Genomic DNA, 57,671 nt, shown 5'->3' with positions numbered 1-57,671 from the left:
GGGTGGCACGCTCGTGTCGGCCAGTGGCATGCCCATCGTGCGCAGGGTCAGCCAGCCCTCGGCTGCCGCCTCCCGGTAGACCCGCATCTCCGCCTCGACCAGGCCGGGCTCGCTGGCGCTGGTGATGCCGATGCTGTGCAGGTAGGACTGCGCCTGCGCCAATGCCGCGCGAAGCGCCTGGTGCCCGGGGGCCGGGACGTGGGCCAATACCAGCTCGGCGGCGGGACGTTCGACCAGGATCCCGGTCGGCTCGCCGTGCGCGTCGCGCTCCAGGTGCCCGCCGGTGGGATCGGGTGTACGGGCGTCGATGCCGCAACGCCGCAGGGCCGCCGAGTTGGCGATCGCGTCGTGGGTACGCCGGTCCAGGACGACGGCGGTGCCGCCGGTGACCCGGTCGAGGTCGTACCGGTCGGGCAGCCTGCCCTCGGCCAGGTCCTCGGCGTGGAAGTGGGCCCCGACGACCGCCCAGTCGAGCCCCGGTCGGTCTGCCAGCCAGGCGCCGATACGCTCGCAGACCTCCTGGATCGAGTTCGCCTCGGCGATGACGAGTCGGCGCTGTTCGATCCCGGTGACCAGCGTGTGCAGGTGGGAGTCGAGGAAACCCGGCACCACCACGCCCCGCGCCGCGACCTCGATCGTCTCCGGCGGTGCCGCCGCACGGACCTCGGCCGCTTCCCCGATCGACACCACGCGGTCGTCGGCGACGAGCATCGCCGACGCCACCGGCCGGGCCGGATCCATGGTGTGGATCCGGCCCAGCAGCAGGACGGGTGGGGCCGCGGTCTGCGCGGCCCCACCGCCGGTCATCCTGCGAGCCACTTGGTGTACCAGGCGAGCAGTGCGTCCTGCTGCTTGGACCTGGCCTCGGAGTCCTGGAAGACCGCCGACGAATGCGCGGGCGCATTGACGATCTTCGCCTTGGTCTCCTCGTCCATGAAGTTGAACGCCTCGGGGTTGCCCGGACCGTAGCCGGTCAGCTTGGCGAACGCCGCCTGACGCTCCGGGTCGTTGAAGACCTTGGCCAGGGCCTGGATGTTCGTCATGTTGGGCGCGCTGGCCGGGATGGCGATCACGTTCGGTGCGACGATCGCCTGGTCGAAGGAGATGGTGACGTCCACGCCCTGGTTCTTGAGGGCGACCGCCTGACCGGAGGGGCCGGCCACGACCGCGGCCGTCTTGGAGGTCAGCAGCTGCTGGATCTGCGGGTAGGAGGTGTAGAAGACCATGTTCGGCCGAAGCTCGTCGAGCTTCTTGGTGCACAGGTCCAGGTCGAGCGGGTACAGCTTGTCCGGGGCGATGCCCGAGGCCAGCTCGGCCATCTCGCAGGCGCTGTCGTAGCTGCCCGGGCTGCCCATCCAGCCACGCTTGCCGGGGAACTTCTTGACGTCCCAGAAGTCGGCCCAGGTCTTCGGCCCACCGTTGGGGAAGGTCTCGGTCAGGTACGCCTGGACGTGCCCGACCAGGAAGGTGCCGAACGCGTAGTCGCGGATGTTCTCGGGCAGGTTGGTGTCGCGCCCGACCGCGTCGTCGAGCCGGGCGATGTTGGCCTTGTTCTGGTAGACGACGTCCAGGCCGACGTGGATCGCGTCGTAGTCGCCCTTGCCGCCGGTGAGCATCGTGTTCACGATGGCGTCGGCTTCGACCTCGGAGATCACCTTGACGCCGGTGTCCTTGGTGAAGTCGTCGAAGTAGGTGGTGTACCGGGCCTTGTTGGTGGGGCCGCCGAAGTCGGCCCAGACGATCTTTCCGCTCAGGCTCTGCGAGCCGTCGGAGCTCGCGGGCTTGTCGGAGTCCGTGGACGAGCAGCCGGCGAGAACGAGCGCCAGCGCTGTTCCGGCGACAAGCGCCGCGCGCAGTCGCCGGCTCGGGTGGGTCAGGAGTATGCGCAAGGGTTCCTCCATGTGCTTTCCGCATGCCTGGTTAGCTGTCGCAGCAACGCCCCCCCGCGTTGGATCCATTAGACCTTTGGTTGGATCCCGAACTCAATATGTGCATCCACAATTCCTCGTCTCGGTTCCGTTACGCGGGTGTATCCAGCACGGGCAGGCCAGCCACAAACCGGTCCAGAACGGTGCCAAGCAGGCGGGATATCTCCGCCTGCCCAGCCAGGTCGTAGAGCGCGCCGGCAAAGGCGATCGACCCGGTCGAGACGACCGCCCCGCCCCCCTCGCGCGGCACCAGCACGAGATCGGCGTGCACCCGGGGGTTACGCGCGCCACCGAGCACCCGGCTCGTCATGTTGAAGTTCTCCCGCGCCTCGATCATGTCGTCGCCGTGCCCGACCGAGCTGGCCAGCACCACGGCATCCGGTGAGGTCCCCAGCAACGGACTCACGGAGTCGATCTCCAGCCCCGCCGCGCCGCCGGAAACCCCGTACCCGCCAAAGTACTCCCTGGTCAGGCCCGCGAAGACCCAGGCGACCGCGGGGTCGGTGGCCACCCGCCGGTAGCCGGCGGACGCGCCCGGATTGCCGGCGGCCACGAATCCCACACCGAAGGTCTTCTGCGGCGCCCGACCGTTGAACCGCCAGATACCACCCAGACGACCGGTGAAACCGAGGTGGTACTCCCCCGGCTCGGCCAGCCACGCCTGCGTCCCACCCCACCGCCGGATCTCGATCACCTGGTCGTCGCAGGGGTCGTAGCCGGTGACCCAGTACATGCCGTTGCCGCCGGTGTAGATGAGCCGCCCACCCGTAGCGACGTACTCCTCGTAGGCCCGCAGCATCTCCAGGCTCGGATACTCCGGATGGGTACCGGTCAACACCGCACGGTAGCGCGCCAGCAGACCCACCCCCTCGGCGTGCAGGTCGTGATCGGTGACGATGTCGACCTCCCGGCCGGTGCGGTCCAGCCAGTCGACCACCTGCATGTCGCCGGTGAACTGCCACACCGGCGCGTTGTGGTCGTAGACCCGCTCGCGCAGCGTCAGCAGCGGCCGGCGCCAGCTCGAATAGCACACCCCCGAACCGTCGGCGTGTGCCTCGTACAGGGAGTACCCCAACTCCCGGCGCGCGTCGCGGAACAGCTCGAAGTCGTCGAGCGTCGGCACCATCTGGCTCCAGACCTGGGTACGTGGGCTGTCCACGCCCACGTGGTCGTTGCCGTAGGCGAGGTAGCTGTTGGTGGGCAGCACGAGCAGCACCGGTGCGGTCGCCGTCCCTTCGGGCGGCGCGACGAAGACGGGAACCGTGTCCCGGCCGCCGTCGGTATCGGTCAGCTCGAGGGCGTAGACGCCGCTGCGCAGCTCCGGCGGTAGGACCAGCTCGCCCTGGAACCGCCAGCCACAGTCGGTCATGTCGTCGCGGTGGAAGTGCAGCGCGGCGTACTCCCGCGCCGCGAACCGGAAGTCGGCGACGTCACCGGTCCAGCCGGAGGAACGCACCGCCCGCTGCGGATGGTTCACCGCGGTGCCGTGCAGTCCCCCCGGGCCGACATCGGCCACCAGGGCGGTACGCGCGATCCCGGTCGGTCCGATCGCCGCCGCCAGGTCCCAGTGGGCCAGCAGCGCCGGATGCCGAACCAGCTCCACGCGCGTGCCGGCGGCGGTGGCATCGGCGACCAGGACCGGGGACTCGATCCGGCCGTCGTAGCACCGCACCGGCGCACCGGCCGTCCCGGTTCCGGCGCAGGCCCAGAAGAACGGGCCGGCCCCGGGCACCGGGTCACCCGCAAGGATCGTCGACGACGTGTGCGGCGGCGCGGATGGACGTACCAGATGGTTGGCCTCGAAGGTGCCGGCCAGCGCGACCGTCAGCGCGAGCGGGCGTCCGGCCTGGCCCCCGATCACCGCCGTCAGCTCGTACCAGCAGCCGGCCTGGGGTACGAGGCCGGCTGCGACCTCGGTCAGGCCGGAATCGGTCGCCACCCGCAGCGTGAAGCGGCCCTCGGCGTCGAGGCCCACCGCCCAGCCGGAACCCTCCTGCGGGCAGCCGTGGGCGAGCAACTCCTGGGCACCGTCCCCCGGCCGGGTGGGCATCGCCGCGAGCGACACCACCAGCCCTTGCTCGCCCGGTGCAGGCAGGTCGTCGACCCGCACGTAGGAGCCGACCGCGGTCTGCTGGTCGATCCCGTCCCCGCCGATCGGCGCGACGGCGTCCACCCGCTCCTGCCGGCGCTCGACCCCGGCCGACGGGATCGCGAGTGCCCGCAGGCGGACCAGTTCCGCCCGCCACCTGGCGGCCGTCGTGCTGACCGCCAGGCGCACCGTGTCACCGGGGCGGTAGGAGACCCGGTCGCAGTAGCCCGTGACCCCGCTGGGCACGGGTACGGGCCGCGGCTGGCTCACCAGGTCACGCCGTAGTCGTGCAGCCGGCGGACCAGCACGTCGTACTCCGCCTCGTCCCGGGTGGCGTGGCGCACGCCGTCGACCAGCTGCGGTGGCCCGCCGCGTACGGGCGAACGGACGCCTATCGCGAACCCCTCCGGCGTCTTGAGGATGAGGTAGCGCGGCTTGTCGGGGTCGGGATTGCGACGTACGAAGTCGAACACGTCGATCAGGTCGCGCGGGTGGGGACCGGCGGGACAGGCCGCCGCCTGTGCCATCAGCTGCGCGGTCAGCACCGGCCTGAGCCGGTTTTCCAGGATCCACTCGTCGTGCGGCGACAGGGCCATCGCCACCGTCTCCTTCCACCTCGGCAGCTGCGCGTCAGGACAGGTTCGTCGGAACAGCTGGGTCGGAACAGGTGCGTCAGAACATGCCGAAGTACTCCCGCTGCTCCCAGTCCGAGACGTGCAGCAGGTAGCGCTCGTACTCGGCCCGCTTGAGGCGGGCGTACCAGTCGACGACGACGTCGCCCAGCGCCGCCCGGAACACCCCGTCGGCCTCCAGCGCGGCCACCGCCTCGCCGAGCGAGCGGGGCAGCGGCGGCGCGGCGGCGTCGTACGGGTTAGTGGTCGGCGGCCGCAGCTCCAGGTCGCGGGTGATGCCGTCGAGGCCGCTGACCGCCTGCGCGGCGATGTACAGGTAGGGGTTGGCCGCCGGCTCCCCGGAGCGGTTCTCCAGCCGGGTCGCCGGGTCACCCGGGCCGCCGACGGCCCGCACCATGGCACCCTTGTTGTCCACCCCCCAGGCGACCCGGTCCGGGGCCAGCGAGTGGCTCTGGTAGCGCTTGTAGCCGTTGACCGTCGGCGTGGTGAACGCCGCCGCCGCGGCGGCGTGGCGCAGCAGCCCCTCCAGGTAGGCGCGGCCGGTCGCCGACAGGGGCCCGGCGTCGCCGACGTCGGGCACGAACGCGGCCCGGCCGGTGCGCAGGTCGGTCAGCGACTGGTGCAGGTGCCAGCCGGTGGAGGCCGTCTCGGCCCCCTGCGGCCGGGACATGAACGTCGCGTGGAAGCCGTGCCGCCGGGCGATCTGCCGCACCGCGCTGCGGCACACCACCACCGCGTCGGCGGTCGTCGCGGCGTCGGCCGCCGCCATGGTCAGCTCCAGCTGGCTCGGCCCGAACTCCAGCTCGATCGAGCGCAGCGGCAGGTCGAGCGAGGTCAGCCCGGTGTAGAGCGCCTGCACCAGCGCGTCGAGGCCGTCGAGCGCCTCCTCGTGCAGCAGTTGCGCGCCGGGCGTCGTCGGGCCGACCGGGGCGGCCGCGCCGGGCGCGCCGGGCCGGCCGACCCGGTCACCGGTGAGCCCCGTGCCGGCCGCGCGGAAGACGTGGAACTCCAGCTCGGCGCCGACGGTCATCCCGTAGCCGCGCCCGGCCAGCGCGCCCAGCTGGTCCCGCAGCAGGCCGCGGGTGCAGAAGGGCACCGCCGAGCCGTCCGGGAAGCGGACGTCGCACAGGACCCACCCGGTGCGCTCGGCCCACGGCACGACCCGGAAGGAGGACGGATCCGGCACGAGGACGATGTCGCCGGCACCGGCGAAGCCGGCGACGCCGACCCCGGTGTCGGCGGCGAACACCGGGAAGACCGACCTGCCCGAGGTGTCCTTGAGCAGCAGCGAACTGGGCGCGGTCAGGCCCGAACGCATGACCGCGGCGACCGCGGACCGGGCGATGGTCTTGCCCCGGATGATCCCGTGCTGGTCGACGAAGCCGAAGCGGATCATCTCGATGCCGAGCTCGTCGATCACCCGGCGCATCTGCGCCGCGGCGGCGTACTGCGCCTCGGACCACAGGTCGTGCCGGTCGACGAAGCCGCCCCGGTCCTGGGCCAGCATCGGCCGGGCGCTGGCCCCGCCGCCGCCGGCGGAGACGTCGCGCTCGTCGGCGTTACGCACCGGCCACCTCCGACTGCGGCCGGTGCCACGGCGACCGGCTGCGGCGTTCGGCCTCCTTCTCCCGCCACCGCTCCTGCCAGCCCTCGCTGGGCGAGACCATGTCGACGGCCAGCGGGCCGACCAGCCCGGCCGCCTCCGCCTCGTCGAGCGGGTGCGCGGGCAGCGCGCCGCCGGCCTGGAAGGCGTCGATCGCGCGCAGCAGCAGCCGCCGGTTGGCGGTGACGGCGCGGTCGGACACGCCGAGCCGCTCCACGGTCCGGTCCTGGATGCGGCCCATGCTCTCCACCGCCCACTGGTCGTGGACGTTGATGTCGAGCCCCATCCCCGTGTACGTGAGGTCGCGCTGCTCGGCCGGGTCGAAGCCCCAGTTGTTGGACCGGTTGCGCAGCGGGCGGTAGTCGGGCAGGGAGACGTTCTCCAGCCGCTGGCGCAGCAGCGTCTCCTTGTCGGTCCGCTCGGCGAAGTCGTAGAAGATCATGAACCAGTGGTGGTTCTCGTCGTCGATCGGCACGTGCCACTGGGTGAAGACCTTGTCGTTGCCGAACGGCACCACGAAGGCGTTGGGGAACAGCAGGTTGGTCACCCGGACGTGCTTGTGCTGCTCGGTGAGCTGGCGGATCGCGAAGACCCGCAGCCCGTGCTCGGCGCTCTCCACCTCGATGTCGGGGCGGTAGTGGTCGCCGACCAGCTTCGACAGCTTCGTGCCGGTGCCCTCGACCTCCTCGCTGAACTGCTGGCCGTAGACGTCGCGGGGGTCCTCGCCGACGAACCGGTGCAGGAAGGAGACGTGGCTCGGGTCGATGCCGCCCTCCAGCCCCTGCAGCCAGTTGCACTCCCACAGCCCCTTGAAGGCGAACGTGTACTCGTCGGGCGCGGTGAAGCAGTCGTACGCCGGGAAGGGCGGCGGGTCGCCGGCCCCCAGGTAGGCGAAGACGATGCCGTTGCGCTCCACGCACGGGTAGTTGGCGATCCGGATCTTGTCGAGGAACTGGCTGTGCGGGGGCTCGGCGGGCTGCTCCACGCAGCGTCCCTGCGCGTCGTAGAGCCAGCCGTGGTAGAGGCAGCGCAGCCCGCCGTCCTCCAGCCGGCCGTAGGAGAGGTCGACCCCGCGATGGGCGCAGAAGCGACTGATCAGCCCCCAGCCGTCGGCGCGCCGGAACAGCACCAGGTCCTCGCCGAACATCCGGATCGCCTTGACCGGGCGGTCGGCGGGCATCTCCGACACCAGCGCGGCCGGCTGCCAGTAGGCCCGCATGAGGCCGCCCAGCGGGGTGCCGGGCCCGGTCCGGGTGAGCTTCTCGTTGTCTGCCTGTCGCAGCACTGCTTACCTCCGCGGTGGGGGAATGGGGGTGGAGCGGGGATCGGGTGCCGGACGCCCGCCGGCGGCGGTCGGCAGCGGCACCTCGGGGCGGCTCACAGGTCCAGGACCAGCCGGTCGCCCGCGGCGCGGGAGACGCAGACCATCAGGCAGTCCCCCGCCGCCCGTTCCTGGGCCGTGAGGACGTGGTCCCGGTGGTCGACGGCCCCCGCGAGGACCCGGGTTTCGCAGCTGCCGCAGATCCCCTCGTGGCAGTCGTTGACGATCTCGACGCCGGCCTCCAGCAGGACGTCCAGCGCGGACCGGTCGGCGGGCACCGTCAGGTCGACGCCGCTGCGGTCGAGCCGGACGGTGAAGGACCCGGCCGGCTGCGGCTGCTCCGACGCGGGCGCGGAGAACAGCTCGGTACGCAGCCGGTCGGGGCAGCCGGCCGCCTCCGTGGCGGCGCGCAGCCCGTCCAGCAGCCGGCTCGGGCCACAGGCGTAGACCAGCGCGTCAGGCGGCAGCCCGTCGAGCAGGTCGCGCAGCTCGGGCCGGGGCCCGTCGTCGGTGGCGTGCACCCGGATCCGGTCGCCGTGGGGGGCGAGCTCGTCGAGGAACGCCATGCCGCGCCGGCTCCGGCCGAAGTAGTGCAGCCGGAAGACGGCCCCCCGCCGCCGCGCCTCGGCCAGCAGCGGCAGGAGCGGGGTGATGCCGATGCCGCCGGCAACGAACAGGTAGCTGCCGGCGGGTTCCAGCGCGAAGTGGTTGCGCGGGCCGCGCAGCCGGACCCGGTCGCCGGGGCGCAGGTGGTCGTGGACCCAGGCCGAGCCGCCGCGGCCGGCGGGCTCGCGCAGGACCGCGATCCGCCACCACGGGGCGCCGGGCTCGCCGCACAGGGAGTACTGCCGGGTGGAACCGTCGCCGACCACCAGGTCGACGTGCGCCCCGGGGGTCCAGTCCGGCAGTGGCGCGTCGGCGTCGGCCGGGACCAGCTCGACCGACAGCACGCCGGCCGCCTCCAACCGGAGCGCGCGGACGACGAAGGGTAGTTCTGTAGACACGGGCCCCCTCTCATTGGATCCAATGTTACTTTCTTCGGATCCGTTACGGAAGCAAACACACCCATGTCGGGGCCACGTGGGTCCAAGCATCCTCCACCCTGCTATCGTGGTGTGACCCAACGGGCAGGTTTGGTCACCAACGCGGCGTTCCGATGCTCCGCCGCAGGTGAGCGGCCGGGGGGCCCGGATCGATCGACGCAGAGGGAGAGTGGCCGGTTGACCACCGAGGAACTGGCGGCAACCCGCAAGACCGGCGCCGCCCTCGTCGACGACCTCGCCGAGCAGATCCGCAACCGGATCATGACCGGCGAGATCCCGATCGGCGCCCAGCTGCGCCAGGCCGAGCTGGCCAGCAACTTCGGCGTCTCCCGCACCCCGGTCCGGGAGGCGCTGCGCCAGCTGCAGACCAGCGGCCTGATCGAGGTGCTGCCCAACAAGGGCGCCGTGGTCAGCGTCCCCGCGCCGTGGGACGTCCGCGAGGCCTACGAGGTGCGCGCGGAGCTGGAGGCGCTGGCCGCCGCGCGCGCGGTGCGCCGGATCACCCGCGGCCAGATCGACCAGCTCCGGGCGGCCAACCAGGAGATGTACGACCTCTCCGTCGCCGGGCGCGGCGACGGCGTGCCCGCCCAGCACGACCACCGGCGCAGCAACGACGTCTTCCACACGCTGATCGCGAGCATCTCCGGCAACGCCCGGCTGAGCAAGGCGATCAACGACATCAACGAGACCTTCCCGCGCAACGTGTCGGCGCAGTTGATCGTCAACGACAGCCGGCACCGCGACGAGAACTTCCAGGAGCACGAGCGGATCCTGGAGGCGCTGGCCGACGGCGACGCCCAGCGGGCCGCCGACCAGATGCGCGAGCACGTCATCAAGGCAGGCGAGCAGCTGGCCCGCTGGTACGAGCTGCGCTCCTCCACCGTCTTCCGCGGGTAGCATTGGATACAATCTAGCCGTCATGGCATCCACTGAGTTAGCCTGGGCCTGTTCCCCGCACTCAGGAGGTCACATGACGCTCACCACCGTCCCCCGCACGGCCACGGGGCTCGAGGAGAAGCCCCTCGGGCCCCCGAGCGCGCAGCCGCTGAGCGGCGAGATCCTCGTCCGCAGCCGGGTGGACTTCACCAACGAGGCGCGCACCGTGATCTCCGGCGTCTGGGAGAGCGACCCGGGCACGTCGCGCTGGGAGTTCCTCACCCGGGGCGAGATCATCCACGTCGTCTCCGGCCGGATGACCGTCCAGCGCGACGGCGAGGAGCCGGCCGAGGTGACCGCCGGCAGCACGGCCTACTTCCCGATCGGCTGGTGCGGGACGTGGACCGTCCACGAGACGCTGCGCAAGGTCTACGTGGTGTTCAAGTCATGACGAACCCGCCGCCGCCCGCGATCGTGGGCAACGCCGTACTCGTCGTGGTCGACATCCAGGGCGGCCCGGTGCCCGACGAGGAGTCCCGCTCCGAGATCGCCCAGATGGGCGGCCGCCGGGAACGCGCCGACCGGGTGGAACGCCTCATCGACGCCTGCCGCGAGCACGACGTCCCGGTCGTCTTCATCCAGGAGGTCCACAAGCCGAGCCTGGTCGACATCGGCCGCGAGCTGGACGGCGACGAGGGCCCGCACTGCGTCGAGGGGTGGCCCGAGACGGAACTCGCCCCGTGGGTGCGGCCGCGCCCCGAGGAGTTCCTCATCCGCAAGCGGCGCTACTCGGCGTTCTTCGGCACCGAGCTGGAGATCGTGCTCAAGGCGTACCGGGCCGGGACGGTGCTGCTGATCGGCGGGCTCACCGACGTGTGCATCCACTACACGGCCGTCGACGCCCACCAGCACGACTACCGGGTCCGGGTGCTGACCGACTGCGTCGGCGGCTCCTCCCGCGAGGCGCACGACGCCGCGCTGCGCGCCGTGCGGTACCTCCAGCGCGACGCCCTCGTCACCAGCGACCAGGTCTTCGCCTGGCTGGCCGCGGGCAAGCCGACCGCCGACGGTACGCGGCCGACCGCCGACGTCGCAGGCGGGCCGGCCGCCGGCTGAGCACACACGTGGCCGGGGCGCCCCCGCAGGAGCGCCCCGGCCACGGGCCTCACCGGCCGAACATCGCCCGCCGGGGATTGTCCACCGTCATCATCGTGAGCACCTCGGGCTCGATGCCCGCCGCCACCGCGTACTCGGTGAACTCCTCGAACAGGAAGCACATCCCCGGCCCGCCCAGCTCGGCCTGGTGGGACCGCTGGCTGACGTCCTGCGACAGCAGGATCTTCGCGGCGAAGCCCCGGTCGACGAGGTGCCGGAGGTAGTCCACCCGCCGCCGCAGCTCCGGCACGACCACCTGCCCGCCGCTCTTGCAGGCCATCATGCAGTCGTACTGGACGTAGACGCCCCGGTGGAGCAGATCCAGCGAGTAGCGCACGTCCTTGACCGTGTCGGTGTGCCCGATCACGATCCGTTCCGGGTCGACGCCCTCGGCCGTGAGGATGTCGATCTGCGCCTCGCCGGTGGGGTAGGTGGGCGCGTGGGTGCTCACCAGCGCCCCGGTCTCGACCGCCGCCCGGCCGGCGGCCCGGAACGAGCGCTCCTCGTTGGCGGTGATCCTCGGCTGGTCGGAGGCGATCTCCCCGATCAGGCCGGCGCGCACGCCGGTGCCGGGGATCTCGTCGAGCAGGTCCGCGACCAGGTGGTCGGCGATCTGGTTGGTGCTGGTGCGCTCCCACCAGCCCTGGTCGAGGTACGCCTCGAAGTAGTGCCCCGTGCCCAGCACCACGGTGACGCCGGTGCGCTCGGCCAGTTCCCTGGTCGCCAGCACGTTGGCCACCGAGCGCGACCCGGTGACCGGGTTCTGCACCTGGTGGGCCGGGTCCCGGTCGTAGTAGACGGGCGCGGCGTACGCGCTCAGCTCCCCGTTCGTGACGTCCCACAGGGTCTTCCCGCCGCGCTCGACGAACCGGCGGATGTCGCGCTCCCGCTCCTCCCACACCGTCATGAACCCGTCCCGCGACTCGGTGCGGGTCAGGTTGGCGAAGACGTGCTCGTGGGGCAGGGTCAGCCCGAGGTCGTCCGGGCCGATCGGCCCGGTGACCGACCACACCTGGTCCATGCCGCGTCCCCTAGTGGCAGCAGGCGTCGTCGGCGCCGGCGCCGTGGCGGCGCGGGGCCGGCAGGTCCAGCGACGGGTTGCGGTCGAAGAAGCCGTCCGGCTCCAGCCGCATGCCGATGCGGTGCACCGCCATGATCGGCCACTCCTCGGGGCGGGGGTCGTGGTGCACGCCGACGACCGGCCACAGCACGAGTTCGACGCCGTCGAGCGACCGGTTCGCCTGCTGCCAGGCGGTGATGCCCTCCGCGCCGAGCGGCGCCTGGTTCGGGTACTCGCCGGCGATGAACCGCTCCGTCGGCTCGTACGGCGTGGCCCAGAGCTGCCTGGCGACGAACGGCGCCTTCCGCTCGACGACGCTGCCCGGCCGGGCGTAGAGCCGGGCGGTGTTGGGCAGGGTGAGGCGGTAGCCGGTCTGGTCGCCGTAGCGGTTGGTCCGCGACGTGCTCTCGACCAGCCAGTGCACCGCCTTCGCCGGGTTGGTGCTGCGGGCCGCCTCGGCCTCGGTGGTGATCGGCGTGCGCACCATCCGGCAGGCGTTGCCGTACGGGTTGAGCGCCTCGTCCTCCTCGACCTCGGCGTGGATCTCGTAGAGCCGGTTGAGCGGGCCGTCGACCCCCATGTCCAGCCGCAGGCCGAAGTAGTGCTGGTGGTTGGGGGCCTGCACGTTGGGGGCGACCAGGCGGCCGTAGCGGGGCGTCTGCCCGTCGTCGATGCCGGAGACCGACATGACACCGGTCAGCTTGATCTCCAGGTCGATCATGCCGTCCTGGTAGAACGACCAGTAGAAGCCGTAGTCGTAGTTGGCCACGGTGGCGAAGAAGGAGATCACCAGGCGGCGGCTGCGCCGTACGTCCGCCTCACCGGTGCGGGTGTTGACGTGCTTCCACAGGATCGAGAAGTCCTCCTCGTGCAGGCAGACCGCGTTCTTGATGGTGCGCGCCTCGCCGTGGCCGTTGAGCACGGCGGTGTCGAAGTAGCGGATCTCCCCGAGGCAGTCGCAGCCCAGCTCCAGCGACGCGGTGAGCGGCCCGGCGCCGTACTCGCCCCAGTCGAAGAAGTTCTTGCGGTACGCGGTCGGGTCGCTGTCGAGATAGGGCACGTACATCTCGCTGACGGCCGCCCGGCGCACCACCGGCCGCGCCTCGTCGCCGTCGTGGTAGACGACGTCGTGCAGCACCAGGCCCTCGCGGTGGGTGAAGCCGACGCGGAACGACCAGTTCTGCCAGGTGACCAGCTGCCCGTCGATGGTGAAGCCCGGCCCCTCGGGCTGGACGATCTCCAGCGGCGCGACGTGCCGGTCCGGCCCCCACGTGCCGGAGCGGTAGTTGCCCGTCTCGGAGGCCATCGGGAGCACCCCGTGGTCCTCGATCCGGACCACCTCGAGGGTCTCCAGGTCGATGATCGGCACGAGCCCGGCGACGGGCCGGGCGTAGCCGTTGTCGTCCTCGCTCACCCGGTGCCAGACGGTGCCCCAGGACAGCCGCCGGCCGACCAGGTCCTCGGGCTCGAAGCCGGTGATCGACTCGGGGTCGACCCAGACCAGCGAGACGTCGGTGATGCCGCGCCGGGCCAGCGCCGCCTGGAACGCGGCGTCCTCGCGGCACGCCTGGGCGACCATCCGGGCCTCCTCGCTGGAGACGCCGGGCCGCTCGGCGTCGACCGGCGTCCAGGAGGCGATCGACGCCGGCCGGTCGGTGCCCGACGTCCACGCGCCGACCTCCCAGGCGGCGTGGGCGTCGGGGTTCATCACCACCAGCCGCACCGGCCGGCCCTGCCCCGGGGCGAGGGCCCGGGCCAGTCCCTCCTCGACGGCGATCCCCCAGTAGCGCGGGCGCTTGCCGATCCGCGGATCGTCGCCGACCAGCGCGACGACCTCGGCGATCTCGGCTGCGGTGAGGGGGTCGTTCCAGTGCGCTGCGGTCGTCATGAGTCCTCCACGGGGTGCGGGATGCGGGCGGCGGGCACCGGCCCACCGGCGGGGGAAGCCGGGGCCGGCGGCGCGGGCGTCACGGGTCGAGCCGGCGCTGCACGCCGACGAAGTCGAGGTCGCGGCGGTCGTCGCCGCCGCACAGGTCGGCGACGGCCGCGCCGATCGCCGGGGCGAACTTGAACCCGTGCCCGGAGCACGCGGCGGCGACGACCACCGGCGGGGCCCAGGGCAGCCGGCCGAGCACGAACCGCCGGTCCCGGGTCATCGTGTAGAGGCAGGACGCGGCCTCGACCACGTCCCGCTGCGGGTCGGCGGCCACGCCGGGGACGTAGCGCGCCATCAGGCGGCACAGCTCGCCGATCTCGTCGGCGGTCGGCGGCGCGGCCGGCCGCCGCGGGTCCCAGACCTCCCCGGCGTCGACGCCGGCCTTGAAGCCGTTGCCGGCGGCGTCGGGGATGCCGAAGACGAGGCCCTCGGGCCGGTCCACGGAGAAGGCGCCGAGCCGGGGCGGCCGGGCGGCCGGCTGGTCGGGGCGGAGCGTGACGGTGACGATGCGCCACACCTCGAACAGGTCGGCGAACTCGGGCACGACCCGGCCGGCCCAGGCGCCGGTGGCGAGCACCAGCGAGCGTGCCCGGATCCGGCGGGCGGTGGTCTCGACCAGGCACCCGTCGCCGGTCGCCCGCCAGCTCAGCATGCGTTCGCCGAAGGCCAGCTCCGCGCCGGCCGCCCGGGCCCCGGTGCGGGCCACCGCCAGGGCGGTGCCGGCCTCGACGACCCCGGCGGACGGGTCGTACACGGCCCGGTGACCGTCCGGCACGGCGAAGGAGGGCATCAGCTCCCGCAGCCGGCCCCGGTCCTCGACGACCTCGCAGCCGGGCCCCTGGAGCTGGGCCGTCCCCCGGTGGGCGTAGAGGCCGCCGGTGCGCCGCACCAGGGTCTCGCCGCTGGCCCGCTCCCAGCGCTCCCAGCCGGCGAAGGCCCGCGCGACGAGGTCGTTCCAGACCGGGTTGGGGTACGCGCGTCGGATCATCCGGGTCCGGCCGTGCGACGAGCCCCGGTGGTGGTCCTCGGCGAACTGGTCGATCGCCACGACGTCCATGCCGCGCAGGGCGAGCTCGTAGGCGGCGGCCGAGCCGTGCACGCCGAGCCCGACGACGAGGACGTCGACCTCGGGCGGCCCGCTCACGGGTTCGCTCCCCGGGCGATCTCGGCCACCGCACCCAGCAGCGCGTCGAGGTCGGCGTCGTTGTTGTAGACGTGCACCGAGGCCCGGACCACGGCGGGCACGCCGCGCAGGCCGAGGTCCCACTGGCCGTGGCTGGCCGGCACCGACACCGTGCGCACGCCGCGCACGGCCAGCCGCCGGCTGACCGCGTCGCTGCCGAGACCGTCGACGGTGAACGTGACGATGCCCGAGCGGCTGGCCGGCGGGTCCTGCACGGTCACCCGGTCGATGGCGGCGAGCCCCCGGCGCAGCCGGGCCCCGCACGCGGTCAGGTACGCCTCGGTCGCCTCGACGCCCCGGTCGAGCAGCTGGGTCAGCGCCACCCCCAGGCCGAGCCGGCCGGCCACCGAGGACTCCCAGGTCTCGAAGCGGCGGGCCGTCGGCGCCAGGGTCCACTGGTGCGTGCCCGTCCACACCGCGCCCCGCACGTCGGGCGCGACGGGCGTGAGCCGGTCGAGGAAGCCGCCGCGCAGGTACGCGAAGCCGGTGCCCCGGGGGGCGCGGAGGAACTTGCGGCCGGTCGTCACCAGGGCGTCGCAGCCGATCTCGTCGACGTCGATGCGCAGCTGCCCGACCGACTGGGTGGCGTCGAGCAGGTAGACCGCGCCGGAGCGGCGGGTCAGCGCGCCGATGTCGCGCGCCGGCTCGACCAGGCCCGAGGACGTCGGCACCTGGGCGACGCAGACGACGTCGCGCGGGCCGCCGGTGAGCGCCCGCTCCAGCCGGTCGAGGTCGACCGCGCCGTCGGGGCCGCTGGGCAGGACGACGAGCTCGGCGCCGGTCTCCCGGGTCAGGCTGAGCAGGTGCAGGGCGTGGCTGACGTAGGTCGAGCGGGCGACCAGCACGCGGCTGGTCGCGTCGAGGCGGAGCGCGTCGACGACGACCCGCAGGCCGGTGCTCGCGCTGTCGGACAGGGCGATCTCCTCGGCCCGGGCGCCGACGAGACGCGCCGCCGAGGCGTACACCTCCTCGATGCGGCCGGCGACGGCCGCGGCGGCCTCGTAGCCGCCCTCGGTCTCCTCGCGCCGCAGGTGGGCGACGACCTCGTCGACCACCGCTACGGTGGGCAGGGCGGAACCGGCGGAGTTGAGGTGGTGCGCGTGGCGCACCCCGACCGTCTGCGCCCGTTCCCGGGCGACGTCCACGGGCCGCGCGAGGGTGCCGAGCCGGTCGACGTCCGCGTGGTCAGCGTTCACCGAGAGCTCCACCGTCGACCGCTCCCCCAACTTCCCGACATGGGATCCAGAAAGACCGAATGTGGATCCCATCGTACGGCACGATTTCCCGCGCTCGCCAGCCTCATGGATACTATCTCCCTCAGAATGGATACGATCTACAGGCTGACGACGACGGCCTTCGACTCCAGATAGCCGTGCAACGCCTCGTCGCCGAGATCGCGGCCGACGCCCGACTCCTTGCGCCCACCGAAGGAGAGCGCGGGGTCGAACACGTTGTAGCTGTTGACCCACACCGTGCCCACCTCCAGCTGGGCCGCGACGCGGTGCGCCCGGCTCAGGTCGGTGGTCCAGACGCCGGCGGCGAGGCCGTACGTCGAGTCGTTGGCGATCCGCACCGCCTCGGCCTCGTCGTCGAAGGCCAGCACGCCGACCACCGGCCCGAAGATCTCCTCCCGGGCGATGACCATGTCGTTGGTGACCCCCGCGAAGACGGTGGGTGGCACGTAGAAGCCGGGGCCGGCCGGGGTCGCGCCGCCGACGAGCAGCTCGGCCCCCTCGGCGCGCCCCTGCGCGACGTAGCCGAGGACCCGCTCGCGCTGCTCCGCCGAGACCAGCGGCCCCACCGAGACGCCCCCGGCCAGCCCGTCGCCGACCGGCACCCGCGCCGCCGCCTCGGCGAGCCGCCCGGTGAACTCGGCGAGGACCGCGCGGTGCACCAGCAGCCGGCTGCCGGCCGTGCACATCTGCCCGGAGTGCCCGAACGAGGCGCGGATCGCGGTGGTGACGGCGGCGTCCAGGTCGGCGTCGGCGAAGACGATGTTGGCGCTCTTGCCGCCCAGTTCGAGGGTGACCCGCGCCAACCGCCGGGTGGCCGCGGCGCCGACCAGCCGGCCGACCTCCGTGCTCCCGGTGAAGGAGACCTTGGCGACGCCGGGGTGGTCGACCAGGGCCGCGCCGACCCGGCCGTCGCCGGTCAGCACGTTGAGCACCCCGGCAGGCACGCCGGCGGCGGTGATCAGGTCGGCGAGGCGCAGCATCGTCAGCGGCGTCTGCTCGGCCGGCTTGACGACCACCGAACAGCCGGCGGCCAGCGCCGGAGCGATCTTGAAGGCGCCGGTCATGATCGGGAAATTCCACGGCAGGATCAGCGCGGCCACCCCCACCGGCTCCAGCGTGGTGTAGACGTGGTGCGCGCCGGGATCGATCGGGACGGTGCTGCCCAGCAGCCGGCTCGGCGCGCCGGCGAAGTGCCGGAAGGTGCGCGCGGCGGTGGCCACGTCGGCCCGGGACCGCTCGATCGGCTTGCCGTTGTCGCGGGTCTCCAGGATCGCGAGCTGCTCCAGCTCCGCCTCGATCAGGTCGGCGACCCGGTGCAGGATCCGGGTCCGCTCCAGCGGCGGCAGGCCCACCCAGCGCCGGTCGGCCAGGCTCCGCCGGGCCGCGCCCACGGCCGCGTCGACGTCGGCCGGGGTGGCCTGGACGGCCCGGGTGAGCACCTCCTCGGTGGCCGGGTCGACGACGTCGAACAGCTCACCGCCGGGGTGCCACGCCCCGTCGACGAACAGCGCCTGGGTGGGAGCGAGGGCGGGCAGCTCAGCGCGCATCGTGGGCCTCCTCGGCCGGGGTGGTGGTCGGAACAGCGATCGGGGACGGCCGGTCCAGCAGCCGGCGCGGCTCGTGGGTCACCATGGCCGCCAGCCGGTCCGGGGCGACGCCCCGGCGGACCAGCTCCGGCAGGACCCGGGTGGTGAGGTGGTCGTAGCCCTCACCGCCGTAGCGGCGCAGCTGGGCCTTGGTCCACACCGAGCCGCCGAGCACCCACCGGCCGTCGGGGCGCGCGGTGAGGAACGCCTCGAAGAAGTCCAGCCGCTGCCCGTCGGACGGGTTACGCATCCGCCCGACGTGCTGGCACTCGGTGCCGAAGCACATCTCCAGGGTCGCGCCGGTGTCGATCAGGTCGTGCCAGTAGGCGGCGTCGAGATACTCGTCGGCGTTGGTGAGCAGGATCCGGTCGGCCGGCAGCCCGGCGGCGGTCAGCTCGGCCACCACCTCGACGCCGGTGCGGCTGTCGCCGTCGAGCCGGACGCCGACGCTCGCCCCGGCACCGGCGGCGGCGACGGCCGCGGCCCGCAGCCGGGCCCGCTCGACGGCGGGGAACGCCGCGGTGGTGCCCATGATCCCGAGCAGGGCGGCCCGGTAGTCGGTGCCCGGCACCCGGTCGGTCAGCGCGCCGTGCAGGAGGCGGTGCACCCCGTCCTCGTCGAGGTCCCGCGCCCAGCCCGGCAGGGTCGGCGTCACGTACAGGCCGTACGCCACGGCGACGTGCACGCCCGCGGCCCGCGAGATCGCCGGCAGGGCCGGGTGGTCCGGCCCCAGCCCGATGCTGGTGTCCTCGACGACGAGGTCGACACCGCCGGCGGCGTGCCGCAGCTCCGCGACGGCGAGCCGCGGGTCGTCCAGCCGCAGGTTGTCGGCCAGGGCCAGGGCGTTCCACCGGAGGAAGCCCAGGTTGGCCGTCGTCACCCGCGCGTCGGCGGGGGTCGGCTCCGCGCCGGGACGGCTCAGGGCGCTGGCGTCGCTGAGCAGGTGCTGGTGCATGTTGACCCGGCCGACACCGGCCGCCGCGACGGGCCCGAGGACGGTCTCGATCATCGCCGCCGCCCCGGCCTGCCCGCCGCCATCACGCGGCCAGCTTGAGCTGCTCACCCACGGCGGCCGGGTGGATCACGTGCACGCGGTCCGGGTCAGCGCATCCCAGCGTCACCTCGCTGCCGGGCAGCAGCGCGCCGGCGTCGGTGTGCGGCGGCAGCGAGCAGACCACGCTGCGCCCGGCCGGGGTGGTGACCTCCAGCCGGAAGCGGCTGCCCTGGAAGCTGAGCAGGCGGACCACGCCGCGCACGTGCCAGCGGTCGCCGAGCTGGCCGGCGTCGAGCACGACCAGGTCCTCCGGGCGGACCACCGCCGTGCCGGTCGCCGGTGCGCCCGAGTCGACCGGCAGCGGCCCGTGTCGGTCGGCCGGGAAGAGGTTGGCCTCGCCGAGGAAGCTCGCGACGTACTCGTCGACCGGCCGGCGGTAGAGGTTCTCCGGCGAGTCGACCTGCACGAGCTGCCCCTCGTGCATGATCGCCACCAGGTCCGACATCGTCATCGCCTCGGCCTGGTCGTGGGTGACCGCGACGGTGGTGATGCCGACCTGCTGCTGGATCCGCTTGATCTCGACCTGCATCCGCTCGCGCAGCTGCTTGTCCAGGGCGGCCATCGGCTCGTCGAGCAGGAGGATGGCCGGGTCCGAGGCGAGCGCGCGGGCCAGCGCCACCCGCTGCCGTTGGCCGCCGGAGAGCGACGCCGGGGCGCGGTCGATCATGCCGCCGAGGTCGACCAGGTCCAGCATCTCCTGGACCACGCGCCGCCGCTCGGCGGCCGGCCGGCGGGCCGCCCGCAGCGGGAAGGCGACGTTCTCCCCCACGCTCATGTGCGGGAACAGGGCGTACGACTGGAAGACGACCCCGACCCGGCGCTTGCGCGGCGGCCGGCGCTCGACGTTGGCCCCGTCGAACAGCACGTGCCCGGAGTCGAGCTGCTGCAGCCCGGCGATGACGTTGAGCAGCGTGGTCTTGCCGCTGCCGCTGGCACCGAGCAGCGTCACGAACGTGCCCGGCTCGGCGTCGAGGCTCACCCCCCGCAGGACCTCGAACTGGCCGAGGGTGACGTGGACATCCTTGATCGACAGCGCGATGCTCATGCGGTCGCGGCCTTTCGGGAGAGACGCCGGGCGCGGGCCGCCCGGCGGTTGGAGAACAGGCTGTAGCCGCCGAGCAGCGCGACGGCGAGCATCGAGACCAGCGTCGAGGCGGCGGTGAGCTGCGGCGACAGCTCCTCCTGCGACGCGGTGAGCATCTGCAACGGGAGGGTCTTGACGCCGATCGGGGTCAGGAAGACCGAGAGGACGACCTCGTCGAAGATCACGGCGAAGGCGAAGACCGCGCCGGCGAGCATGTGGCCCACGATCATCGGCAGGTCGACCCGCCAGATAACCATCGGCCAGGCGGCCCCGAGCGTGCTGGCCACCGGCCGCAGCGCGGGGTCGGCCTGGCTCAGGCCGGAGGAGACCATCACGAAGACGTACGGCACGGCGAGCAGCGCCTCGCCGAGGACCAGCAGGGCGAGGTTGTCCTGCAGGGCCTCGGCCCGGAGGCTGACCGAGTAGAGGCCGACGGCGTACGCCACGGGCGGGATGGCCATCGGCACGATGAAGAGCGTGCGGACCCAGCTGCGCGCCGTCCGCGAGCGCAGCCGGGTCAGCGCCAGCGCGCCGAGGGTGCCCAGCGCCACCGAGATGACGGTGCCCAGCCCGGCCACCCGCAGCGACACCTTGAACGCGTCCATCCACTCCCAGTCGTTGAGCACCCCGGAGTAGGACTGCAGCGAGAAGCCGTCCGGCGGGAAGATGATGTACGACGTCTCGGTCCAGCTGGTCGCCACGACGACCAGGAACGGGACGTAGAACAGCAGGCTGGTCACCAGCGCGACGACCAGGATGGGCAGCCGGTACCAGCCGAGGCTGCGGCGCAGCGGGGAGTCGGTCATGTCAGCCCCACCTCTCGCTGACCTTGAACAGCCGGTCGGCGACCAGGTAGATGGCCACCGTGCCGCCGACCAGCAGCAGGCTCATCGCCGCGCCGACGTCGGCGCGGTTGGCGGTGTTGAGCTGGCCGTTGATGATGCCGGACATGGTCATGTTGGCGGGCCCGCCGAGCAGCAGCGGGGTCACGTAGAAGCCCAGGCTCATCACGAACACCAGGACGCCGCCGCTGATCATGGCCTGGCGGATCGCCGGCAGCACGACCGCGCCGAGGGTGAGCAGCGGCCCCGCGCCGAAGACGGTGGCGGCCTTGAGCTGCTCGCGGTCGAAGCCGATGACGGACGCCAGCACCGGCAGCACGGCGAACGGCAGCATCACGGCGATCATCGCCGGGTACATCGCCGCGGTGCTCTGGTAGAAGTCGATCGGCTCGCTGCGCAGATGCAGCAGCTCCAGCACCCAGAAGAGCGCGCCGGTCGGGAGTTCGAGGAGCATCCAGCCGATCGTGCGCACCATGACCGACGTCCAGAGGGAGATCAGCAGGCCGCCCATGAGCAGCGCCTTGACCCACACCGGCCCGACCGCGATGGCGAACGCGTAGCAGGTGCCGACGACGACCGTCGCCACGGTCACCACCGCCGCGAGCAGCAGGGTGCGCCACACGGAGTCGACGAAGACCTCCATCCGCAGGGACTCGGCGAAGGCGTTGCCCTCGCCGGAGAGCGCCTGCTGGACCAGCGCGACGACGGGCCCGGCGACGGTGAGGAGGAAGAACACCAGTGGCGGCCACAGCAGCCAGCGCCGCTCGGCGGCGGCGCCGTCCGCCATGGGCCTGCGCCGTCGGGTGGTGGCCGGCGCGGCGAGAGCCTGTTCCATGGTCATCTTGGCGCGCTCCGCTTCGCTGCCTGCGCTGCCCCGACGTACGCTGCGAGCTGGGGTTGCGGCCGATGAGTCATCCGGTTTCCCTTCCACCGAAACGAACTGCATTGGATCCACGGTATTGCTTTATGGATCCCGTAGCGTCCCACGTGTGTTGCCGATGTGTAAACAACCGCGACCCGTCCCGTCGACGGCAGGTGGCGGGCCCCGGCGCTCATGCCGGCGCCCGGTGGACCGTCCGGCCGCCGACCACCGTGCGCAGCACCCGCAGGGTCGGCAGCTCGTCGGGCGGCACGCCCAACGGGTCCCGGTCAAAGGCGACCCAGTCGGCCAGCCGGCCGGGCGCGAGGCGGCCCCGCCGGTCGCCGTCGAAGGCCGCCACGGCGGCCGTCGCGGTGTACGCGGCCAGCGCCTCCGCCACGGTGATCGCCTCCTGCGGGGCGAGCGGCTCCGCCCGGCCCCGGACCCGCCGGGTGACCGCCGACCAGATCAGCTCGCGGGGGTCGAACGGGAAGAACGGGCCGTCGGAGCCGAGCACCACCGGGACCCCCGCGTCGAGCCAGGACCGCAGCGGGTTCATCCGTTCCGCCCCCGCGCCGAGCTGCGCGACGAGGCCGGCGGCGTTGCGCAGCGGGATCGACGGCTGGGCGGCCAGGACGACGCCGAGGCGGGCGGCGAGGGCCATCGACTCCGGCTCGACCTCCAGGTAGCCGTGGATCACCTGCCACTGCCGGCCGGCGATGGGGTGCTTGCGGTCGGCCTCGGCGAAGCAGTCGAGCACCGCGGCGATCGCGGCGCCGCCGACCGCGTGCACCCCGACCGACCAGCCCTCGGTGGCGCAGAAGTCCACCAGCCGCTGGAACTGCGCGGTGGGCAGGCGCTGCCGCCCGGTGGAGCCGCTGTGCGGCCACGGCGTGCGCCGCAGCGCCTCGCCCTTCATCGCCTCACCGTCGAAGTAGACCTTGATGCCGCCGACGCGCAGCAGGTCGTCGCCGTCGCCGGTGCGCAGGCCCAGGCCCCGCAGCCACCCGATCGCCCCGTCGACGTCCGGGTCGGCGAACCCGCCCACCTCGGGGTACGGCATGGCCACCACCCGCATGGTCAGCTCGCCCCGCCGCCGGCTCTCCTGGTAGCCGCGCAGCTCGTCCGGCGTCGCCGCGGGGTCGATGATCCCGGTGAAGCCGAGCTGGTGCATCAGCGGCTGCACCAGCCGCAGGGCGGCGGCCCGGTCAGCGGGGGTCGGTGGCTGCGGCCCCCACCCGGCCGCGAAGCCCTTCTCCCGCATGGTCGCGATCACCAGGTCGAGATCGTGGGTGGCGTCGCCGAGGTCATGAATGATCTTGAGGCCGCCGCGCTGCATGTGCAGGTGGGTGTCGATGAGGCCGGGGGTGATCGTCGCGCCGCCCAGCTCCTCGACGCCGACCCCGGCGGGGCAGGCGGCGAGCACCTCGGCCCGGGTGCCCACGGCGGCGATCCGGTCGCCGTCCACCGCCATCGCCTCGGCCAGCGGGCGCGCCGGGTCCATCGTGTGGATCCGCCCGGCGATCACGTACGGGGGTTCAACGCTCACCACGATCTCCTCACGGAGCTGCTCGAAGGGCGGTCAGGACACGTACGCCGCCGCCGGCTGGCGCGGGTCGGCCGCCGCCTCCAGGAAGCCGGTGCGGGCGTTGCGGTAGATCGCCTCCACGGCCGCCGCGTCCCGGGTGAACGGCGGCCAGGACCGCACGTCGTGCCCCCTGGCGCGCAGCGCCTCGAGGGTCCCGGCGGGGAACCGGTCCTCCAGGAACAGCCGGGACGGCAGGTAGTCGAAGGGGGCGAACGAGTTGGGGAAGCTCCAGGTGGAGAAGCGCGGCGCGTTCACGGCCTCCTGCAACGGCATCCCGAAGTGGAAGGCGTTGAGGAAGACCTGCACCATCGCCTGCACCTGCATGTCGCCGCCGGGGCAGCCGAACGGCATGACCGAACCGTCGTCGCGCACCACGATCGCCGGGTTCGGGGTGAGCCGGGGCCGCTTGCCCGGGGCGACGCCCGACGGGTGCGCCGGGTCGGGCCGCGACTGCATGCCGCGCAGCGACGGCACGAACCCGGTGCCGGGGATCACCGGCGAGGTGGAGGCGCCGTCCGACGGCGTCGCCGAGAACGCGTTGCCCCAGGCGTCGACCACGCAGACGTACGAGGTCGCGCCCTCGCCGACGACCGGCAGCTCGTCGTAGTCCTGGGGCTCGGGCAGCTGCTGCGGCGTGCCGAAGATCAGGTCGGGCAGGCCCGGGTGGGCCCGGTCGGCGTCGATGCCGGCCGCGCGGGCCGCCGCGTGTGCGGTCGACAGCAGCCGCTCGACGTCGACGTCGACGAACGCCGGGTCGCCGTAGAGGTGCTCGCGGTCGCTGAAGACGCCCTTGAGCGCCTCGACGACCAGGTGCACGTACCCGGGCGAGTTGTGCTCCAGGTCCTGCAGGCCGTACGCCTCGAGGATCTGCAGCGTCTGGGCCAGCGTGGGGCCCTGGCACCAGGCGCCGCAGGTCAGCACGTCGAAGTCGCGCCAGCGGGTGGTCAGGACCGGCTCGTAGCGGCAGCGGAAGTCGGCGAGGTCGCGCGCCGTGAGGTAGCCGCCGTTCTCCCGGTGGTACGCGACCATCCGCTCGGCCAGCTCGCCCTCGTAGAAGACCGCCCGGGCGGCCTCCAGGCCCGCCAACCGGCCGCCGGTGGTGGCCGCCTCGGCATCGGCCATGAGCTGGATGCTGCGGGCGAGATCGGTCTGGACGAACCGCTCGCCGACCCGGGGCGGCCGGCCCTCGGGCAGGTAGATGGCCTCGTTCGCCGGCCAGTTGCGGTAGCCGCGCTGCCGCGCGGTGATCCCCTCGACCAGCAGCGGGAAGGCCGCGAAACCGTCGCGGGCGAGCCGGATGGCGGCCTCGGCGACCTGGCCGAAGCTCATCGTGCCGTAGTCGCGCAGCGCGGTGATCCAGGCGTCGGGGGCCGCCGGCACGACGGTGCGCAGCAGGCCGCGCGGGATCGCGCCGCCGTGCTCGCGCTGGAAGAGGTCGGCCGGTATGCCCGCGGGCCACACACCGAGGCCGTCGATGCTGACGGTCGTCCCGTCGGCCATCCGGATCATGATCGGGGCCACGCCCGCGAAGTTGACCTCGTCGGCGTGCAGGACGGCCAGCGCCATACCGGCGCAGCAGCCGGCGTCGACGGCGTTGCCGCCGGCGTCGAGGATCGCCAGGGCGGCGGAGCTGGCGAGGTAGTGCCCGGACGAGACGGCATGCCGGGTGCCCAGGACGGTCGGGTGGGGTACGTGCCAAGCCGGAGCGCTCTCGTGGCCCATCGGGCTCCTCTTCGTCAGCGGCGCCTGTGCCGTCTGGACAGGGCGGGTCGGCGGGACCCCGGCGGAGCCGGGACCGGCAGCGGAAGCCGGGGTGGCCTTCCGTGCCCGAGTGATGTATCCATGCTACATGACATTGGATCCAATGCGCGAGTGCCAATCGTGACCCCGTCCCAGGCCGCCCTCCTGCTGCTCGCCGGCCTGGCCGGCGGGATCGTCAACGCCGTCGCCGGTGGCGGGTCGCTGATCACCTTCCCCGCACTGCTGGGCATCGGCCTGCCGCCGGTGTCGGCGAACGTGACCAACGCCCTGTCCGTCGCGCCCGGCTACGGCGCCAGCGTCCTCGGCAGCCGCGCCGACCTGGCCGGGCAGGCCCAGCGGATCCGCCGCGCGGTGCCGACGGCGATCGTCGGCGCGCTCTGCGGCAGCGTGCTGCTGCTGGTCACGCCCCGCGCGGTGTTCGACGTCGTGGTGCCGTTCCTGGTGCTCGGCGCGACCGCGCTGCTGGCGTTCCAGACCCGGCTGCGCGCGATCGCCGGGCAGCCCCGGGCCCACTCCCCCCGCCGGGCCGGCGCGGCCCTGCACCTGGCCGTCTTCGGCTGCGGGCTGTACGGCGGCTACTTCAACGCAGCACTCGGCCTGCTGCTCATCGCCGGCCTGGCGCTCGTCCTCGACGAATCGCTGCGCCGGGTCAGCGCGCTGAAGAACGTCCTGTCGGCGACGGTGGGCGTGGTGACCATCCTGGTCTACGGCGTGTTCGGGCCGGTCAACTGGGCCGCCACCGGGGTGCTGGTGCCGGCGACCATGCTCGGCGGCTTCCTCGGCGCCCGGCTCGCCCGACGGCTGCCGCCCGGACTGCTGCGCGCGATCATCATCGCCTTCGGCGCGGTCGTCGGCGGCGTGCTGCTGGTCCGGGCGTTCTGACCCCGCGCGGCCGGGGCGGACGACCGCCGCCGGCCGCGCGCCCCACCCGGAGGGCGGGTCAGGAGTCGGCCGCGCGGCGGGTCTCGACGACGGTGAGGATCTCGAAGACGTTGCCGCCCGACAGGCTCAGCACACCCATGCTCGCCGAGGTGGCCCGCCCGACCCGGTCGCCGAAGACCTCCACGAAGAGGTCGCCCGCGCCGTTGGCGACCAGGTTGACGTCGCTGAACTCCGGGGTCGTCACGACCAGGCAGAGGGTACGCACGAAGGAGGTGACCTCGTCGAGGGAGCCGACCGCGAAGCGGATCAGCCCGAGCACGTTGACGGCGGTGTAGCGGGCCGCCTCGTAGCCCTGCTCCGGCGTGACGGTCGCGCCGACCCGGCCCGGGAACACCTTGTTGCCCTGCCGGTCCTCCGGGGTCATGCCGCCGAGCGTGAGGATGCGCCCCGACCGGTGGAACGGCTTCATCGCGCCGTACCGCTCACCGTAGGGCGGGTCGGCGTAGTCGGGGATCACCAGGCCCAGCTCGGCCACGCGCTGCTCAGGGGTCGGGGTCGTCATGCCAGCCTCCTCCGGTTAAAGTGGATCCACTCTAACCATCTTCGGATACAAAGCGGGAGAATCTGTGGCCAGTGCGGAACAGAGAGTCCGGGACCTCGGCTTGGAGATCCCCGACTACGCCGACCCACCGTACGGTCGGCGCTACGGCCGGCTGAAGCCGTTCCACCGCATCGGCGACCTGCTCGAACTCAGCGGGCTCACGCCCGAGAACCGGGCCGGGGAACGGCTGCACCCCGGGGTGGTCGGGGTCGACGTCACGGTCGCGCAGGGCTACCAGGCGGCCCGGCTGACCGCGGTCCACACGCTCGGGATGATCCGGCTCGCGCTCGGCTCGCTCGACAACGTGGTGAGCCTGTCCCGCGCCCTGTGCTTCGTGGCCTGCCCACCCGGGTTCGAGCCGCTGCACGAGGTCTCCAACGGCGCGACCGACCTCTTCGTCGAGGTGTTCGGCGACGAGGTCGGCAGCGTGGGGCGGGCGTCGATCGGCGCGACCGCGCTGTCCCGGCGCAACTGCTTCGAGCTGTGGCTCAGCCTGGAGTGCGCGCCGGAACCGACGGCGTCATGACGTCGCCCCGCGACGTCACCCGGACCGTACCCTTCTGGCTCCTCTTCGCCGCCTCGACCCTGGGCGCGATGACCAACTCCGCCAGCACCCCGATCATCCCCGGCTACGTCGAACGCGTGCTCGGCGGCGACGCGTCCCTGTCCGGCGTGCTCATCTCGCTCAGCGCGGTCGCCTCGATGGCCGCCATGCCCGTGGCCGGGATGCTCGGCGACCGACGCGGCTACCGGACGGTGGCGTTGGCCGGCGGCGGCACGGCGGCACTCGGGATGCTCCTGCTGGCGGCGGTGCCCTCCCTGTGGGGCGCCGGCCCGGCCCGGCTGCTGTTCGGCCTCGGCAACGCCGCCGCGATGACGCTCGTCATGGCCTGGCTGGTCGCGCTGGCGCCCACCGGGCAACGCGGCCGGGCGTTGAGCGTCTTCGGGCTGAGCGTGTGGCTCGGGCTCGCCGTCGGCCCGCAGGTCGGCGTGGCCGTGAACCAGGCGGTCGGGCCCGCCGGCGTGTTCGCGCTGTGCGCCGTCCTGGAGGTGGCCACCGTCGTACTCGTCGCCTGGCTGCCCCGGCCGGCGCGGCCACCGGCGGCCCCCCACAGCCGGGGCGCGGGCGCGGTCCGGGGCTCCTTCCGCGCGGTCTGGGTGCCGGGCGTCGTCGCCGCCGCGGCCTGGTGCGGCGAGGGGCTGATGCTCGGCTTCCTCCTCGTCCACCTCCAGGCCCGGGGCGTGCGGGCCGGCGGCGTCACGGGCGCGGCCTCCGTGTTCGCGGTCTTCTCGATCAGCGTGATCGGGGCGCGGATCGCCCTGGCGGGCCTGCCGGACCGGATCGGCCCGGTCCGCGCGACCGCGGTCTCGCTGTGCGCGCTCGCGGCCGGCCTGGTCACCATGGGCCTGGCGCCGAACTTCTGGGTGGCCGCGGCGGCCCAGGTCCTGATCGGCATCGGATTCTCGCCGCTGTACCCGTCGCTGACGATGCTCGCCGCCCGGGGCCTGGACGGCGCGAACCAGGCCCTCGGCCTCGGCCTGTTCTCCAGCTTCACCGGCCTCGGCAACGCCAGCGGCGCGCTCGTCGGCGGGCTCGTCATCGCCGCCGCCTCGACGGGCTGGGCGTTCCTCCTCGTCGCGGCGCTGCAGGTGGCGGCGCTGGTCGTCGTCGCGGCCTTCGCCCGCGAAACCCCGCCCGACCGGCCCGGCGCGGCACCTGGCCGGCCCGGCGCGGCACCCGACCCGGCCGACGGGGTGCCCGGGCCGGCCGCCGGCTGACGACGCGGCCCGGGCCCCGCCCGGCAGTGGTCAGGGGCGGTCGAGCAGGCGGCGGGGGTTGCCGACGAGGATCGTGTCGACGACGGTGGGGTCGCCCCCGGCGAGGTCGGCGATCGCCGGGCCGATCCGGCGGAAGAGATGGTCGTAGCCGTTGCCGCCGTTGCGGCGGAGGTTCGCCTGCGTCCAGACGTCCGCGCCGACCACGAGCTGCCCGCCGAACCCCTCGCTCAACAGCCACCCGACCATGTCGAGCCGCTCCGCGTCGGTGGGATTGCGCAGGGCCGGCGTGCCGTAGTAGAAGTCCGAGCCGAACGTGTCGTAGGCGAGCACGGCGCCCGCCTGGGCGATCTCGCGGTGGTAGCCGCGGTCCCACCGCTCGTCGAGGTGGCCGATGACCACGCGGTCCGCCGGCATCCCCTCCTCCAGCAGCGCCGCCAGCACCGGTACGCCGCCCGCGCCCCGGAAGGACAGGTGCATGTAGACGGCCGCGCCGGTGCGGGCGCCGGCCCGGCCGGCGGCGCGCACCATCCGCCACTCGGCGTCGGTGATCGGCCAGCTCGTGCCGATCTCGCCGAGCAGGGCGGGCCTGATGCCGGTGTCGCCGATGCCGTCGGTCAGCTGCGCCACGAGCAGCTCGGTGAGCTCGTCGACGCCCGCCGCCCGCACGTGCGCCGGCATCGTCTCCTCCACGTAGAAGCCCGAGCCGACGCAGACGTGCACCCCGGCGCGGCGCGCGATCTCCGGCAGGTCCCCGACGCGCCGGCCCATCCCCTCCAGGGTGAGCTCCACGACGGCTGACCCGCCGGCCGCCCGCACGTGGGCGAGCTCCTCGGCGGCGACGTCGGGGTCGTGCAGGATCAGGTTCTCCTCCAGCGACAGCGCGTTCCATCGCAGGTACGACGCGAGCTGCGGGCCCATCGGCACGCCCACGGGCGGCAGCTCCCGGGGCGGCTTCGACCAGATGCGCAGATCGCTCAGCAGGTGCTCGTGCATGGACGTCGGCCCGAGCTGCTCCGGCGCGATCGGCCCGAGGACGGTGTGGATCGGCATGGTGCTCCTTCTGGTCGGACTCGGACGGTGGCTCGGACCACGAGCCAGACGGTGGCTCGGACTGCGACCCGGACTCGGGCAGGGCTCAGGCTCGGTGGTGGGGGCCCGGGGCCCGGACCACCACGGCCGCGCCGTCGGCGCGGGGGTCGCTGGCGGCCTGCAACGCCGCGCCGTCGCGCCCGGCGCGCCTGCGCACGACCTGGACGTGGCCGGCGGCGTCGGCCCGGCCCGGGAACCAGGCGACGGGCAGGCCGGCGGCCCGCGCCGCGTCGACCGCCCGGTCGTCCACGCCCGGCTCGGCCACCAGGGTCAGGTCGGCGTGGCCCAGGTCGACGTCGCCGACCACCCAGCGCGGCCGGGCCAGCACCTCGTCGAGCGGGCGGGCCAGGTCCGTCGTCGCGGGGACCAGCTGGGCCAGGATCCACGGCTGGGCGCGGCCGCCCTGGCAGCCCGCGACGACCGTGGCCTCGGCGGAGTGGACGATGACCGGGCAGAGCGTGTGCGGGGGCCGGGCCCCGGGCACGAGCCGCGCCGGTGACGCGGGGTCGAGGCTGAACGCCGCGCCCCGGTTGTGCAGCACGACGCCGGTCTCCGGTTCGAGCAGGCCCGCGCCGAAGGTCTGGTAGACGCTCTGCACGAGCGAGACGCTCCAGCCGAGGTCGTCGCTGGCCACCACCGCGACCGTGTCACCGCGGGCGGGCGGCTCGGCCGGGCCGGCGGCGGCCGCAGGGGCGTCGAGCCGCAGCAGGGCCGCCAGGTCGGCCCCGCCCGTGCGGGGGTCGCCGAGGAACCCGGCCCGGGCGGCGACCCCGGCCAGGCTGGCGTCGAGCAGGCGCGCCGGGTCGGGTTCGCCGTCGCCGTCGGCCACCGCGCCCGCGACACCGAGCAGGACCGCCCCGACGGACGGGGGCGGCGCGACCGACCAGGTGCGGCCCGCGATCTCCCGGGTCACCGCCGGCCCCGTCTGCGGCCGGTAGCCGGCGAAGTCGGCGAGCGTATGGGCACCGCCCAGGGATCCCAGCAGCCGTACGATGGCCCGCGCCGTCTCCCCCTCGTACAGGTCACGCGGGTCGGCGGCGAGCCGGCGCAGCGTGGCCGCGAGCGCCGGCTGGCGCAGCGTCGCCCCCTGCCGCAGCGGACGCCCGTCGGGCGCGAACACCGACCTCAGCCCCGGGTCGGCCAGCACGGTGTCGCGGCGGCTGTCGAGGGCGCGTTCGAGCCCCGCGCTGACCCGGGTGCCGGCCTCGGCGACGGCCGCCGCCTCCCGCAGCGGCGTGGCGAGCGGGAGCAGCGCGCCGAGCCGGGCCAGCTCCCGCCAGCCCGCGACGACGCCGGGGACGGTGACGGAGTGCGCGCCCTGCCCCGGCATGGTCCGCCACCCCGCCGCCGGCCGGTCGATCCCGCGCGGCGCGGTGCCCGCCGCCACCACCGCCGTCGTCTCCCCCTCGGGCGAGCGGACCACCGCGATGAGGTCGCCGCCGAGGGCGCACTGGTGCGGGTAGACCACGGTGAGCGCGCAGGCGGCGGCGAGGGCCGCGTCGAGGGCGTTGCCGCCGGCGGCGACGGCGCGCTCGCTGGCGCGGACGGCCTCGTGGTGCGGGGCGGCGAGGGCGACGGTCATGACCCCGACCTGCGTCGCGCGGCGACGGTGGCAGCGTCGTGCGGTACGTCGTCGAGTCTGCTCACGCGGGCCCCCACTTTCCAATCAAGGGATCCAAAAGTAGCATGCGTGGATCCAACCCGCGAGGGAGTCGCCCCATGGACCACCCCGTCAGCACGCTGCCGAACTACCGGCGTGACGACGTCGACGCCCACCCGCCCCTGCTCAGCCCGGGCTACCGGTCGACGGTGCTCCGCGCGCCGAGCCGACCGCTGGTGTACCTGCCGCAGCGGCTCACGGAGGTCACCGGGCCGCTGCTCGGCGAGGGCCGGCTCGGCCCGCTCGACCACGACCTGACCCGGCAGCACGACGGCGAGCCGCTCGGCCAGCGGATCATCGTGCACGGCCGGGTCCACGACGGCGACGGGCGACCCGTGCCGCACACCCTGGTGGAGATCTGGCAGGCCAACGCCGCCGGCCGCTACCGGCACGCGGTGGACAACTGGGCTGCGCCGCTGGACCCCCACTTCGACGGCGTGGGCCGGGTTTGCACCGACGAGCGGGGGCGCTACCGGTTCGTCACGGTGCAGCCGGGCGCGTACCCCTGGCGCAACCACGACAACGCGTGGCGGCCCGCGCACATCCACTTCTCGCTGTTCGGCCGGGCGTTCACCCAGCGCCTGGTGACGCAGATGTACTTCCCCGGCGACCCGCTCTTCTTCCAGGACCCGGTGCTCAACTCGATCCCCGACCCGGCGGCGCGCCAGCGGCTGGTCGCCCGCTACGACCACGCGACGACCCGCCCCGAGTGGGCCCTGGCGTACGAGTTCGACATCGTGCTGCGGGGCCGGGAGAGCACGCCCTTCGAGGACGAGGACGACGATGAGTGAGCGCCACGGCGTGACCCCGGCCCAGACCGTCGGGCCGTACCTGAGCATCGGCCTGCGCTGGCCCGACGGCCCGCACGTGGTCCCGCCCGGCACCCCGGGCTCCTTCTGGGTGCGCGGCCGGATCACCGACGGCGCGGGAGCGCCGGTCGTGGACGCCCTGGTCGAGAGCTGGCAGGCCGACCCGGACGGCCGGTTCGACCACCCCGACGACCCGCGCGGCGCGCGGGCGTCGTCGGTGGCCGGCTTCCGGGGGTTCGGGCGCAGCGAGACCGACGACCAGGGGTGGTACGCGCTGCTGACCGTGCGGCCCGGGGCCCTGCCGGCACCGGACGGCGGGACCGAGGCGCCGCACCTGAACCTCTCGGTGTTCGGGCGCGGGCTGCTGCACCGGGTCGTGACCCGGCTCTACTTCCCCGACGAGCCGGCGGCCAACGCCGCCGACCCCGTCCTGCGCGGTGTCGACGCCGACCGGCGGGGCACCCTCGTCGGCCGGGAATCCGCCGACGGGGTGCGCTTCGACATCCGGCTCCAGGGTGACGATGAGACCGTCTTCTTCGCCGTCTGACGGCCTGCTCTCGGGCCTGTCCGGCGACCCCGGGGTCGACGCGCAGCTCACCGACCGGGCGCTGCTGCGGGCGCTGCTGGACGCCGAGGCCGCGCTCGCGGCCGCCGGGGCCGACTGCGGGGTGCTGCCCCGGGCGGCGGCCGAGGCGATCGGGGCGTGCTGCCGGGCCGACCTGTTCGACCCGGCGGCCCTCGGCCGGGCCGCCGAGGACGCCGGCAACCCGGTGGTGCCGCTCGTACGGCAGCTCACCGCGGCCCTGCCCGAGCCGGCCCGCGCCTGGGTGCACCTCGGGGCGACCAGCCAGGACGTCCTCGACACCGCGCTGATGCTGGTCGCGGCGCGGGCGGCCGGGCCGCTGCTGGCCCACCTGGACCGGGCCGCCGACGCCGCGGCCCGGCTGGCCGCCGCCCACCGCGACACGGTCATGCTCGCCCGCACCCTCGGCCAGCAGGCCGCGCCGACCACGTTCGGCCTGAAGGCCGCCGGTTGGCTGGTCGGCCTGGCCGAGGCCCGGACCCGGCTCGACGCGGTCCGCGCGGCGCTGCCGGCGCAGCTCGGCGGCGCGGTCGGCACGCTCGCCGCGCTCGGCCCGGCCGGGCCGGCGGTCGCCGCCCGCTTCGCCGCCCACCTCGGCCTCGCCGCGAGCCCGCTGCCCTGGCACACCCGCCGCCAGCCGCTGCTCGACCTCGCCGCCGCGCTCGGCGGGCTGCTCGCCGCCACCGGCAAGACCGCGCTGGACGTCGGGCTGCTCGCCCAGGTCGAGGTCGGCGAGGCGGCCGAGGGCGGCGCGGCCACGGGCGCCGGGCCGGGCCGGGGCGGCTCGTCGGCGATGCCGCACAAGCGCAACCCGGTCGACTCGGTCCTCGTCGGCGCGGCGGCGCGGCGCGGGCCCGGCCTGGTCGCCACCCTGTACGCCGCCGCCGTGCAGGAGCACGAGCGGGCCGCCGGAGCCTGGCACGCCGAGTGGGAGCCGCTGCTCGACCTGCTGCACCTGGCCGGCGGCGCGGCCGCCCGCACCGCCCGGATGCTGGGCGGGCTGCGGGTCGACGCGCGCCGGATGCGGGCCAACCTCGACGCCACCGGCGGCCTCGTGCTGGCCGAGGCGGTGGCCGCGCGGCTGACGCCCGCCCTGGGCCGGGGCGCGGCGCACGACGTCGTCGCGCGGGCCGCGGCCGGGCCCGACTTCCGCGCCGCGCTGCTGGCCGCCCCCGAGATCCGCGCGCACCTGGGTCCGCGCGGGATCGACGAGGCGCTCGACCCGTACGGCTGGCTCGGCTCCGCCGGGCTCCTCGTCGACCGGGCGCTGGCCGACCACCGCGCGCACCGGGCCGGGCCCTCGTGACGTCCCGCCTGCACGCCACCGTCGACGGCCCGCCCGACGCGCCGGTCCTCGTGCTCGGCAGTTCGCTGGGCACCACCGCCGCCATGTGGGAACCGCAGCTGGCCGAGCTCACCGCCCACTTCCGGGTGGTCCGGTACGACCACCTCGGCCACGGCCGCTCGGCGGTACCGCCGGGCCCATACACCATCGAACTGCTCGGCCGGGAGGTGCTGCGCCTGCTCGACGACCTCGACGCCCGGCGCGTGCACTACGCCGGGCTCTCCCTCGGCGGGATGGTCGGCATGTGGCTGGCCGCCCACGCGCCCGAGCGGGTCGGCCGGCTCGCGCTGCTGTGCACGTCGGCGGCCCTGGGCCCGGCGCGGAGGTGGCACGACCGGGCGGCGGCCGTGCGCGCAGGCGGCCTGCCGGCCGTGGCCGACGCCGTGGTGGCCCGCTGGTTCACGCCCGGCTTCGCCGCCGCCCGGCCGGAGGCGGTCGCCGCCTGGCGGGCCATGCTGGCCTCGACGCCTGCCGACGGGTACGCCGCGTGCTGCGCGGCGATCTCCACGATGGACCTGCGCGACGACCTGACCGGCATCCGGGCGCCCACCCTGGTCGTCGCCGGGGCCGACGACCAGGCCACCCCCGTGCCGCACGCCCGGCTGATCGCCGAACGGATCCCCGGGGCCCGGCTGGCGGTCGTCGCCGACGCCGCGCACCTGGCCAACGTGCAGCAGCCCGGGCAGGTCGGCCGCCTGCTGCGCGACCACCTCGCCGAGGAGACACACCGTGACGCCTGAACCGGCACCCGAGCCATCCGGTCTCCCGCCCGAGCGCGACCGGCACGCCGCCGGCATGGCGGTCCGCCGGCAGGTCCTCGGCGACGCCCACGTCGACCGGGCCATCGCCGCCACCGACGCGTTCACCGCCGACTTCCAGGACCTGATCACCCGCTACGCCTGGGGCGAGATCTGGTCGCGCCCCGGGCTGGACCGGCGCACCCGCAGCGTGATCACCCTCGCGGTCCTCGCCACCGGGCACCACGACGAGGAGCTGGCCATGCACGTCCGCGCCGCCCTGCGCAACGGCCTCACCCCGCAGGAGATCAGCGAGGTCCTGCTCCAGGTCGGCGTCTACGCCGGGGTGCCGGCGGCGAACCGGGCGTTCGCCGTGGCCCGGCGGGCGTTGCGGCAGGAGGACGAGTGACCGACGCGGCACGCCGTCGCCGTTGACGACCTCCGCCGCCGGGCACTACGTTCGACATGAGTACACCCGTCCGCATAGCGAACACGACAGCGCGGACGACGACAGCACAGGAGGCGGGAGGGCGATGGCGAAGATCGTCTCGCTGGCCGACGGGATCGCCGAGCTGGTGCACGACGGGGACGTGGTGGCCCTGGAGGGGTTCACCCACCTCATCCCGTTCGCCGCCGGTCACGAGATCATCCGGCAGGGGCGGCGCGGCCTGACCCTGGTGCGGATGACCCCGGACGTCATCTACGACCAGCTCATCGGGGCCGGCTGCGCCAGCCGCCTCGTCTTCTCCTGGGGCGGCAACCCCGGCGTGGGCTCGCTGCACCGCTTCCGCGACGCCGTGCAGCACTCCTGGCCGGCGCCCCTGGAGCTGGAGGAACACAGCCACGCGGGGATGGCCAACCGCTACGTCGCGGGCGCCTCCGGCCTGCCGTTCGCCGTGCTGCGCGGCTACACCGGCACCGACCTGCCCCGCCACACCGCCACCATCCGCACCGTCGACTGCCCGTTCACCGGCGAGACGCTGACCGCGCTGCCCGCGCTGCGGCCCGACGTGACCGTGGTGCACGCCCAGCGCGCCGACCGGGTCGGCAACGTGCAGATGTGGGGCATCACCGGCGTGCAGAAGGAGGCCGTGCTCGCCGCGCGCCGGTCCCTGGTCACCGTCGAGGAGTTCGTCGACGAGCTGACGCCGGTGCCGGGGCAGGTCGTCCTGCCCGGGTGGGCGATCACGGCGGTGGCCCGGGTCCCAGGCGGCGCGCACCCGTCGTACACGCAGGGCTATTCGGTGCGCGACAACGACTTCTACCGCGACTGGGACGCGATCAGCCGGGACCGCGACACCTTCCGGGCCTGGATCGCCCGGCACGTGCTGACGACGGAGGTGCCGGCGTGAGCGCGGCGGACTGGTCGGCCGACGAGATGATGACGGTCGCCGCCGCCCGGCAGCTGCGCGACGGCACCGTCTGCTTCGTCGGGATCGGCCTGCCCAGCACTGCGGCGAACCTGGCCCGCGTCACCCACGCCCCCGGCCTCGTGCTGGTCTACGAGTCGGGCTGCCTCGGCGCGAAGCCCGACCGGCTGCCGCTGTCCATCGGCGACGGCATCCTCGCCGACACCGCCGACGCGGTCGTCTCCGTGCCGGAGGTGTTCAACTACTGGCTCCAGCCCGGCCGCATCGACGTCGGCTTCCTCGGGGCGGCCCAGCTCGACCGCCACGGCAACATCAACACCACCGTCATCGGCGGCTCCTACGCCGACCCGGCGGTCCGCCTGCCCGGCGCCGGCGGCGCCCCGGAGATCGCCGCGTCCTGCGGCGAGGTGGTCGTCATCGTCCGGCAGAGCCGGCGCACGTTCACCGGGCGCGTCGACTTCGTCACCTCCGTCGGCTACGGCACGGGGCCGGGCGACCGGGCCCGGCTCGGGCTGCGCGGCGGCGGCCCCCGGACGGTGATCACCGACCTCGGCGTCCTCGAACCCGACCCGGCCACCGGCGAGCTGACCCTCACCCGGCTGCACCCCGGCGTCACCGTCGAGCAGGCCCGGGCGGCCACCGGCTGGCCGCTCGCCGTCGCCGACGGGCTGACCACCAACGAGCCCCCCACCCCCGACGAGCTCGCCGCGCTGCGGGCCCTGCAGGCCACGCTGAAGGCGACGCCATGACCCGCGACGTGTACGTGCTCGACGCCGTCCGCACCCCCATCGGCCGCCACGGCGGCGGCCTGGCCGGCATACGCCCCGACGACCTCGCCGCGCACGTGGTGCGGGAGGTCGTCGCCCGCAGCCCCGGGCTCGACCCGGCGCGCATCGACGACGTGCTCCTCGGCGACGCCAACGGCGCCGGTGAGGACAACCGGGACGTGGCCCGGATGGCCGTCCTGCTGGCCGGCCTGCCACCGTCGGTGCCCGGGGCGACCGTCAACCGGCTCTGCGGCTCCGGCCTGGAGGCCGTCATCGGCGCGTCCCGGGCCGTCGCCCTCGGCGACGCGTCGATCTGCCTCGCCGGCGGGGTGGAGTCGATGAGCCGCGCGCCGTGGGTGCTGCCCAAGCCCGAGGGGGCCTACCCCCGGGGGCACGAGACGCTGCACTCCACCACGCTGGGCTGGCGGATGGTCAACCCGGCGATGCCGGCACAGTGGACGGTGGCGCTGGGCGAGGGCGCGGAGATCCTCGCCGAACGCCACGGGATCACCCGCGAGCGGCAGGACGAGTTCGCGCTGGGCAGCCACCAGCGGGCCGACCGGGCCTGGCGCGACGGCGCGTACGCCGACGAGGTCGTCCCGGTGCCCGGCACCGACGTCGACCGGGACGAGAGCATCCGGCCGGCCACCACCGCCGAGGCGCTGGGCCGACTCAAGCCGGTCTTCCGGCCCGCCGGCACGGTCACCGCCGGCAACTCGTCGCCGCTGAACGACGGGGCGAGCGTCCTGCTGCTCGCCGACGCCGCCGGTGCGCGGGAGATCGGCCGCGCGCCGCTGGCCCGGATCGTCTCCCGGGCCGTCACCGGGATCGAGCCCCACCTGTTCGGCATCGGCCCGGTGGCCGCCGCCGAGGAGGCGCTGCGCCGCGCCGGGCTCGGCTGGGGCGACCTCGACGTGGTCGAGCTCAACGAGGCGTTCGCCGCGCAGTCCCTGGCCTGCCTGGCCCACTGGCCCGACCTCGACCCGGCGATCGTCAACCCCCAGGGCGGCGCCATCGCCCTCGGCCATCCGCTCGGCTCCTCCGGGTCCCGCATCCTCGGGTCACTGGCCTGGCAGCTGCACCGCCGCGGCGGGGGCCGGGGGCTCGCCGCCATCTGCATCGGGGTGGGCCAGGGCCTGGCCGTCGTCCTGGAGGCGTGACGGGACGACCGGTCCCGGGCGCCGACACCGCGCGACCCGCGGGGCACCGGTGCCGGCCACCCCGGGCGGCGCGGCTACGCTGGCCACCGACGGTGACGGGTGCGCCAGGCCGCCCCGGGCGACCCTGCGGCAGGAGACCGAGTGACCGACGCGGCGCGATCCGGCGAGTTCGTCCAGTCGCTGGAGCGCGGCCTGGCCGTGATCCGCGCGTTCGACGCCGAGCACCCCCGGCTCACCCTCAGCGAGGTGGCCCGGGCCACCGGGCTGACCCGGGCCGCCGCCCGACGCTTCCTGCTCACCCTGGTCGAGCTGGGCTACGTGCACACCGACGGGCGGCTGTTCTCGCTGCGCCCGCGCGTGCTCGACCTCGGCTACGCCTACCTGTCGGGCCTGGGCCTGCCGGAGGTCGCCCGGCCGCACCTGGAGGCGCTGGCCGCGCAGGTGCGCGAGTCCTGCTCGGTGTCGGTCCTCGACGGCGACGAGGTGGTCTACGTCGCCCGCGTCGCCACCAGACGCATCATGACGGTGGGGATCAGCGTCGGCAGCCGCTTCCCCGCGTACGCGACGTCGATGGGCCGGGTGCTGCTCGCCGCGCAGCCCGCCGACTGGCTGGACGACTACCTCGCCACGGCGCGGCTGCGGCCGTTGACCCGGCACACCGTCACCGACCCGGCCCGGCTGCGCGCCGCCCTGACCACGATCGCCGCGCAGGGCTACGCGATCGTGGACCAGGAGCTGGAGGAGGGGCTGCGTTCGCTGGCCGCGCCGATCCACGGGGAGGACGGGGCGGTGGTCGCCGCGATCAACGTCTCCGCGCACGCCAGCCGCGGCCCGTCCGAGACGATCCGCACGGAGCTGCTGCCGCCCCTGCTGGCCACCGCGAAGCGCGTCGAGGAGGACCTGGCGGCCGGTCCGGGCCGGTGAACCGGCACCGGTCCGGACCGCCACCGCGTCGGCGGCCGATGCGCCGCCTCAGCGCGCCGACGCCGCGAGCCGGCGGCCCGGGCCGAGGTGCCGGGCGTACGCGCCGGTGGTGAAGAACGCCGGCAGGTCCTCGCCGAACGCGGTGTCCTCGACGACGCGGGCGGCCCGCTCGGCGCGCTCCCGGTCGGCGGCGCCGCGACCCGTCACCAGGTCGGCCAGCTCCTGCGCGAGGATCGTGCGCACCAGCTCGTCGGTCACGCAGCCGCCGTCGGCCAGCGGGGTGCCGTGGTGCAGCCACTGCCACACCTGGCAGCGGGCGATCTCGGCGGTCGCCGCGTCCTCCATCAGGTTCCACAGGGCGACCGCCCCGGCGCCGCCGAGCCACGCGTCGATGTAGCGCAGCGCGACCGCGATGTTGGCGCGCACCCCCGCGGCGGTGACCTGGCCGGGGGTCTTGTCGACGGCGAGCAGGTCGGCGGCGGCGACGCTGACGTCGTCCCGGAGCCGGTCGAGCTGGTGCGGGCGCTCGCCCAGCACCGCGTCGAACTCCTCGCGGCAGGTGGCGACCAGCCCCGGGTGGGCGACCCACGAGCCGTCGAAGCCGTCGCCGGCCTCGCGCCGCTTGTCCGCCCGCACCCGGCCCAGGGCCACCTCGTTGACCTGCGGGTCCCGGCTGGGGACGAACGCGGCCATCCCGCCGATGGCGTGCGCGCCGCGCCGGTGGCAGGTCGCCACCAGCAGCTCGGTGTACGCCCGCATGAACGGCACCGTCATGGTGACCTCGGCCCGGTCGGGCAGGACGAAGTCCGACCACTGCCCGAAGTTCCTGATCACGCTGAAGATGTAGTCCCACCGGCCGGCGTTCAGGCCCGCCGAGTGCTCGCGCAGCTCGTAGAGGATCTCCTCCATCTCGAAGGCGGCGGTGATCGTCTCGATGAGGGTGGTGGCCCGGATGGTGCCGCGCGGCAGGCCCAGGCGCTGCTGGGCGAAGACGAAGACGTCGTTCCACAGCCGCGCCTCGTGGTGGCTCTCCAGCTTCGGCAGGTAGAAGTAGGGTCCGGCGCCCGCGTCGAGCTGCCGCCGCGCGCAGTGGAACAGGTAGAGCCCGAAGTCGACCAGGCTGGCCGAGATGGGCCGCCCGTCCACCACGATGCCCTTCTCCACGAGGTGCCAGCCGCGGGGCCGCACGACGATCGTGGCCAGCTCGTCGCCGAGGGCGTAGCGCTTGCCGCGCGCGTCGGTGAAGTCGATCCGCCGGTCCAGGGCGTCGATGAGGTTGAGCTGACCGGAGACCACGTTGTGCCAGGTCGGCGAGGTGGCGTCCTCGAAGTCGGCGAGCCACACCCGCGCCCCGGAGTTGAGCGCGTTGACGGTCATCTTGCGGTCGGGCGGGCCGGTGATCTCGACCCGCCGGTCGAGCAGGCCGGGCGCGGGCGGGGCCACCCGCCAGGTCGGGTCGGCGCGGATCGCGGCGGTCTCGGGGAGGAAGTCGGGGAGCTGACCGGTGGCGTACCGGTCCCGGCGGGCCCGCCGGGTGTCCAGCAGGGCCACCCGGCGGGCGGCGAACTCGCTGTCCAGCTCGACCAGGAACTCCAGCGCCGCCGGGGTGAGGACCTCGTCGAACCGGTCGGCCATCGGGCCGATGATCTCGTATCTCATGCGAACTGCTCCTCCTCGGTGGAACCGCGCAGGGCGGTGGTCTCGGCGGCCGGGTTGAGCACGGTGCTGATCAGGTCGAAGTAGCCGGTGCCGACCTCGCGCTGGTGCTTGACGGCGGTGTAGCCGGCCGGCTCGGCGGCGAACTCCCGCTCCTGCAGCGACACGTAGGCGGGCATGCCGTCGGCGGCGTAGCCGCGGGCCAGGTCGAACATCGAGTAGTTGAGGGCGTGGAAGCCGGCCAGGGTGATGAACTGGAACTTGTAGCCCATGTGGCCGAGTTCCCGCTGGAACTTGGCGATGGTGGCGTCGTCGAGGTGCTTGCGCCAGTTGAACGACGGCGAGCAGTTGTAGGCGAGGAGCTGGTCCGGGTGCTCCGCCTTGATCGCCTCGGCGAAGCGCCGGGCGATCTCCAGGTCGGGGGTGGAGGTCTCCATCCAGAGCAGGTCGGCGTGCGGGGCGTAGGCCAGGCCCCGGGCGATGCACGGCTCGACGCCGTTGCGCACCCGGTAGAAGCCCTCGGCGGTGCGCTCGCCGGTGACGAAGGGCCGGTCCCGCTCGTCGACGTCGGTGGTCAGCAGCGTGGCGGCCTGCGCGTCGGTGCGGGCGATGATGACCGACGGCACCCCGGCGATGTCGGCGGCGAGCCGCGCCGCCTCCAGGGTGCGGATGTGCGCCCCGGTCGGGACGAGCACCTTGCCGCCGAGGTGGCCGCACTTCTTCTCGGCGGCGAGCTGGTCCTCCCAGTGCACGCCCGCCGCGCCGGCCGCGATCATGGCGGTCATCAGCTCGTACGCGTTGAGCGGCCCGCCGAAGCCGGCCTCGGCGTCGGCGACGATCGGGGCCAGCCAGTCGGTCCCGTTCTCGTCGCCCTCGGCGGTGGTGATCTGGGCGGCGCGCAGCAGGGCGTTGTTGATCCGGCGCACCACGGCGGGCACCGAGTTGGCGGGGTAGAGGCTCTGGTCGGGGTAGGTGTGCCCGGCGAGGTTGGCGTCGGCGGCCACCTGCCAGCCGGAGAGGTAGATCGCCTTCAGCCCGGCCCGGACCATCTGCACGGCCTGGTTGCCGGTGAGCGCGCCCAGGGCGTGGACGTAGTCCTCGCTGTGCAGCAGCCGCCACAGCCGCTGCGCCCCGTGCCGGGCCAGGGTGTGCTCCTCCTGGATCGCCCCGCGCAGGCGCACCACGTCCTCGGCGCGGTAGCCGCGGCGCACCCCCTGCCAGCGGGGGTCGGTCTCCCACTCGGTCCGCAACTTCTCCACGGCGTTCTGCATGATGTCGTCTCCTCGGCTGTCGTGACGCCGGCGCTCCGTCGTGCCGCCCAGCGGCGTGACCGCGGCGCCCGTCCGGCGTGTCGCCAACGGTCACACGGAGTCGGCGGTGCGGTCGAGGGACGGAAGAAGCCAAGTTCTGAGAAGTTCGCGCCCCGTCTTGCGAAGTTGCGAAGGGTTATATTTGCAGCCTGCCAACGGTGCTGGGCTGCCGAAAGACCGACGAGGAGGTGAGGGCGATCGGCAAGACCTTCGCGGGCGCCCGGCTGCGCCGGATGCGCGAGGACCGCGCGCTGAGCCAGTCGCACCTGGCCCGCCTGCTCAACATCTCCCCCAGCTATCTCAACCAGATCGAGCACGACGCGCGCCCGCTGACCGTGCCGGTGCTGATGCGGATCACCGAGGTCTTCGGCGTCGACCCGACGGTGTTCGCCCCGCGCGACACGCCGCGGCTGGTCGCCGGGCTGCGCGAGGCGCTCCCGGGGCGGCCGAGCGTCGCCGACCTCACCGAGCTGGCCACCCGGCTGCCCGAGGTCGCCGAGGCCGTCCTCGACCTGCACCGGCGCTACCGGCAGGCCGACGAGCAGCTCGCCGAGCTGCTCGGCGACCGGGAGACGATCGGGCGCAGCCCGCACGACCGGGTGACCGAGTTCTTCTACCGGCGGCAGAACTACGTGCCGGACCTCGACGAGGCGGCGGAGCGGCTGGCGGCGACCATCGGGCTGCGCCGCGGCGAGGTGCGCTCCGCGTTGCAGGACCGGCTCGCCGAGCGGCACTGCGTGCAGGTGCGCCGCGACGACGCCACCCTGCTCGGCGACGAGTTGCACCGCTACCGGCCGCAGACGCGCACCCTGCACCTGTCGACGTCGCTGCGGGCCGGGCAGGAGGCGATGCGGATGGCGGCGCAGATCGCGCTGCTGGAGTTCGCCGACGTGATCGACGAGATCGTGGAGGAGGAACGCTTCGACGACGTGCAGACGCAGATCCTCACCCGGGTCGGCCTGGCGAACTACTTCGCCGCCGCGCTGATCCTGCCCTACGAGCGCTTCCTCGCCGCGGCGGAGCAGCGCCGCTACGACATCGACCTGCTCACCCAGCACTTCGCGATGGGGTGGGAGACGGTCTGCCACCGGCTCAGCACCCTGCAGCGGCCCCGCGCGCGGGGGGTGCCGTTCTCGTTCGTCCGGGTCGACCGGGCCGGCAACCTGTCCAAGCGGCAGTCCGCCACCGGCTTCCCGTTCTCGCTGACCGGCGGCACCTGCCCACTGTGGAACGTCTACGAGGCGTTCAGCTCGCCCGGCCGGGTCGTCGTGCAGGTCGCCGCGATGCCCGACGGGCAGCGCTACCTGTGGATCGCCCGCACCATCACCCGGCACCACGGCGGCTACAACCAGCCGGGGAAGGTCTACGCGATCGGGCTCGGCTGCGAGACCCGGCACGCCGAGCGGCTGGTCTACTCCGCCGGCATCGACCTGTACGCGGCCGACGCCACCACCTCGATCGGCCCCGGCTGCAAGACCTGCGAGCGGATGACCTGCCCGCAGCGCGCCGCAGCGCCGATCACGGGCCGGCTCGACCTGGACGAGAACCGCAGCACCTTCATCCCGTATCCGCTGAAGGGCTGACCCCGCCCGGCGGGATGCCGGACCCGCAGCGGCCCTGCCCCGCTCAGCCGGCCCGGGGCGGCGCGGTGCTGCCGCGTACGACGAGAGCGGTGTTGAGCTCGTACCGCTCCTGGGCCGGGGCGTGGCCGTCGGCCATGGACAGCGCGAGTCGGGCGGCGGTGGCCCCGATCTCGCCGAAGGGCTGCCGCACCGTGGTCAGCGGCGGCGCCAGCCAGGCCGCCTGGTCGATGTCGTCGAAGCCCACGACGCTGAGGTCGTCGGGGATCCGCAGGTCAGCCTCGCGCGCCGCCGCGTAGACGCCCAGCGCCTGCAGGTCGTTGCCGCACACGACGGCGGTGGGCGGCGCGGGCCGCGACAGCAGCTCGGCCGCGAGTTCCCGGCCGCTGTCGAAGGTGAGCACGCCGCGTCGTTCGAGACCGTCGTCGAACGGGATCCCGGCGTAGTCCAGCGCGGCACGGAAGCCGTCCAGCCGGGCCCGGGCGGACAGGTCCTTGACCGGGCCGGTGAGCACTCCGATCCGGCGGTGGCCCAGGTCGAGCAGGTGCCGGGTGCCGGCGAGGGCACCGCTCCAGTTGTTGGCCCCGACGGCGGGCGTGGGGAACAGGTCACCGATCGGGTCGACGGCGACCAGCGGCACGCCGCTGGCGGCGAACTGCGCGCTGTGCTCGGCGGTGACCTGGGAGAGGACCGTGATGACGGCGGTCGGCTGTCGCCGCAGCATCGGCTCCACCCAGGACTGGCCCACCAGGACCCGGCGGTGGACGTCGGTGAAGCCGACCGTGCAGTCCCGCGCGCCGGCGACCTGCTGGACCCCCCGCAGGATCTCCATCGCGATCGAGGGCAGCATCTGGTGGAAGACCACCTCGACGCAGGGGGTGACCCCGGCGGCCTGCCGCCGGCGGTAGCCGTGGTCGCGCAGCAGCGCCTCCACCCGTCGCCGGGTCTGTTCGCCGACGCCGCCGCGGCCGTTGAGCACCTTGGACACCGTGGGCGGGGACACCCCGGCGAGCTCGGCGATCGTGGCGATGGGCAGGTCACCGCGCCGGGGCTTGCGGGGATGCCGCCGCGGGCCGTCCTCGATCACGGGGCAGAGTCTACGGCGGCCGCCCGGCGCGGGACGGTGGCCGTGACCGCCGCGGCGAGCGCCGTCAGCCCGCCGGCCGGTAGTCGAACCAGTCGAAGGCGGCGCTGCCCTCGGTGACGTACATGCCGACGACCCGGCCGGTGAAGCCGGCGGCGACCTCCGTGGACAGGTAGCGCCCGTCGAGCTCGGCCAGCACGCGGGGGCCGTCGGGGGTCTCCACCTCGAAGGCCACCATGTCGCAGGCGGCGGCGCGTACGCCGAAGGGCGCGGCCCCGGCCGACAGGTCGGCGGCGCAGGTCACGGTCGGCGGGCGGAGGTCATGGGTCCGGGTGGCGATCGTGAGGACGAGCGGCCCGCCGGGCACGGCGAGCTCGGCGAAGACCTGCCGGAACGGGCCGACCCGGCCGACAACCCGCACGCAGCCGGCGGAGACCTCCAGGTCGTAGTGGTGCGCCTCGTCGATGCGGATGGTGAGCCCGGCGGTGCCGCCGCCCGGGTCCAGGCGCGCGCTGGCGCGGCAGTCGTGGTGCCGCTGCCGGGTGGCCACGATCGTCGCGCCGGCGCGGTCCAGCGTCGTCCCCGTGGCGTTCAGGGTGAGCCAGCCGGGCCGCGCGGTCAGCGACCAGGCGGCGTCGGGCCGGGAGCGCGGCGAGACCCAGCCGGGGGCGAGGACGGCCGTGTCGAAGTCGTCGCGGTGCGCGCCCGCCTCGGCCGGGGCGGCGAGCGCCGGGGCGCTGCCGGCCGGGGCCGCCGTGACCTCCTCGACGGGGTCGACGACGGGCCACCCGTCGACCCAGCGGACGGGCACCAGGAAGGTCTCGCGGCCCAGGACGTGGTAGGGCGGCCACTGGCCCTTGGCCCGGATGCCAAGCAGGACCATCCACCAGCCGCCGTCGGGGCTCTGGACCAGGTCGGCGTGCCCGGTGGCCTGCACCGGCAGGTTGCTGCCCCGGTGGGTGAGGATCGGGTTGGTCGGTGCGGGCACGAAGGGGCCCCGGGGCTGCGCGACCGGGCGACCGAGACGGCGTGGCCGGTGTGCGTGCCGCCCTCGGAGAGCAGCAGGTACCACCAGCCGTCGATGCGGTAGAGGTGCGGGGCCTCGGGGTACTGGCCGCCGGTGCCCGACCAGAGGGGGATCGGGCCCTCCAGCACCCGGCCGGTGTCCGGGTCGATCCGGTAGGACTTCACCCCCGAGGTGGTCAGCCAGCAGTTCCCCTCGTCGTCCCAGGCCAGCGAGGGGTCGACGTGCGGCAGGTCGATCTGGACCGGATCGGACCACGGCCCGGCGGGGTCCTGCGCGGTGACGATCAGGTGCCGGCCCAGGCTCACGTTGGTGGTGACCACCCAGAACCGGCCGTCGTGGTGGCGGATGGTCGGGGCGTAGACGCCCTGGGAGGCCGGGGTGTCCGCGGGGAGGTGGAGTTGGCTCGGGCGGTCGAGCACGTTGCCGATCTGCCGCCAGTTGACCAGGTCCCGGCTGTGCAGCAGCGGCACCCCAGGGAAGTATTCGAAGCTGGAGCAGACCAGGTAGTAGTCGTCGCCGACGCGGCAGACGCTCGGGTCGGGATAGAAACCGGCGACGACCGGGTTGCGGTAGTGCGGGTCGGCGGACACTGACACCACCCTCCGAGAAATGTTCGCGGTAACATTTCGGACCCTGGATGCTACGAGAAACCCCGGCCGGGCTCAAGCATCCGCAACCCGCCCCACAGCCTCCTATTGAGCGGCCGGGTGACGCCTGCGGCCGACCGGCGTCTTCACCAGCGGGAAACTTTCGCGAAACCTAAACGTCATATCTTGACGGCGGGCACATGCATCCACGAGAGTCCATGTGGGCAAAGCTGGTGCGCCGTCGGGAGCTCGGACGCCGGCAGACATCGACGCATGCCGATGTCAGGAACGCGGACGCGGCTCTTCTTAGCGCTAACAGCGTCGTTCGACGCGCTGCCCTCATCGCCGCGCCGGCACGGGCGACCGGTCGGCGACTCGACGTTCCACCGGGTCAGCGCCAGTTCACGCGCCAGCGACCGGGCAGGCACGCCAGCCTCCACGGCACGCCCTGACCGTGGGCAGGTCAGCCTGCCGAGAACCGCTCCCGGCCAGATCGGCCACGTCCGGGCTGACCAACGACGGCTTGCCGTCGACACCACCACCCCACGGCATGAAGGAGACATCTGATGTCCACCTGTAGATCGCGGTTCGCATCCATCGCGGTCGCGATGCTGCTGACCCTCGGCACGGCCGGCACGCTGGTCGGCGGCGGCCTCGGCGGCACCGCCCGGGCCGCGGAGGTCGGCGCGGCAGCGGCGACGGCCGGCTGCGGCAAGGCGCCGACGCTGGCCAGCGGCACGCACACGATCCAGAGCAACGGCAAGAACCGCACGTTCATCCTGCGGGTTCCCGACGGCTACGACGCCAACCGGCCGTACCGGCTGGTCTTCGGGTTCCACTGGTACGGCGGCACCGCGGTCGACGTCGCCACGGGCCAGACGGTGCAGCGGGACGTGTGGGCCTACTACGGCCTGCTGCGCCTGGCGGAGAACAGCACCATCTTCGTGGCCCCCCAGGGCATCAACAACGGCTGGGCCAACTCCGGCGGCGAGGACATCACGTTCGTCGACGACATGCTCCGGCGCATCGAGGGCGGCCTGTGCGTCGACACGACGCAGCGGTTCTCCGTCGGCTTCAGCTACGGCGGATCCATGAGCTACGCGCTGGCCTGCGCCCGGCCGGACGTCTTCCGGGCGGTCGCCGTCCAGTCCGCCCCCGGCACGCTCAGCGGATGCAGCGGCGGCACCCAGCCGTTCGCGTACCTCGGGGTGCACGGCATCAGCGACAACATCGCCGGTGGGCGATCGCTGCGCGACCGCTTCGTGCGCAACAACGGGTGCACGGCGGCGAGCCCGCCGGAGCCGAGGGCGGGCAGCCTCACGCACACCGTCTTCAGCTACTCCGGCTGCCGGTCCGGCTACCCGGTGGTGTGGGCGGCGTTCGACGGCGGCCACATCGCCGCGCCGCAGGACGGCGCCGGCGGCGACAGCGGCTCGCGGACCTGGGTCCCGGGCGAGGTGTGGCGGTTCTTCACGCAGTTCGCCGGCACCCCGCCCACCACGCCGCCGACGACGCCGCCCACGACCCCGCCGACCAGCCCGGCGCCGGGCGGCTGCGCCGCCACCTACCAGACCACGGGCCAGTGGTCCGGCGGCTTCCAGGGCGAGGTCAAGGTGACTGCGGGCGGCACCGCCATCAGCGGATGGCGGGTGAGCTGGACGCTCGCCGGCGGACAGACCATCACCCAGGTCTGGGGCGGTCGCAACGCGCCCGCCGGCAGCACCCAGAACGTCTCCAACGAGACCTGGAACGGCAGCCTGGCCGCCGGCACGTCCACGACGTTCGGCTTCCTCGCCAGCGGCTCGCCGAACACGCCGTCCCTGACCTGCACCAGCCTCTGAGCCGCGTGAACTGGAGAGATCATGTCTGAAGTGACACGAAGAAACGTGCTCAAGGCCGGGGCGGCGGGGGCCGGGGCCGCGCTGGTGCCGGCGGCGTGGAACGCCGTCGCCCGCGCCGACTCGGCGGCGCCCCCGCAGGCGCTGGCCGCCGGTGACATGGCCCTGTGGTACGACGAGGGGGCCGGCACCGACTGGCTGCGCGCGCTGCCCATCGGCAACGGACGCCTCGGCGCGATGGTCTTCGGCAACGTCGACACCGAGCGGCTGCAACTCAACGAGGACACCGTCTGGGCCGGCGGCCCGTACGACTCCGCCAACACCCGGGGCGCGGCCAACCTGGCCGAGATCCGCCGGCGCGTCTTCGCCGACCAGTGGTCCTCGGCGCAGGACCTCATCAACCAGACGATGATGGGTACGCCGGGCGGCCAGCTCGCCTACCAGACCGTGGGCAACCTCCGGCTCGCCTTCGGCTCGGCCAGCGGCGTGTCGCAGTACAACCGCACCCTCGACCTCACCACGGCCACCGTCACCACCACGTACGTGCTGGGCGGTGTCCGCTACCAGCGTGAGGTGTTCGCCAGCGCCCCCGACCAGGTGATCGTGCTGCGGCTGACCGCCGACAAGGCGAACTCGATCACGTTCACCGCCACCTTCGACAGTCCGCAACGGACGACCATGTCGAGCCCGGACGCCAGCACGATCGCCGTCGACGGCATCTCCGGCAACATGGAGGGCCTCAACGGGTCGGTGCGGTTCCTCGGCCTGGCCCACGCGATCGCGACCGGCGGCACGGTCAGCAGCTCCGGCGGCTCCCTGCGGGTCACCGGGGCCACGAGCGTGACCGTGCTGATCTCGATCGGGTCCAGTTACGTCAACTACCGCACCGTCAACGGCGACTACCAGGGCATCGCGCGCAACCGGCTCAACGCGGCCAAGGGCGTGTCCATCGACCAGCTGCGCAGCCGCCACGTCGCCGACTACCAGGCGCTGTTCAACCGGGTGACGATCAACCTGGGGCGCACGGCCGCCGCCGACCAGCCCACCGACGTACGGATCGCCCAGCACGCGAGCACCAACGACCCGCAGTTCGCCGCGCTGCTGTTCCAGTTCGGCCGCTACCTGCTGATCTCCTCCTCGCGGCCGGGCACCCAGCCGGCGAACCTGCAGGGCATCTGGAACGACTCCCTGGCCCCGTCCTGGGACTCGAAGTACACCATCAACGCCAACCTGCCGATGAACTACTGGCCGGCGGACACGACGAACCTGTCCGAGTGCTTCCTGCCGGTCTTCGACATGATCAAGGACCTGACGGTGACCGGCGCGCGCGTCGCCCAGGCCCAGTACGGCGCCGGCGGCTGGGTCACCCACCACAACACGGACGCGTGGCGGGGCGCGTCGGTCGTCGACGGGGCCCTGTGGGGCATGTGGCAGACCGGCGGCGCGTGGCTGGCCACGCTCATCTGGGAGCACTACCTGTTCACCGGCGACGTCGGTTTCCTCCAGACCAACTACCCGGCCCTGAAGGGCGCCGCGCAGTTCTTCCTCGACACCCTGGTCGCCCATCCGACGCTCGGCTACCTGGTCACGAACCCGTCGAACTCGCCGGAGCTCGCCCACCACGCGAACGTCAGCGTCTGCGCGGGTCCCACGATGGACAACCAGATCCTGCGCGACCTGTTCGACGCCGCGGCCAAGGCCAGCGAGGCGCTCGGCGTCGACACCACCTTCCGGTCCCAGGTGCGTACCGCCAAGGACCGGCTGCCCCCGAGCCGGGTCGGCTCGCGCGGCAGCGTCCAGGAGTGGCTCGCCGACTGGGTCGAGCCCGAGCGGACCCACCGGCACGTCTCCCACCTGTACGGCCTGCACCCCAGCAACCAGATCACCAAGCGCGGCACCCCGGCCCTGCACGAGGCCGCGCGCAAGACGCTGGAGCTGCGCGGCGACGACGGCACCGGCTGGTCCCTCGCCTGGAAGATCAATTTCTGGGCCCGGCTGGAGGACGCCGCCCGCGCCCACAAGCTCTTCAAGGACCTGGTGCGCACCGACCGGCTCGCGCCGAACATGTTCGACCTGCACCCGCCGTTCCAGATCGACGGCAACTTCGGGGCCACCTCCGGCATCGCCGAGATGCTGCTGCAGAGCCACGCCGGGGAGCTGCACGTGCTGCCCGCGCTGCCGACGGCCTGGCCCACCGGGCAGGTCGCGGGCCTGCGCGGCCGGGGCGGCTACACCGTCGGCGTGGCCTGGACCAACAGCCAGATCGACGAGATCGTCATCCGCGCCGACCGCGACGGCACGCTGAAGCTGCGCGCCCGGCTGCTCACCGGCAGCTTCACCCTCGTCGACGTCACCGACGGCAGCACGCCGGCCGTCACCCGACCGGAGACGGACGTCGTCGCGCTCACCGTCCGCGCCGGCCACACCTACCGGGCGGCGCGGCCCGGCGTCACGCCGTCACCGACCCTGACCCCCAGCCCCACGCCCACCGGGTCGCCGACGCCGACGCCGACCCCGCCGCCGACCAGTTCGCCGCCGTCGTCCGGCGCGCGGGCGACGTACGCGGTGACGGGGTCCTGGTCGGGCGGCTTCCAGGGCGAGGTCACCGTCACCGCCGGCGCGACCGCGATCCGGGGCTGGACGGTCTCCTGGACGTTCCCCAACGGCCAGGTGATCAGCCAGATCTGGGGCGGCTCGCACACCCAGAGCGGGTCGAACGTGACGGTGCGCAACGTCGACTACAACGGGGCGCTGGCCGCCGGCGCCTCCACCACGTTCGGCTTCATCGCCACGACGACCGGGACCAACAACCCGCCGACGAACCTCACCTGCACCACCACCTGACCGGCGCGGGGCGCGCCGTCGCGCCGGGCAGCCTTGGGCGCCGCCCGGGCGGGGGCGCGCCCCGTCCCGCCCACCCTCAGAGCGGCTGGAGACTGGCCTTGAGCAGGCAGAACTCGTTGCCCTCGGGATCGGCGAGGACGTGCCAGGACTCCTCGCCGGTCTGGCCGATGTCGGCCCGGCGCGCCCCGAGCGCGAGCAGCCGTTCGAGCTCGGCGTCCTGGTCGCGGTCGGTGGCGTTGACGTCGATGTGCAGCCGGGGCTTCGCCCGCTCCGGCTCGTCGGTGGGGGCGAGGATGATCGTCGGCTGCGGGCCGCCGAACCCCTCGCGCGGCCCGATCTCGATGCTGCCGTCGCCGTCGCGGTCGAGCACCACGTAGTCCAGCACCTCGCACCAGAACCGCGCCAGCACCTCGGGGTCGCGGCAACTGAGCACGAGCTCGCTGATCCGACAGGCCATCGACGCCACCTAACAGTGAGGGGAACAAGCATCGCGCTCCCGACGGCGGGAACACGCCGGAGACCGTACCGGGCGGGGCGGGCGGGCGCGACGGGGTTTCAGCCCCCGCCGGGCCCGGCGGTGAGGACCACGTGCAGGTTGCGGGGCCCGTGGACGCCCTCGACCCGGTCGAGTTCGATGTCGCTGGTGGCCGACGGACCGCTGATCCAGGTCAGGGGGCGGCACGGGTCGAGGCGGGCGAGGGCGTCCGGCACGGTGGCGACGACCTGGTCGGCCCGCAGCACGCACACGTGCACGTCGGGCAGCAGGGTGACGACCCGGCGGCCCTGGTCCGGGCCCCCGTCGAGCACGATGGTGCCGGTCTCGGCGACGGCCACGGCCGCCGCGGTGACCACGCCGTCGACCGCGGCGATCCGCGCGGCGTCGAGGCCGTCGTCGGTCACGGCGGTGACGCCGGGCGGCAGCCAGTGCGGGGGCAGCCCGGGCGGCACCACGACCCGCCGGCCGCCGAGCACCTCGCCGACGACCCGGGCGACGTCGGCGTCCGCGCACCGGTGCACGGTCGCCCGGTAGTCGGTGAGCCGGTCCACGAGCACGTCCAGGTCGGCGGCCACGGCGCCAGCGGGCCGGTAGTCCCGGTGCACCTCGGCCGGCGGGGGTGCGGGTGCGGCCAGCGCGGCCCGCAGGCGGCCGAGGATCAGGTCGCGGGCGGTCACCGGTCGGCCCACCACTGGCGGAAGGTCTGCGGCGGCGGCTCCGGCAGGTCGCGGCTGGCCGTCCAGCCCGACAGCGGCGGGGGCAGGCCACGCCCGCGCGGGCCGGCGAGCCGGCTCAGCTTCGCGCCGCGCTGCGCGGCCGCGTACAGCGCGGGATGGTCCATCGTGTACGCGGCGGCGGCCATCGCCACCGCCTCGCCCCTGGGGTGCGGCGCTTGGCCGCGCAGGTGGACGAGGATGGACGGGATGTCGATCATCACCGGGCAGGCGTCGTAGCAGGCGCCGCAGAGCGACGACGCGTACGGCAGGGAGGCGTTGTCGGCGACGCCGGTGAGCTGCGGGGAGAGCACCGCGCCGATGGGTCCCGGGTAGACCGACCCGTAGGCGTGGCCGCCGGTGCGCTCGTAGACGGGGCAGACGTTGAGGCAGGCCGAGCAGCGGATGCAGTGCAGCGCTTCCCGGCCGACCGGGTCGGCGAGCACGGCGCTGCGGCCGTTGTCGAGCAGCACCAGGTGGAACGCCTGCGGGCCGTCGCCGGGGGTGACGCCGGTCCACATCGAGGTGTACGGGTTCATCCGCTCCCCCGTCGACGCCCGGGGCAGCAGTTGCAGGAAGACCTCCAGGTCACGCCAGGTGGGCACGACCTTCTCGATGCCCATGACGGTGATCAGGGTCTCCGGCAGGGTGAGGCACATCCGCCCGTTGCCCTCGGACTCGACGACGGCGAGGGTGCCGGTCTCGGCGACGGCGAAGTTCGCCCCGGACACGGCGACCCGGGTGCTCAGGAACGTCTCGCGCAGGTGCCGGCGCGCGGCGGCGGCCAGGGCCGCCGGCTCGTCGGTGAGCGCCGGGTCCACCCCGGGCATGGTGCGCAGGAAGATCTCCCGGATCTCGGCCCGGTTGCGGTGGATCGCCGGCACCAGGATGTGGCTGGGCCGGTCGTCGCCGAGCTGCACGATCAGCTCGGCGAGGTCGGTCTCGACCGGCTCGATGCCGGCGTCCATCAAGGCCTCGTTGAGGCCGATCTCCTGGGTGGCCATCGACTTGACCTTCATCACCCGGTCGGCGCCGGCCCCCCGGACCAGGTCGGTGACGATCCGGTTGGCCTCGACCGCGTCGGCGGCCCAGTGCACCGTCCCGCCGGCCCGACCGACCGCCGCCTCCAGCTGCTCCAGCAGCTCGGGCAGGCGGGCCATGGTGTCCGTCTTGATCGCCCGGGCGGCGGCCCGCAGCTGCGGCCAGTCGGGCACCTCGCCGATCACGGCGGCCGACTTGGCGCGGATGGTGCTGGTGGCGTGGCCCACGTTGCGGCGCAGCTGGGCGTCACCCAACGCCCGCCGGGCGGCCACCGGGAACGGCTCGTCGCCGCGCAGGTGCCCGACGCCGGGCGGGGCGGTGGCCGGCATGCCGAGGAAGGTCTCGGTCATCGCGCACCTCCGGTGGCCGGCGTCGCGACCGCCCCGCCTGCCGGGTTCGCCTCGGTGCTGGCCAGGATCTCGGCCAGGTGCACGGTGCGCACGCCGGCGCGCAGCCGGGACAGCCCGCCGCCGATGTGCATCAGGCAGGAGGCGTCGCCGGCGGTGCACACGTCGGCCCGGGTGGCCAGCACGTGGCGCATCTTGTCGGCGAGCATCGCCGTCGAGGTGTCGGCGTTCTTCACCGCGAAGGTGCCGCCGAAGCCGCAGCACTGCTCCGCCTGCGGCAGCTCCACCAGCTCCAGCCCGCGTACGGCGCGCAGCAGGCGCAGCGGCCGGTCGCCCACCCGCAGCATCCGCAGCGAGTGGCACGTCGGGTGGTACGTCACCCGGTGCGGGTAGTAGGCCCCGACGTCGGTGACCCCGGCCACGTCGACGAGGAACTCGGACAGCTCGTACGTGCGGGCGGCGACCTCCTCGGCCCGGCCGGCGAGCCGCTCGTCGCCCGCCCGCCGGGCCACCGTGGCGTGCTGGTGCCGCACCGAGCCCACGCACGACCCGGAGGGCGCCACCACCACGTCGTACGGGGCGAAGACCCGCACGTGCCGGCGGACCAGCCGCAGCGCGTCGTCGGGGTAGCCGGTGTTGACGTGCATCTGCCCGCAGCACGTCTGGTCCTGCGGAAAGACGACCTCGTGGCCGAGCCGTTCCAGCAGCCGCACCGTCGCCGCCGCCGCCTGCGGGAACAGGGTGTCGGCCAGGCAGGTCACGAACAGCGCGACGCGCATTCTCCACCACCCATCCGCTCCTGCGCGGCCCGCCAGGCCGCCTGGTCGCCCCGCGGCTCGTACCGGACGAGGTGTTGGGTCTCGCGCAGCAGGCCCCGCAGCGCGGCCAGGTCGCCGCCGACCACGCCGGCGGCCCTGGCCTGCACCAGGATGTTACCCAACGCGGTGGCCTCGACCGGCCCCGCGACCACCGGCAACCCGCAGGCGTCGGCGGTGAGCTGGCACAGCAGCGCGTTGCGGGCGCCCCCACCGACCACGTGCACGACGTCGACGGACCGGCCGGACAGCTCCTGGGCCTGGTGCACGGCCCGCCGGTGGGCCAGCGCCAGGCTGTCCACGATGCAGCGGACCGTGGCGGCCGGGCCGTCCGGCACCGGCTCGCCGGCCCGCCGGCAGGCGTCGGCGATCCGCGCCGGCATGTCGCCGGGCGGCAGGAACACCGGGTCGTCGGGGTCCACCACGGACCGGAACTCCGGTTCCCCGGCGGCCTGGCGCAGCAGGGCGGGCAGGTCGACGTCGCCCCAGCGCCGCAGCGACTCCTGCAGCAGCCACAGGCCCATCACGTTGCGCAGGTAGCGGATCGTGCCGTCGACGCCCGCCTCGTTGGTGAAGTTGGCCCGCCGGCTCGCCTCGGTGAGCACCGGGGCGTCGAGTTCCACGCCGACCAGCGACCAGGTGCCGCAGGAGACGTACGCGAACCGCTCGCCGGCCGCCGGCACGCCGACGACGGCGGACGCGGTGTCGTGCGAGCCGACGGCCACCACCTCGGGGGTGCCGGGCAGCCCCAGGTCGGGCCGGACCGGGCCGATCCGGGTGCCCGGCGGGTGCAGGGGCGGCAGCAGGCCGGCGGGTACCCCCGCCTCGGCCATCAGGTCGGCGGCCCAGGCCCGGCGGCGCAGGTCGTACAGCTGGGTGGTCGAGGCGTTGGTGACCTCCGCGCCGACGCGGCCGGTGAGCCAGTAGGTGATCAGGTCCGGGATCAGCAGGAGCCGGTCGGCGGCGGCCAGTTGCGGCGTGCCGGCCGCCGCGACCACCTGGTACAGGGTGTTGAACGGCAGCCGCTGCAACCCGGTGGTGGCGTACAGCCGCTCCTGGCCCAGGTGCTCCTCGACCCGCTCGGCGACCCCGTCGGTGCGGGCGTCGCGGTAGTGCACGGGGTTGCCCAGCAGCGCCCCGGTGGCGTCGAGCAGCCCGTAGTCCACGGCCCAGGAGTCGACGCCGACGCTCGTCACCGGGCCGGCGGCGCGCAGCCCCGCGACCACCTCGTGCCACAGGCGGAGGATGTCCCAGTGCAGGGTGCCGCCGACGCGGACGGGCACGTTCGGGAACCGGTGCGCCTCGGTGAGCGCCACCCGCCCCGGGCCGACGCGGCCGACCATGACCCGGCCGCTGGACGCGCCGAGGTCGACCGCGGCGACGTCGACGACGGCGCTCACCGGAGGAAGGCCGCCGCGACGCCGGCGTCGACCGGGACGTGCAGGCCCGTCGTGTGGGACAGCTCGCCGCCGGTGAGCACGAAGACGGCGTTGGCGACGTGCTCGGGCAGCACCTCCCGCTTGAGCAGGGTGCGCTGGGCGTAGTACTCGCCCAGCCGCTCCTCGGGCACCCCGTAGACGGCGGCCCGCTTCGCGCCCCAGCCGCCGGCGAAGATGCCGGAGCCGCGCACGACCCCGTCGGGGTTGATGCCGTTGACCCGGATGCCGTGGCCGCCGAGTTCGGCGGCGAGCAGCCGGACCTGGTGCGCCTGGTCGGCCTTGGCCGCGCCGTAGGCGACGTTGTTGGGGCCGGCGAACAGGGAGTTCTTGCTGGAGATGTAGACGATGTCGCCGCCCATGCCCTGGTCGACGAGCACCCGGGCGGCCTCGCGCGAGACCAGGAAGGAGCCCTTGGCCATCACGTCGTGCTGGATGTCCCAGTCCGCCTCGGTGGTGTCCAGCAACGACTTCGACAGCGACAGCCCGGCGTTGTTGACCACGAGGTCCAGGCCGCCGTAGGCGAGCACCGCCGCAGCGACCGCGTCGGCCACGGCCCCGGCGTCGGTGACGTCGACCGGCACGGCCACCGCGACGTCGGTGCCGCCCAGCTCACGGGCCACGGTCTCGGCGGCGGCGATGTCGCGGTCGGCGACGACCACGCAGGCGCCCTCGGCGGCGAGGCGGTGGGCGATCGCCCGGCCGATGCCGGAGCCGGCCCCGGTGACCAGCGCGATCCGGGTGGCGAGGGGCTTCGGCTTCGGCATCCGGGCGAGCTTGGCCTCCTCCAGGGCCCAGTACTCGATGCGGAACTTCTCCGCCTCGTCGATCGGGGCGTACGTCGACACGGACTCGGCGCCGCGCATGACGTTGACGGCATTGACGTAGAACTCGCCGGCGACCCGGGCGGTCTGCTTGTTGGGGCCGTAGCTGAACATGCCGACGCCGGGGACGAGGACGATCGCCGGGTCGGCCCCGCGCATCGGCGGGCTATCCGGGCCCGCGTGCCGCTCGTAGTAGGCGCGGTAGTCGTCGCGGTAGGCCGCGTGCAGCTCCCTCAGCCGGGCGGTGGTCTCCGGAAGCGACGCCGACGGCGGCAGGTCGAGCACCATCGGGCGGACCTTGGTGCGCAGGAAGTGGTCGGGGCAGGAGGTGCCCAGCGCCGCGAGGGCGGGGTGCCGCTCGCGGGCGACGAAGTCGAGCACCACGTCGCTGTCGGTGAAGTGGCCGACCTGCGGGCGGTCGGTGGACGCCAGGCCGCGCAGGACCGGCGCGAGCGCGGCGGCGCGGGCCCGCCGCTGCGCGGGGGGCAGCGGCTCGTGCCCGGCGATCACCGGGCCGAACGGCTCGGGTCGGCCGTGCCGGTCGAGGTACGCCTGCGCCGTGCGGATGATCTCCAGCGAGTGGCGTTCGCACTCCTCGCTGGTGGCCCCCCAGGCGGTGATACCGTGCCCGCCGAGGACGACCCCGATCGCCTGCGGGTTGGCCCTGGCCACGGCGGCGATGTCGAGGCCGAGCTGGAACCCGGGCCGCCGCCACGGCACCCACAGCACCCGGTCGCCGAAGATCTCCTCGGTGAGCGCCGGCCCGTCGGCGGCGGTGGCGAGGGCGATGCCGGCGTCGGGGTGCAGGTGGTCGACGTGCGCGGCGTCGACCAGCCCGTGCATGGCCGTGTCGATCGACGGGGCCGCCCCGCCCCGCCCGTGCAGGCAGTAGTCGAACGCGGCGACCATCTCGTCCTCCCGGTCGACGCCGGGGTAGACGTCGGCCAGGGCGCGCAGCCGGTCGAGCCGCAGCACCGCCAGCCCGGCCTCGGTCAGGGTGCCGAGGTCACCGCCGGAGCCCTTGACCCACAGCAGCTCGACGGGCCCGCCGGTCACCGGGTCGGTCGCCTCGCCCTTGGCCGAGGTGTTGCCACCGGCGTAGTTGGTCGTGGTCGGGTCGGCACCGAGCCGGTTACTGCGGGCCACCAGTGCCTGAACCTCGGAGTGCATTCCTCGTGTCCCCTGTCTGTGTTTCTCGGCCGGCGCTCAGGCGTCCCAGCCGGCCTGCCGGCCGCCGACGCGTTCGGCGCGGATCTTCTCGAAGTAGCCGGAGCGGGCGTACGCGCCCATCGGGTCGGGGTCCAGGCCCGCGTCGGCGCGCAGTTCGGCGAGCAGGGGCCGCACGTCGGTGTGGTAGGCGTCCATCAGCACCGCGTTCGCCGCGAGCACGTCACCGGCGTCCTGAGCGGCCCGCAGCGCAGCCCGGTCGACCAGCAGCGCCTTCGCGGTGGCCTCCTGCACGTTCATCACCGACCGGATGACCGCCGGGATCTTCGGCTCGATGTTGTGACACTGATCGAGCATGAACGCGA

The 57,671-nt window shown here is 74.1% G+C and carries 49 protein-coding genes and 2 pseudogenes (1 of these 51 running past the window's edge); 18 read left to right on the top strand and 33 right to left on the bottom strand.

The genetic code is table 11. The annotated features are described in order from the left end of the window. The 7 genes from GA0070558_RS17710 to GA0070558_RS17680 all read right to left on the bottom strand — a co-directional run. On the bottom strand, positions 1–807 hold the start of the coding sequence (locus tag GA0070558_RS17710) for an amidohydrolase (protein ID WP_077939751.1). It extends 843 nt beyond the left edge of the window; 807 of the gene's 1,650 nt are visible here — the first part of the coding sequence; the start codon lies at positions 805–807; the stop codon falls past the left edge of the window. Continuing rightward, entirely contained in the window at positions 804–1,889 is a 1,086-nt protein-coding gene (locus GA0070558_RS17705) for an extracellular solute-binding protein (RefSeq protein ID WP_158229492.1), read from the bottom strand. Before GA0070558_RS17705 ends, GA0070558_RS17710 begins: the two co-directional genes overlap by 4 nt. Positions 1,890–2,019: 130 nt before the next feature. Further along, positions 2,020–4,287 (bottom strand): N,N-dimethylformamidase beta subunit family domain-containing protein, encoded by a 2,268-nt coding sequence (locus tag GA0070558_RS17700; protein WP_091281354.1) that lies wholly within the window; start codon positions 4,285–4,287, stop codon positions 2,020–2,022. Beyond that, positions 4,284–4,613, bottom strand: coding sequence for a N,N-dimethylformamidase alpha subunit family protein (locus GA0070558_RS17695; RefSeq protein ID WP_077939748.1), 330 nt, complete (start codon positions 4,611–4,613; stop codon positions 4,284–4,286). Before GA0070558_RS17695 ends, GA0070558_RS17700 begins: the two co-directional genes overlap by 4 nt. Positions 4,614–4,689: 76 nt before the next feature. Next, positions 4,690–6,216: a glutamine synthetase family protein gene (locus GA0070558_RS17690; RefSeq protein WP_198956738.1), complete on the bottom strand. Its 1,527-nt coding sequence runs from the start codon at positions 6,214–6,216 to the stop codon at positions 4,690–4,692. Continuing rightward, entirely contained in the window at positions 6,209–7,537 is a 1,329-nt protein-coding gene (locus GA0070558_RS17685; protein ID WP_077939747.1) for a Rieske 2Fe-2S domain-containing protein, read from the bottom strand. The genes GA0070558_RS17690 and GA0070558_RS17685 overlap by 8 nt, the downstream gene beginning before the upstream one ends. Before the next feature lie 92 nt (positions 7,538–7,629). After that, positions 7,630–8,577 (bottom strand): PDR/VanB family oxidoreductase, encoded by a 948-nt coding sequence (locus GA0070558_RS17680; protein WP_256091992.1) that lies wholly within the window; start codon positions 8,575–8,577, stop codon positions 7,630–7,632. 216 nt (positions 8,578–8,793) lie between these two features. Here GA0070558_RS17680 and GA0070558_RS17675 point away from each other — a divergent pair, with 216 nt between their 5' ends. The 3 genes from GA0070558_RS17675 (at position 8,794) to GA0070558_RS17665 (ending at position 10,608) form a co-directional block, all read left to right on the top strand. After that, positions 8,794–9,513 carry a GntR family transcriptional regulator gene (locus GA0070558_RS17675; protein WP_218107007.1) on the top strand — a complete coding sequence of 240 codons (720 nt, stop codon included), beginning with the start codon at positions 8,794–8,796 and terminating at the stop codon, positions 9,511–9,513. A 73-nt stretch (positions 9,514–9,586) separates the two neighbouring features. Further along, entirely contained in the window at positions 9,587–9,943 is a 357-nt protein-coding gene (locus GA0070558_RS17670; protein ID WP_091281345.1) for a cupin domain-containing protein, read from the top strand. Next, positions 9,940–10,608 (top strand): cysteine hydrolase family protein, encoded by a 669-nt coding sequence (locus tag GA0070558_RS17665; protein ID WP_077939743.1) that lies wholly within the window; start codon positions 9,940–9,942, stop codon positions 10,606–10,608. Before GA0070558_RS17670 ends, GA0070558_RS17665 begins: the two co-directional genes overlap by 4 nt. A 49-nt stretch (positions 10,609–10,657) precedes the next feature. On the opposite strand, the gene GA0070558_RS17660 is transcribed toward GA0070558_RS17665, so the two are convergent. The 11 genes from GA0070558_RS17660 to GA0070558_RS17610 all read right to left on the bottom strand — a co-directional run bounded on the left by GA0070558_RS17660 (position 10,658) and on the right by GA0070558_RS17610 (position 24,796). Next, positions 10,658–11,668: a phosphotriesterase family protein gene (locus tag GA0070558_RS17660; protein ID WP_077939742.1), complete on the bottom strand. Its 1,011-nt coding sequence runs from the start codon at positions 11,666–11,668 to the stop codon at positions 10,658–10,660. A gap of 10 nt (positions 11,669–11,678) precedes the next feature. Next, positions 11,679–13,595: a primary-amine oxidase gene (locus tag GA0070558_RS17655; RefSeq protein ID WP_091281342.1), complete on the bottom strand. Its 1,917-nt coding sequence runs from the start codon at positions 13,593–13,595 to the stop codon at positions 11,679–11,681. 79 nt (positions 13,596–13,674) lie between these two features. Further along, entirely contained in the window at positions 13,675–14,787 is a 1,113-nt protein-coding gene (locus tag GA0070558_RS17650) for an FAD-dependent oxidoreductase (protein ID WP_091281340.1), read from the bottom strand. Beyond that, a complete protein-coding gene (locus GA0070558_RS17645; RefSeq protein ID WP_176734253.1) occupies positions 14,784–16,022 on the bottom strand; it encodes an aminotransferase class V-fold PLP-dependent enzyme in 1,239 nt (412 codons plus the stop codon). Before GA0070558_RS17645 ends, GA0070558_RS17650 begins: the two co-directional genes overlap by 4 nt. A 137-nt stretch (positions 16,023–16,159) precedes the next feature. After that, positions 16,160–17,608 (bottom strand): aldehyde dehydrogenase family protein, encoded by a 1,449-nt coding sequence (locus GA0070558_RS17640; protein WP_091281333.1) that lies wholly within the window; start codon positions 17,606–17,608, stop codon positions 16,160–16,162. Beyond that, positions 17,598–18,656, bottom strand: coding sequence for a phosphotriesterase family protein (locus GA0070558_RS17635; RefSeq protein ID WP_091281330.1), 1,059 nt, complete (start codon positions 18,654–18,656; stop codon positions 17,598–17,600). Before GA0070558_RS17635 ends, GA0070558_RS17640 begins: the two co-directional genes overlap by 11 nt. A 28-nt stretch (positions 18,657–18,684) precedes the next feature. Beyond that, a complete protein-coding gene (locus GA0070558_RS17630) occupies positions 18,685–19,746 on the bottom strand; it encodes an ABC transporter ATP-binding protein (RefSeq protein WP_091281326.1) in 1,062 nt (353 codons plus the stop codon). Further along, entirely contained in the window at positions 19,743–20,591 is an 849-nt protein-coding gene (locus tag GA0070558_RS17625) for an ABC transporter permease (protein ID WP_091281323.1), read from the bottom strand. The genes GA0070558_RS17630 and GA0070558_RS17625 overlap by 4 nt, the downstream gene beginning before the upstream one ends. Before the next feature lies 1 nt (position 20,592). After that, positions 20,593–21,468 (bottom strand): ABC transporter permease, encoded by an 876-nt coding sequence (locus tag GA0070558_RS17620; protein WP_141722235.1) that lies wholly within the window; start codon positions 21,466–21,468, stop codon positions 20,593–20,595. Between the two features lie 211 nt (positions 21,469–21,679). Further along, positions 21,680–23,035, bottom strand: coding sequence for an amidohydrolase (locus GA0070558_RS17615; protein WP_141722234.1), 1,356 nt, complete (start codon positions 23,033–23,035; stop codon positions 21,680–21,682). Positions 23,036–23,068: 33 nt separating this feature from the next. Next, a complete protein-coding gene (locus GA0070558_RS17610; protein WP_091281314.1) occupies positions 23,069–24,796 on the bottom strand; it encodes a gamma-glutamyltransferase family protein in 1,728 nt (575 codons plus the stop codon). 159 nt (positions 24,797–24,955) lie between these two features. On the opposite strand from GA0070558_RS17610, the gene GA0070558_RS17605 reads away from it, so the two are divergent. Continuing rightward, positions 24,956–25,717: a sulfite exporter TauE/SafE family protein gene (locus GA0070558_RS17605; protein ID WP_091281311.1), complete on the top strand. Its 762-nt coding sequence runs from the start codon at positions 24,956–24,958 to the stop codon at positions 25,715–25,717. Positions 25,718–25,775: 58 nt separating this feature from the next. Here GA0070558_RS17605 and GA0070558_RS17600 read toward each other — a convergent pair whose 3' ends face one another. After that, positions 25,776–26,279: a RidA family protein gene (locus tag GA0070558_RS17600; protein ID WP_091281308.1), complete on the bottom strand. Its 504-nt coding sequence runs from the start codon at positions 26,277–26,279 to the stop codon at positions 25,776–25,778. A gap of 64 nt (positions 26,280–26,343) precedes the next feature. Here GA0070558_RS17600 and GA0070558_RS17595 point away from each other — a divergent pair, with 64 nt between their 5' ends. Both GA0070558_RS17595 and GA0070558_RS17590 read left to right on the top strand, forming a co-directional pair. Then, entirely contained in the window at positions 26,344–26,844 is a 501-nt protein-coding gene (locus GA0070558_RS17595) for a RidA family protein (protein WP_091281305.1), read from the top strand. Next, positions 26,841–28,097 (top strand): MFS transporter, encoded by a 1,257-nt coding sequence (locus GA0070558_RS17590; RefSeq protein WP_141722233.1) that lies wholly within the window; start codon positions 26,841–26,843, stop codon positions 28,095–28,097. The genes GA0070558_RS17595 and GA0070558_RS17590 overlap by 4 nt, the downstream gene beginning before the upstream one ends. 30 nt (positions 28,098–28,127) lie before the next feature. On the opposite strand, the gene GA0070558_RS17585 is transcribed toward GA0070558_RS17590, so the two are convergent. Then, a complete protein-coding gene (locus GA0070558_RS17585; RefSeq protein ID WP_091281299.1) occupies positions 28,128–29,147 on the bottom strand; it encodes a phosphotriesterase family protein in 1,020 nt (339 codons plus the stop codon). A gap of 85 nt (positions 29,148–29,232) precedes the next feature. Beyond that, complete coding sequence (locus GA0070558_RS17580; protein ID WP_091281297.1) at positions 29,233–30,768, bottom strand: gamma-glutamyltransferase; 1,536 nt, start codon at positions 30,766–30,768, stop codon at positions 29,233–29,235. Positions 30,769–30,905: 137 nt separating this feature from the next. Between GA0070558_RS17580 and pcaH the strand changes: the two genes are divergently transcribed. The 9 genes from pcaH to GA0070558_RS17535 all read left to right on the top strand — a co-directional run bounded on the left by pcaH (position 30,906) and on the right by GA0070558_RS17535 (position 38,541). Next, positions 30,906–31,637: a protocatechuate 3,4-dioxygenase subunit beta gene (gene pcaH / locus GA0070558_RS17575; RefSeq protein WP_091281294.1), complete on the top strand. Its 732-nt coding sequence runs from the start codon at positions 30,906–30,908 to the stop codon at positions 31,635–31,637. Further along, a complete protein-coding gene (gene pcaG, locus GA0070558_RS17570; protein ID WP_043968424.1) occupies positions 31,630–32,202 on the top strand; it encodes a protocatechuate 3,4-dioxygenase subunit alpha in 573 nt (190 codons plus the stop codon). Before pcaH ends, pcaG begins: the two co-directional genes overlap by 8 nt. Further along, positions 32,177–33,544, top strand: a complete 1,368-nt coding sequence (gene pcaB / locus GA0070558_RS17565) for a 3-carboxy-cis,cis-muconate cycloisomerase (RefSeq protein ID WP_091281290.1) — start codon at positions 32,177–32,179, stop codon at positions 33,542–33,544. Before pcaG ends, pcaB begins: the two co-directional genes overlap by 26 nt. Next, positions 33,541–34,323 carry a 3-oxoadipate enol-lactonase gene (gene pcaD / locus GA0070558_RS17560; protein WP_176734252.1) on the top strand — a complete coding sequence of 261 codons (783 nt, stop codon included), beginning with the start codon at positions 33,541–33,543 and terminating at the stop codon, positions 34,321–34,323. Before pcaB ends, pcaD begins: the two co-directional genes overlap by 4 nt. Beyond that, positions 34,313–34,729 carry a 4-carboxymuconolactone decarboxylase gene (gene pcaC / locus GA0070558_RS17555; RefSeq protein ID WP_091281287.1) on the top strand — a complete coding sequence of 139 codons (417 nt, stop codon included), beginning with the start codon at positions 34,313–34,315 and terminating at the stop codon, positions 34,727–34,729. The genes pcaD and pcaC overlap by 11 nt, the downstream gene beginning before the upstream one ends. 124 nt (positions 34,730–34,853) lie before the next feature. Next, complete coding sequence (locus GA0070558_RS17550) at positions 34,854–35,672, top strand: CoA transferase subunit A (protein WP_091281284.1); 819 nt, start codon at positions 34,854–34,856, stop codon at positions 35,670–35,672. Further along, a complete protein-coding gene (locus GA0070558_RS17545) occupies positions 35,669–36,439 on the top strand; it encodes a CoA-transferase subunit beta (RefSeq protein ID WP_077939720.1) in 771 nt (256 codons plus the stop codon). The genes GA0070558_RS17550 and GA0070558_RS17545 overlap by 4 nt, the downstream gene beginning before the upstream one ends. Further along, positions 36,436–37,617: a thiolase family protein gene (locus GA0070558_RS17540; protein ID WP_091281278.1), complete on the top strand. Its 1,182-nt coding sequence runs from the start codon at positions 36,436–36,438 to the stop codon at positions 37,615–37,617. Before GA0070558_RS17545 ends, GA0070558_RS17540 begins: the two co-directional genes overlap by 4 nt. 141 nt (positions 37,618–37,758) lie before the next feature. Further along, positions 37,759–38,541 (top strand): IclR family transcriptional regulator, encoded by a 783-nt coding sequence (locus tag GA0070558_RS17535; RefSeq protein WP_091281271.1) that lies wholly within the window; start codon positions 37,759–37,761, stop codon positions 38,539–38,541. Between the two features lie 48 nt (positions 38,542–38,589). Here GA0070558_RS17535 and aceB read toward each other — a convergent pair whose 3' ends face one another. Both aceB and aceA read right to left on the bottom strand, forming a co-directional pair. Then, the gene (gene aceB, locus GA0070558_RS17530; protein ID WP_091281266.1) at positions 38,590–40,200 is read right to left on the bottom strand and encodes a malate synthase A; all 1,611 of its coding nucleotides are present in this window, start codon (positions 40,198–40,200) and stop codon (positions 38,590–38,592) included. After that, positions 40,197–41,468, bottom strand: a complete 1,272-nt coding sequence (gene aceA / locus GA0070558_RS17525) for an isocitrate lyase (RefSeq protein WP_091281261.1) — start codon at positions 41,466–41,468, stop codon at positions 40,197–40,199. The genes aceB and aceA overlap by 4 nt, the downstream gene beginning before the upstream one ends. Positions 41,469–41,665: 197 nt before the next feature. Here aceA and GA0070558_RS17520 point away from each other — a divergent pair, with 197 nt between their 5' ends. Continuing rightward, positions 41,666–43,090, top strand: coding sequence for a short-chain fatty acyl-CoA regulator family protein (locus tag GA0070558_RS17520; RefSeq protein WP_256091991.1), 1,425 nt, complete (start codon positions 41,666–41,668; stop codon positions 43,088–43,090). Between the two features lie 43 nt (positions 43,091–43,133). On the opposite strand, the gene GA0070558_RS17515 is transcribed toward GA0070558_RS17520, so the two are convergent. From GA0070558_RS17515 to GA0070558_RS34445, 3 genes and pseudogenes are all read right to left on the bottom strand, one after another. Next, on the bottom strand, positions 43,134–44,174 hold the full coding sequence (locus GA0070558_RS17515; RefSeq protein WP_091281259.1) for a LacI family DNA-binding transcriptional regulator: 1,041 nt from the start codon (positions 44,172–44,174) through the stop codon (positions 43,134–43,136). Positions 44,175–44,238: 64 nt separating this feature from the next. Beyond that, positions 44,239–45,159: a glycoside hydrolase family 43 protein gene (locus GA0070558_RS34450; protein ID WP_256092002.1), complete on the bottom strand. Its 921-nt coding sequence runs from the start codon at positions 45,157–45,159 to the stop codon at positions 44,239–44,241. An 83-nt stretch (positions 45,160–45,242) separates the two neighbouring features. Further along, positions 45,243–45,788: pseudogene (locus GA0070558_RS34445) on the bottom strand (family 43 glycosylhydrolase); the annotation flags it as partial. A 563-nt stretch (positions 45,789–46,351) separates the two neighbouring features. Between GA0070558_RS34445 and GA0070558_RS17505 the strand changes: the two are divergent. Further along, positions 46,352–47,626, top strand: a complete 1,275-nt coding sequence (locus tag GA0070558_RS17505) for a CE1 family esterase (protein ID WP_176734251.1) — start codon at positions 46,352–46,354, stop codon at positions 47,624–47,626. A 21-nt stretch (positions 47,627–47,647) separates the two neighbouring features. Continuing rightward, positions 47,648–50,467 carry a glycosyl hydrolase family 95 catalytic domain-containing protein gene (locus GA0070558_RS17500; RefSeq protein WP_091281255.1) on the top strand — a complete coding sequence of 940 codons (2,820 nt, stop codon included), beginning with the start codon at positions 47,648–47,650 and terminating at the stop codon, positions 50,465–50,467. Between the two features lie 76 nt (positions 50,468–50,543). On the opposite strand, the gene GA0070558_RS17495 is transcribed toward GA0070558_RS17500, so the two are convergent. From GA0070558_RS17495 to GA0070558_RS17465, 7 genes and pseudogenes are all read right to left on the bottom strand, one after another. Further along, complete coding sequence (locus GA0070558_RS17495) at positions 50,544–50,924, bottom strand: VOC family protein (protein WP_091281563.1); 381 nt, start codon at positions 50,922–50,924, stop codon at positions 50,544–50,546. A 98-nt stretch (positions 50,925–51,022) separates the two neighbouring features. Continuing rightward, positions 51,023–51,640 carry a LutC/YkgG family protein gene (locus GA0070558_RS17490; RefSeq protein ID WP_176734250.1) on the bottom strand — a complete coding sequence of 206 codons (618 nt, stop codon included), beginning with the start codon at positions 51,638–51,640 and terminating at the stop codon, positions 51,023–51,025. Beyond that, positions 51,637–53,067, bottom strand: a complete 1,431-nt coding sequence (locus GA0070558_RS17485; RefSeq protein WP_091281249.1) for a lactate utilization protein B — start codon at positions 53,065–53,067, stop codon at positions 51,637–51,639. The genes GA0070558_RS17490 and GA0070558_RS17485 overlap by 4 nt, the downstream gene beginning before the upstream one ends. Beyond that, positions 53,064–53,843 (bottom strand): (Fe-S)-binding protein, encoded by a 780-nt coding sequence (locus tag GA0070558_RS17480; RefSeq protein WP_091281245.1) that lies wholly within the window; start codon positions 53,841–53,843, stop codon positions 53,064–53,066. The genes GA0070558_RS17485 and GA0070558_RS17480 overlap by 4 nt, the downstream gene beginning before the upstream one ends. Further along, positions 53,822–55,279 (bottom strand): rhamnulokinase, encoded by a 1,458-nt coding sequence (locus tag GA0070558_RS17475; RefSeq protein ID WP_091281242.1) that lies wholly within the window; start codon positions 55,277–55,279, stop codon positions 53,822–53,824. Before GA0070558_RS17475 ends, GA0070558_RS17480 begins: the two co-directional genes overlap by 22 nt. After that, entirely contained in the window at positions 55,276–57,285 is a 2,010-nt protein-coding gene (locus tag GA0070558_RS17470; protein ID WP_256091990.1) for a bifunctional aldolase/short-chain dehydrogenase, read from the bottom strand. The genes GA0070558_RS17475 and GA0070558_RS17470 overlap by 4 nt, the downstream gene beginning before the upstream one ends. A 60-nt stretch (positions 57,286–57,345) precedes the next feature. Further along, positions 57,346–57,671 (bottom strand): annotated as a pseudogene (locus GA0070558_RS17465) (L-rhamnose isomerase); the annotation flags it as partial.

The organism is Micromonospora haikouensis (genome assembly GCF_900091595.1).
Lineage (GTDB): Bacteria > Actinomycetota > Actinomycetes > Mycobacteriales > Micromonosporaceae > Micromonospora > Micromonospora haikouensis.
This window is presented reverse-complemented; position numbering and strand designations above follow the sequence as displayed.

Bases quoted from the DNA above. Each gene is read 5' to 3' on its own strand.
- aceA (WP_091281261.1), bottom strand. From the start codon at position 41,468: ATGCAGAACGCCGTGGAGAAGTTGCGGACCGAGTGGGAGACCGACCCC.
- GA0070558_RS17540 (WP_091281278.1), top strand. From the start codon at position 36,436: ATGACCCGCGACGTGTACGTGCTCGACGCCGTCCGCACCCCCATCGGC.
- GA0070558_RS17610 (WP_091281314.1), bottom strand. From the start codon at position 24,796: ATGGGCCACGAGAGCGCTCCGGCTTGGCACGTACCCCACCCGACCGTC.
- GA0070558_RS17665 (WP_077939743.1), top strand. From the start codon at position 9,940: ATGACGAACCCGCCGCCGCCCGCGATCGTGGGCAACGCCGTACTCGTC.
- aceB (WP_091281266.1), bottom strand. From the start codon at position 40,200: ATGAGATACGAGATCATCGGCCCGATGGCCGACCGGTTCGACGAGGTC.
- GA0070558_RS17585 (WP_091281299.1), bottom strand. From the start codon at position 29,147: ATGCCGATCCACACCGTCCTCGGGCCGATCGCGCCGGAGCAGCTCGGG.
- GA0070558_RS17500 (WP_091281255.1), top strand. From the start codon at position 47,648: ATGTCTGAAGTGACACGAAGAAACGTGCTCAAGGCCGGGGCGGCGGGG.
- GA0070558_RS17480 (WP_091281245.1), bottom strand. From the start codon at position 53,843: ATGCGCGTCGCGCTGTTCGTGACCTGCCTGGCCGACACCCTGTTCCCG.
- GA0070558_RS17590 (WP_141722233.1), top strand. From the start codon at position 26,841: ATGACGTCGCCCCGCGACGTCACCCGGACCGTACCCTTCTGGCTCCTC.
- GA0070558_RS17655 (WP_091281342.1), bottom strand. From the start codon at position 13,595: ATGACGACCGCAGCGCACTGGAACGACCCCCTCACCGCAGCCGAGATC.
- GA0070558_RS17550 (WP_091281284.1), top strand. From the start codon at position 34,854: ATGGCGAAGATCGTCTCGCTGGCCGACGGGATCGCCGAGCTGGTGCAC.
- GA0070558_RS17505 (WP_176734251.1), top strand. From the start codon at position 46,352: ATGTCCACCTGTAGATCGCGGTTCGCATCCATCGCGGTCGCGATGCTG.
- GA0070558_RS17600 (WP_091281308.1), bottom strand. From the start codon at position 26,279: ATGACGACCCCGACCCCTGAGCAGCGCGTGGCCGAGCTGGGCCTGGTG.
- GA0070558_RS17580 (WP_091281297.1), bottom strand. From the start codon at position 30,768: ATGACCGTCGCCCTCGCCGCCCCGCACCACGAGGCCGTCCGCGCCAGC.
- GA0070558_RS17695 (WP_077939748.1), bottom strand. From the start codon at position 4,613: ATGGCCCTGTCGCCGCACGACGAGTGGATCCTGGAAAACCGGCTCAGG.
- GA0070558_RS17640 (WP_091281333.1), bottom strand. From the start codon at position 17,608: ATGCGCGCTGAGCTGCCCGCCCTCGCTCCCACCCAGGCGCTGTTCGTC.
- GA0070558_RS17625 (WP_091281323.1), bottom strand. From the start codon at position 20,591: ATGACCGACTCCCCGCTGCGCCGCAGCCTCGGCTGGTACCGGCTGCCC.
- GA0070558_RS17635 (WP_091281330.1), bottom strand. From the start codon at position 18,656: ATGATCGAGACCGTCCTCGGGCCCGTCGCGGCGGCCGGTGTCGGCCGG.
- GA0070558_RS17495 (WP_091281563.1), bottom strand. From the start codon at position 50,924: ATGGCCTGTCGGATCAGCGAGCTCGTGCTCAGTTGCCGCGACCCCGAG.
- pcaG (WP_043968424.1), top strand. From the start codon at position 31,630: ATGAGTGAGCGCCACGGCGTGACCCCGGCCCAGACCGTCGGGCCGTAC.
- GA0070558_RS17630 (WP_091281326.1), bottom strand. From the start codon at position 19,746: ATGAGCATCGCGCTGTCGATCAAGGATGTCCACGTCACCCTCGGCCAG.
- GA0070558_RS17485 (WP_091281249.1), bottom strand. From the start codon at position 53,067: ATGACCGAGACCTTCCTCGGCATGCCGGCCACCGCCCCGCCCGGCGTC.
- pcaH (WP_091281294.1), top strand. From the start codon at position 30,906: ATGGACCACCCCGTCAGCACGCTGCCGAACTACCGGCGTGACGACGTC.
- GA0070558_RS17620 (WP_141722235.1), bottom strand. From the start codon at position 21,468: ATGACCATGGAACAGGCTCTCGCCGCGCCGGCCACCACCCGACGGCGC.
- GA0070558_RS17670 (WP_091281345.1), top strand. From the start codon at position 9,587: ATGACGCTCACCACCGTCCCCCGCACGGCCACGGGGCTCGAGGAGAAG.
- GA0070558_RS17660 (WP_077939742.1), bottom strand. From the start codon at position 11,668: ATGGACCAGGTGTGGTCGGTCACCGGGCCGATCGGCCCGGACGACCTC.
- pcaB (WP_091281290.1), top strand. From the start codon at position 32,177: ATGAGACCGTCTTCTTCGCCGTCTGACGGCCTGCTCTCGGGCCTGTCC.